The 56,779-nt window shown below is 71.9% G+C and carries 53 protein-coding genes, 2 pseudogenes and 1 riboswitch; of the genes and pseudogenes, 9 read left to right on the top strand and 46 right to left on the bottom strand.

Annotated features, from left to right (window positions below):
- Positions 1–45 precede the first annotated feature (45 nt).
- The 17 genes from AB0C16_RS22515 to mraZ all read right to left on the bottom strand — a co-directional run bounded on the left by AB0C16_RS22515 (position 46) and on the right by mraZ (position 19,333).
- Positions 46–912 carry a DivIVA domain-containing protein gene (locus AB0C16_RS22515; RefSeq protein ID WP_357685847.1) on the bottom strand — a complete coding sequence of 289 codons (867 nt, stop codon included), beginning with the start codon at positions 910–912 and terminating at the stop codon, positions 46–48.
- Positions 913–1,018: 106 nt separating this feature from the next.
- Positions 1,019–1,309 (bottom strand): YggT family protein, encoded by a 291-nt coding sequence (locus AB0C16_RS22510; RefSeq protein ID WP_357685846.1) that lies wholly within the window; start codon positions 1,307–1,309, stop codon positions 1,019–1,021.
- Between the two features lie 80 nt (positions 1,310–1,389).
- Positions 1,390–1,890, bottom strand: a complete 501-nt coding sequence (gene sepF / locus AB0C16_RS22505; protein WP_357685845.1) for a cell division protein SepF — start codon at positions 1,888–1,890, stop codon at positions 1,390–1,392.
- Positions 1,891–2,029: 139 nt separating this feature from the next.
- Positions 2,030–2,722, bottom strand: a complete 693-nt coding sequence (locus AB0C16_RS22500; protein ID WP_357685844.1) for a YggS family pyridoxal phosphate-dependent enzyme — start codon at positions 2,720–2,722, stop codon at positions 2,030–2,032.
- Positions 2,723–2,901: 179 nt separating this feature from the next.
- On the bottom strand, positions 2,902–4,254 hold the full coding sequence (ftsZ, locus tag AB0C16_RS22495; RefSeq protein ID WP_357685843.1) for a cell division protein FtsZ: 1,353 nt from the start codon (positions 4,252–4,254) through the stop codon (positions 2,902–2,904).
- A 534-nt stretch (positions 4,255–4,788) separates the two neighbouring features.
- Entirely contained in the window at positions 4,789–5,451 is a 663-nt protein-coding gene (locus AB0C16_RS22490) for an FtsQ-type POTRA domain-containing protein (protein WP_357685842.1), read from the bottom strand.
- 103 nt (positions 5,452–5,554) lie between these two features.
- The gene (gene murC, locus AB0C16_RS22485; protein WP_357685841.1) at positions 5,555–6,955 is read right to left on the bottom strand and encodes a UDP-N-acetylmuramate--L-alanine ligase; all 1,401 of its coding nucleotides are present in this window, start codon (positions 6,953–6,955) and stop codon (positions 5,555–5,557) included.
- Positions 6,952–8,028, bottom strand: coding sequence for an undecaprenyldiphospho-muramoylpentapeptide beta-N-acetylglucosaminyltransferase (murG, locus tag AB0C16_RS22480; protein WP_357685840.1), 1,077 nt, complete (start codon positions 8,026–8,028; stop codon positions 6,952–6,954). The genes murC and murG overlap by 4 nt, the downstream gene beginning before the upstream one ends.
- 30 nt (positions 8,029–8,058) lie before the next feature.
- Complete coding sequence (ftsW, locus tag AB0C16_RS22475; RefSeq protein WP_357685839.1) at positions 8,059–9,342, bottom strand: putative lipid II flippase FtsW; 1,284 nt, start codon at positions 9,340–9,342, stop codon at positions 8,059–8,061.
- Complete coding sequence (murD, locus tag AB0C16_RS22470) at positions 9,339–10,703, bottom strand: UDP-N-acetylmuramoyl-L-alanine--D-glutamate ligase (protein ID WP_357685838.1); 1,365 nt, start codon at positions 10,701–10,703, stop codon at positions 9,339–9,341. The genes ftsW and murD overlap by 4 nt, the downstream gene beginning before the upstream one ends.
- Entirely contained in the window at positions 10,700–11,758 is a 1,059-nt protein-coding gene (mraY, locus tag AB0C16_RS22465) for a phospho-N-acetylmuramoyl-pentapeptide-transferase (RefSeq protein WP_357685837.1), read from the bottom strand. The genes murD and mraY overlap by 4 nt, the downstream gene beginning before the upstream one ends.
- The gene (gene murF, locus AB0C16_RS22460) at positions 11,755–13,179 is read right to left on the bottom strand and encodes a UDP-N-acetylmuramoyl-tripeptide--D-alanyl-D-alanine ligase (RefSeq protein WP_357685836.1); all 1,425 of its coding nucleotides are present in this window, start codon (positions 13,177–13,179) and stop codon (positions 11,755–11,757) included. The genes mraY and murF overlap by 4 nt, the downstream gene beginning before the upstream one ends.
- A complete protein-coding gene (locus tag AB0C16_RS22455) occupies positions 13,176–14,708 on the bottom strand; it encodes a UDP-N-acetylmuramoyl-L-alanyl-D-glutamate--2,6-diaminopimelate ligase (protein WP_357685835.1) in 1,533 nt (510 codons plus the stop codon). Before AB0C16_RS22455 ends, murF begins: the two co-directional genes overlap by 4 nt.
- A gap of 40 nt (positions 14,709–14,748) precedes the next feature.
- Positions 14,749–17,235 (bottom strand): penicillin-binding transpeptidase domain-containing protein, encoded by a 2,487-nt coding sequence (locus AB0C16_RS22450; RefSeq protein WP_357685834.1) that lies wholly within the window; start codon positions 17,233–17,235, stop codon positions 14,749–14,751.
- Positions 17,232–17,729: a hypothetical protein gene (locus AB0C16_RS22445; protein WP_357685833.1), complete on the bottom strand. Its 498-nt coding sequence runs from the start codon at positions 17,727–17,729 to the stop codon at positions 17,232–17,234. The genes AB0C16_RS22450 and AB0C16_RS22445 overlap by 4 nt, the downstream gene beginning before the upstream one ends.
- Positions 17,713–18,684 (bottom strand): 16S rRNA (cytosine(1402)-N(4))-methyltransferase RsmH, encoded by a 972-nt coding sequence (gene rsmH / locus AB0C16_RS22440; protein WP_357685832.1) that lies wholly within the window; start codon positions 18,682–18,684, stop codon positions 17,713–17,715. Before rsmH ends, AB0C16_RS22445 begins: the two co-directional genes overlap by 17 nt.
- A 217-nt stretch (positions 18,685–18,901) precedes the next feature.
- Positions 18,902–19,333 (bottom strand): division/cell wall cluster transcriptional repressor MraZ, encoded by a 432-nt coding sequence (gene mraZ, locus AB0C16_RS22435; protein ID WP_189126655.1) that lies wholly within the window; start codon positions 19,331–19,333, stop codon positions 18,902–18,904.
- Positions 19,334–19,807: 474 nt separating this feature from the next.
- On the opposite strand from mraZ, the gene AB0C16_RS22430 reads away from it, so the two are divergent.
- From AB0C16_RS22430 to AB0C16_RS22420, 3 genes are read left to right on the top strand one after another with little or no spacing between them, the layout of a single operon-like run.
- Positions 19,808–20,785, top strand: coding sequence for a MoxR family ATPase (locus AB0C16_RS22430; RefSeq protein WP_357685831.1), 978 nt, complete (start codon positions 19,808–19,810; stop codon positions 20,783–20,785).
- The gene (locus AB0C16_RS22425; RefSeq protein ID WP_357685830.1) at positions 20,782–22,044 is read left to right on the top strand and encodes a DUF58 domain-containing protein; all 1,263 of its coding nucleotides are present in this window, start codon (positions 20,782–20,784) and stop codon (positions 22,042–22,044) included. The genes AB0C16_RS22430 and AB0C16_RS22425 overlap by 4 nt, the downstream gene beginning before the upstream one ends.
- Positions 22,041–24,473, top strand: a complete 2,433-nt coding sequence (locus AB0C16_RS22420; RefSeq protein WP_357685829.1) for a transglutaminaseTgpA domain-containing protein — start codon at positions 22,041–22,043, stop codon at positions 24,471–24,473. Before AB0C16_RS22425 ends, AB0C16_RS22420 begins: the two co-directional genes overlap by 4 nt.
- 63 nt (positions 24,474–24,536) lie before the next feature.
- Here the strand turns inward: AB0C16_RS22420 and AB0C16_RS22415 are convergent, their stop codons facing one another.
- The 4 genes and pseudogenes from AB0C16_RS22415 to AB0C16_RS22400 all read right to left on the bottom strand — a co-directional run.
- Entirely contained in the window at positions 24,537–24,935 is a 399-nt protein-coding gene (locus AB0C16_RS22415; RefSeq protein ID WP_357685828.1) for a DUF3040 domain-containing protein, read from the bottom strand.
- A 232-nt stretch (positions 24,936–25,167) separates the two neighbouring features.
- Positions 25,168–26,409, bottom strand: a complete 1,242-nt coding sequence (gene dinB, locus AB0C16_RS22410; RefSeq protein ID WP_357685827.1) for a DNA polymerase IV — start codon at positions 26,407–26,409, stop codon at positions 25,168–25,170.
- Positions 26,410–26,484: 75 nt separating this feature from the next.
- Entirely contained in the window at positions 26,485–27,204 is a 720-nt protein-coding gene (locus AB0C16_RS22405; protein WP_357685826.1) for a methyltransferase domain-containing protein, read from the bottom strand.
- Positions 27,205–27,508: 304 nt separating this feature from the next.
- Positions 27,509–28,655 (bottom strand): annotated as a pseudogene (locus AB0C16_RS22400) (RNA-guided endonuclease TnpB family protein); the annotation flags it as partial.
- 116 nt (positions 28,656–28,771) lie between these two features.
- On the opposite strand from AB0C16_RS22400, the gene AB0C16_RS22395 reads away from it, so the two are divergent.
- Positions 28,772–29,629 (top strand): LLM class F420-dependent oxidoreductase, encoded by an 858-nt coding sequence (locus AB0C16_RS22395; protein ID WP_357685825.1) that lies wholly within the window; start codon positions 28,772–28,774, stop codon positions 29,627–29,629.
- Between the two features lie 10 nt (positions 29,630–29,639).
- On the opposite strand, the gene nusB is transcribed toward AB0C16_RS22395, so the two are convergent.
- From nusB to AB0C16_RS22365, 6 genes are all read right to left on the bottom strand, one after another.
- A complete protein-coding gene (nusB, locus tag AB0C16_RS22390) occupies positions 29,640–30,050 on the bottom strand; it encodes a transcription antitermination factor NusB (protein WP_357685823.1) in 411 nt (136 codons plus the stop codon).
- A gap of 1 nt (position 30,051) precedes the next feature.
- Complete coding sequence (efp, locus tag AB0C16_RS22385; protein WP_357685821.1) at positions 30,052–30,612, bottom strand: elongation factor P; 561 nt, start codon at positions 30,610–30,612, stop codon at positions 30,052–30,054.
- Positions 30,613–30,637: 25 nt separating this feature from the next.
- Positions 30,638–31,672, bottom strand: coding sequence for an aminopeptidase P family protein (locus AB0C16_RS22380; RefSeq protein ID WP_357685819.1), 1,035 nt, complete (start codon positions 31,670–31,672; stop codon positions 30,638–30,640).
- 89 nt (positions 31,673–31,761) lie between these two features.
- Positions 31,762–33,633: a protein kinase gene (locus AB0C16_RS22375; RefSeq protein WP_357685817.1), complete on the bottom strand. Its 1,872-nt coding sequence runs from the start codon at positions 33,631–33,633 to the stop codon at positions 31,762–31,764.
- 58 nt (positions 33,634–33,691) lie between these two features.
- On the bottom strand, positions 33,692–33,901 hold the full coding sequence (locus tag AB0C16_RS22370) for a hypothetical protein (protein ID WP_357685816.1): 210 nt from the start codon (positions 33,899–33,901) through the stop codon (positions 33,692–33,694).
- Between the two features lie 69 nt (positions 33,902–33,970).
- Positions 33,971–35,011 (bottom strand): LLM class F420-dependent oxidoreductase, encoded by a 1,041-nt coding sequence (locus tag AB0C16_RS22365; protein WP_357685814.1) that lies wholly within the window; start codon positions 35,009–35,011, stop codon positions 33,971–33,973.
- Between the two features lie 92 nt (positions 35,012–35,103).
- Between AB0C16_RS22365 and AB0C16_RS22360 the strand changes: the two genes are divergently transcribed.
- Positions 35,104–35,991, top strand: a complete 888-nt coding sequence (locus AB0C16_RS22360) for an endonuclease/exonuclease/phosphatase family protein (RefSeq protein WP_357685812.1) — start codon at positions 35,104–35,106, stop codon at positions 35,989–35,991.
- Here AB0C16_RS22360 and AB0C16_RS22355 read toward each other — a convergent pair.
- Genes AB0C16_RS22355 through AB0C16_RS22340 form a run of 4 tightly spaced genes read right to left on the bottom strand, consistent with a single transcriptional unit; the run spans position 35,977 to position 39,584 of the window.
- Positions 35,977–36,543, bottom strand: a complete 567-nt coding sequence (locus AB0C16_RS22355; RefSeq protein ID WP_357685810.1) for a nucleotidyltransferase family protein — start codon at positions 36,541–36,543, stop codon at positions 35,977–35,979. The two genes, AB0C16_RS22360 and AB0C16_RS22355, sit on opposite strands and share 15 nt — an antisense overlap.
- Positions 36,544–36,552: 9 nt before the next feature.
- Positions 36,553–37,641 carry an XdhC/CoxI family protein gene (locus tag AB0C16_RS22350; protein WP_357685808.1) on the bottom strand — a complete coding sequence of 363 codons (1,089 nt, stop codon included), beginning with the start codon at positions 37,639–37,641 and terminating at the stop codon, positions 36,553–36,555.
- Positions 37,634–38,701, bottom strand: coding sequence for a VWA domain-containing protein (locus AB0C16_RS22345; protein WP_357685806.1), 1,068 nt, complete (start codon positions 38,699–38,701; stop codon positions 37,634–37,636). The genes AB0C16_RS22350 and AB0C16_RS22345 overlap by 8 nt, the downstream gene beginning before the upstream one ends.
- On the bottom strand, positions 38,694–39,584 hold the full coding sequence (locus tag AB0C16_RS22340; RefSeq protein WP_357685804.1) for a MoxR family ATPase: 891 nt from the start codon (positions 39,582–39,584) through the stop codon (positions 38,694–38,696). The genes AB0C16_RS22345 and AB0C16_RS22340 overlap by 8 nt, the downstream gene beginning before the upstream one ends.
- Positions 39,585–39,592: 8 nt before the next feature.
- Here AB0C16_RS22340 and AB0C16_RS22335 point away from each other — a divergent pair, with 8 nt between their 5' ends.
- Positions 39,593–40,414: a hypothetical protein gene (locus AB0C16_RS22335; RefSeq protein WP_357685803.1), complete on the top strand. Its 822-nt coding sequence runs from the start codon at positions 39,593–39,595 to the stop codon at positions 40,412–40,414.
- Here AB0C16_RS22335 and AB0C16_RS22330 read toward each other — a convergent pair.
- The 7 genes from AB0C16_RS22330 to AB0C16_RS22300 form a co-directional block, all read right to left on the bottom strand.
- The gene (locus tag AB0C16_RS22330; RefSeq protein WP_357685801.1) at positions 40,411–40,863 is read right to left on the bottom strand and encodes a PH domain-containing protein; all 453 of its coding nucleotides are present in this window, start codon (positions 40,861–40,863) and stop codon (positions 40,411–40,413) included. The genes AB0C16_RS22335 and AB0C16_RS22330 overlap by 4 nt on opposite strands.
- A gap of 19 nt (positions 40,864–40,882) precedes the next feature.
- Positions 40,883–41,353 carry a 6,7-dimethyl-8-ribityllumazine synthase gene (ribH, locus tag AB0C16_RS22325; protein ID WP_357685799.1) on the bottom strand — a complete coding sequence of 157 codons (471 nt, stop codon included), beginning with the start codon at positions 41,351–41,353 and terminating at the stop codon, positions 40,883–40,885.
- On the bottom strand, positions 41,350–42,567 hold the full coding sequence (locus tag AB0C16_RS22320) for a bifunctional 3,4-dihydroxy-2-butanone-4-phosphate synthase/GTP cyclohydrolase II (protein WP_357685797.1): 1,218 nt from the start codon (positions 42,565–42,567) through the stop codon (positions 41,350–41,352). Before AB0C16_RS22320 ends, ribH begins: the two co-directional genes overlap by 4 nt.
- The gene (locus tag AB0C16_RS22315; RefSeq protein ID WP_357685796.1) at positions 42,564–43,232 is read right to left on the bottom strand and encodes a nicotinamide mononucleotide transporter family protein; all 669 of its coding nucleotides are present in this window, start codon (positions 43,230–43,232) and stop codon (positions 42,564–42,566) included. Before AB0C16_RS22315 ends, AB0C16_RS22320 begins: the two co-directional genes overlap by 4 nt.
- Entirely contained in the window at positions 43,229–43,819 is a 591-nt protein-coding gene (locus AB0C16_RS22310; protein WP_357685794.1) for a riboflavin synthase, read from the bottom strand. The genes AB0C16_RS22315 and AB0C16_RS22310 overlap by 4 nt, the downstream gene beginning before the upstream one ends.
- The gene (ribD, locus tag AB0C16_RS22305) at positions 43,819–44,913 is read right to left on the bottom strand and encodes a bifunctional diaminohydroxyphosphoribosylaminopyrimidine deaminase/5-amino-6-(5-phosphoribosylamino)uracil reductase RibD (protein WP_357685792.1); all 1,095 of its coding nucleotides are present in this window, start codon (positions 44,911–44,913) and stop codon (positions 43,819–43,821) included. The genes AB0C16_RS22310 and ribD overlap by 1 nt, the downstream gene beginning before the upstream one ends.
- Positions 44,914–45,015: 102 nt before the next feature.
- Positions 45,016–45,146, bottom strand: a riboswitch (FMN riboswitch).
- Between the two features lie 86 nt (positions 45,147–45,232).
- Entirely contained in the window at positions 45,233–46,042 is an 810-nt protein-coding gene (locus AB0C16_RS22300) for an oxygenase MpaB family protein (RefSeq protein WP_357685790.1), read from the bottom strand.
- Positions 46,043–46,436: 394 nt separating this feature from the next.
- On the opposite strand from AB0C16_RS22300, the pseudogene AB0C16_RS22295 reads away from it, so the two are divergent.
- From AB0C16_RS22295 to AB0C16_RS22285, 3 genes and pseudogenes are all read left to right on the top strand, one after another.
- Positions 46,437–46,535: pseudogene (locus tag AB0C16_RS22295) on the top strand (hypothetical protein); the annotation flags it as partial.
- A 103-nt stretch (positions 46,536–46,638) separates the two neighbouring features.
- Complete coding sequence (locus tag AB0C16_RS22290; protein ID WP_357685788.1) at positions 46,639–47,064, top strand: ABC transporter substrate-binding protein; 426 nt, start codon at positions 46,639–46,641, stop codon at positions 47,062–47,064.
- A gap of 9 nt (positions 47,065–47,073) precedes the next feature.
- Complete coding sequence (locus AB0C16_RS22285; protein WP_357685786.1) at positions 47,074–47,322, top strand: ATP-binding cassette domain-containing protein; 249 nt, start codon at positions 47,074–47,076, stop codon at positions 47,320–47,322.
- 25 nt (positions 47,323–47,347) lie between these two features.
- Here AB0C16_RS22285 and rpe read toward each other — a convergent pair whose 3' ends face one another.
- From rpe to AB0C16_RS22245, 8 genes are all read right to left on the bottom strand, one after another.
- The gene (gene rpe, locus AB0C16_RS22280) at positions 47,348–48,004 is read right to left on the bottom strand and encodes a ribulose-phosphate 3-epimerase (protein ID WP_357685784.1); all 657 of its coding nucleotides are present in this window, start codon (positions 48,002–48,004) and stop codon (positions 47,348–47,350) included.
- 87 nt (positions 48,005–48,091) lie between these two features.
- Positions 48,092–49,531 (bottom strand): transcription antitermination factor NusB, encoded by a 1,440-nt coding sequence (locus tag AB0C16_RS22275; protein WP_357685782.1) that lies wholly within the window; start codon positions 49,529–49,531, stop codon positions 48,092–48,094.
- Entirely contained in the window at positions 49,528–50,457 is a 930-nt protein-coding gene (gene fmt / locus AB0C16_RS22270) for a methionyl-tRNA formyltransferase (RefSeq protein WP_357685780.1), read from the bottom strand. Before fmt ends, AB0C16_RS22275 begins: the two co-directional genes overlap by 4 nt.
- A gap of 2 nt (positions 50,458–50,459) precedes the next feature.
- Positions 50,460–51,008, bottom strand: a complete 549-nt coding sequence (gene def, locus AB0C16_RS22265) for a peptide deformylase (protein WP_357685778.1) — start codon at positions 51,006–51,008, stop codon at positions 50,460–50,462.
- A 27-nt stretch (positions 51,009–51,035) separates the two neighbouring features.
- On the bottom strand, positions 51,036–52,370 hold the full coding sequence (locus tag AB0C16_RS22260; RefSeq protein ID WP_357685776.1) for a hypothetical protein: 1,335 nt from the start codon (positions 52,368–52,370) through the stop codon (positions 51,036–51,038).
- Positions 52,371–52,407: 37 nt separating this feature from the next.
- Positions 52,408–53,916, bottom strand: coding sequence for a hypothetical protein (locus AB0C16_RS22255; RefSeq protein WP_357685774.1), 1,509 nt, complete (start codon positions 53,914–53,916; stop codon positions 52,408–52,410).
- A gap of 49 nt (positions 53,917–53,965) precedes the next feature.
- Entirely contained in the window at positions 53,966–56,317 is a 2,352-nt protein-coding gene (locus AB0C16_RS22250; protein ID WP_357685904.1) for a primosomal protein N', read from the bottom strand.
- 319 nt (positions 56,318–56,636) lie between these two features.
- Positions 56,637–56,779 (bottom strand): methionine adenosyltransferase domain-containing protein (locus AB0C16_RS22245; protein WP_357681641.1); only part of this gene is annotated, 143 nt, incomplete at its 5' end.

The following is a 56,779-nucleotide window of genomic DNA, read 5'->3' as shown; positions in this document are numbered from 1 at the left end:
ATCACAGAGGGCTCTTTCGAGTGACGGGTCTACTGACCCGCTACTTTACCGGCGGTCGTTGTGCGGACCGTCGCCGCCGGGGAAAGCGCCCTGCGGAGCCTCGCCACCGAACGGGTTGGGACCACCGGGAAGAGGCGGCTGACCCCCCTGGGAGATCGCGTGTGACATGACCGGAGCCACACCCGCGGGCCCGCCCGGCATCACCGGGAAGCCGCCGCTGCCCTCGGCGGAGACGTTGAGCTCGGCGAGCTGGTTCTCCAGGTAGAGCTTGAGACGGCTGCGGTATTCGCGCTCGAAGCTGCGCAGCTCCTCGACCTTGCGCTCGAGCTCGTCACGCGTCTGGACGAGGGAGCCCATGGCCTGGCGGTGACGCTCCTGCGCGTCGCGCTCGAGCGTCTCGGCGCGGGCGCGGGCGTCGCCGATGACCTGCTCGGCCTGGCGGCGGGCCTTGGTGAGGATCTCGTCGGCCTCGCGGCGGGCACGGGTGACGGTCTCGTCGGCCTCACGACGGGCGTCGGAGATCGCCTGGTCGGCGGTCTGCTGGGCGAGTGCCAGCACGCGGGCCGCGGTGTCCATGTTGTCCTCGGCGGGAGGCATGCTCATGGCCACGGGCATCGGCTGCTGCTGCGGCTCGGGCACCTTCATGGGCTCCGGCTGCGGCGGCATCATCATCTCGGGCTTCGGCCCTTCCTGGACCGGCGCGGAGGCCATGGGCATGTTCATGCCACCCGGGACCTTCCCGCGCAGGCACTCGGCCAGTTTGGCGCGAAGCTCCTCGTTCTCTTGGATCAGGCGGTCAAGCTCAGCCTCGACTTCGTCGAGGAAGGCGTCGACCTCTTCCTCGTCGTAGCCCGGCCGTAGCCGGGTCGTACTGAATTGCTTGTTCCGCACATCAGCGGGCGTCAGCGGCATCTTTTGGTCTCCTTGGCGCGCTTGGAGTCTGTCCGGAGGGACGGTAGAACCCGAATCACTTCAGCGCGGACACGAGTTGGATCTTGACCGGTGCCCCAGGCCCCCGTCACCCGCCCAGCGATCCCGCGATTTGCAGCAAGATCAGGACGATGATGAAGAGCACTGTGAAGCTTAGGTCAAAGGCCACCGTACCCAACCGGAGCGGAGGAATGAAACGGCGGAGGAACTTAAGGGGTGGGTCTGTTGCGGTATATGTGGCTTCGGCAAGCACCAGCACGACCCCTGATGGCCGCCATTGGCGGGCGAACGCCTGGACCGTCTCAAAGATCATCCTGCCGATGAGCAGCACCAGGTAGAGCGCCAGGACGATGACCAAGATCTGACTTACGATCCCCACGGTCTGGCCGCGCCTCCACTTCTCATGTGCCCTCCAGGCCTCGGCGAGACCGGGTTGGGTGCGATAGACATACAGAGACTCTAACTCTGGTTGAAGAACCCGCGCTCCGCGATTCGGGCCTTGTCCTCGGCGGTCACCTCGACATTGGCTGGGGACAACAGGAATACCTTGTTGGTAACACGTTCGATGCTGCCGTGTAGGCCAAAGACGAGACCTGCCGCGAAATCGACGAGCCGCTTGGCGTCGCTGTCAACCATCTCGGTCAAGTTCATGATCACCGGCGTGCCGTCACGGAAGTGCTCGCCGATCGTCCTCGCCTCGTTGTACGTGCGGGGGTGCAGCGTGGTGATGCGGGCCAGATCGGTCGTCCGGCGCTCCAGGACGGTCGTGGTGGGCCTGGGCGCGGACGCTCCGGGATCGGTGTCGTCCTCGCGGTCCTGGACCGGCACGGGCCGGTCGTCGCCGGCGCGCGAGGGCTCGTCCTCGTAGGCGTACTCGTCGGGGTAGCTTTCGTACCTCTCGTAACGGTCGTCCTCCACGAGACCGAGGTAGACCGCCATCTTGCGCATCGCGCCGGCCATCGCTACGTCGTCCTCCTGTTCATGGTCGCACTCGCTCGGGCCAGTCGCCGGGCCCGAGGCGGTAGGCGTACCCCCTTGAAGCTCACCGCTGATCGACCTCTACTGGGTAGGCGGGCCTGAAGGCCCACTTGACGGGACATTACCTGACGAAGGACTTGCGACGGCCGAGCAACGCCGTACCGACCCGCACGTGTGTCGCGCCGTACGCGACCGCTTCGGCCAGGTCCTCGCTCATGCCCGCCGAAATCATCGTGGCACGCGGATGTCGCTCCTGTACGGCGAGGGCCACATCCTGCAGCCGGGCGAACGCCTTGGCCGGATCCTCGCCCAGCGGGGCCACCGCCATGACCCCGCCCAGCCAGATGTTGTCGTAGCCGGCGATCCGGTCGGCCAGCTCGAGCACGTCGCCCGGCAGGGCGCCGCCCCGGCCCGGGTCGTCGTCCAGTGACACCTGCACCAGGCAGCCGATCTCGCGCCCGCAACGACCGGCCTCCTTGCTGATGGCGGCGGCCAGCCTCAGCCGGTCGACGGAGTGGATCACGTCGGCGTAGCCGACCACCGAACGCACCTTGTTGCTCTGCAGCTGCCCGACGAAGTGCCAGGTCAGCGGAAGCCCGGCGAGTTCGCGCGCCTTGGGCGCGGCCTCCTGGTCGCGGTTCTCGCCGACGTCGCGCACGCCCAGCTCGCACAGGAGCCGCACGTCCTCGGCGGGGCGCGTCTTGGTGACCGCGATCAGCGTGACCTCACCGCGGTCGCGTCCCGCCGCCCGGCACGCCTCCCCGATCCGCTCTTCGACCTCGGCCAGCCCGGCCGCGATCTCATCCCGCCTCATCAGGCTTCTCCCTTTTGTCTGTGCTTACCCCATTGTTCGGCACGACGGCACCGCGCGCCCGCAGACCGCACATGATTGTTCTGTACGGACGGCCCCGCGGGGCGGAGCGGCCCCACACACGGCGACGCCGCTCCGCCGTACCTCTTGAAGGGGGGCGAAGCGGCGAGGAGCCACGTGGGTCACTTGAGGAAGTCGGGGACGTCCAATTCCTCCTCCTGCTCCTCGAAGACCACCGGACGACGTTTGCCGGGCTCCGACATGCGGGAGGTGATGGGGGTGGGCGGATTGGCGGGCTCGGGCGTGGGCCGCGGGATCGAGACGGGCGGCTCCTCGGCGACCGGCTCGGGCGCCGCGACGCGCTCGGGAACACTCTCCACCGGCCGCACGGGCTCGGCCCTGACCTCGGCCCGGGGCTCCGGGCGTGGGTCCGGCCTGACCTCCGGGCGGGGCTCCGGACGGAGATCGTGGCGCGGCGCGGGCTCGGCCTTCACGGTGGGCGTGGAGCGCGGCGGCGCCACGGGCGGGGCCGCCGACGGCGCCGCGGGACGGCTCTGCGGGCGCGGCAGCGGCTTCTCCACCGGCGGCGGCACGTCGTCGAAGCCCGCGGCGATGACGGTGACCCGCACCTCGTCGCCCAGGGCGTCGTCGATGACCGTGCCGAAGATGATGTTGGCGTCGGGCGCCGCGGCCATCGAGACGAGCTGGGCCGCCTCGTTGATCTCGAACAGGCCGAGGTCGGAGCCACCGGCGATCGAGAGCAGCACGCCGTGCGCGCCGTCGATGCTGGCCTCGAGCAGCGGGCTGGAGACGGCCATCTCCGCCGCCGCCACCGAGCGGTCGTCGCCGCGCGCGTGGCCGATGCCCATCAGCGCCGAGCCGGCACCGGACATGACCGACTTGACGTCGGCGAAGTCGAGGTTGATCAGGCCGGGCGTGGTGATCAGGTCGGTGATGCCCTGCACACCCGACAGCAGCACCTGGTCGGCCGCCTTGAACGCGTCGAGGACGCTGACCTGGCGGTCGGAGATGGACAGCAGCCGGTCGTTGGGGATCACGATGAGGGTGTCGACCTCGTCGCGCAGCGTCTCGATGCCCGCCTCGGCCTGCGAGGCCCTGCGGCGGCCCTCGAAGCTGAACGGCCTGGTGACGACTCCTATCGTCAGCGCGCCGAGCGACCGGGCGATGTTGGCGACGACGGGCGCGCCGCCGGTGCCGGTGCCACCGCCCTCGCCGGCCGTGACGAAGACCATGTCGGCCCCCTTGAGGACCTCCTCGATCTCCTCACGGTGATCTTCGGCCGCCTTGCGCCCCACATCGGGGTTGGCGCCAGCGCCCAGTCCGCGCGTGAGCTCGCGGCCCACGTCGAGTTTGACGTCGGCGTCACTCATCAGCAGCGCCTGGGCGTCGGTGTTTATCGCGATGAACTCGACGCCCTTGAGTCCCTCCTCGATCATCCGGTTGACGGCGTTGACTCCGCCGCCGCCGATGCCGACAACCTTGATGACCGCGAGGTAGTTCTGCGGTGCTGCCACGACGAGGGGCCTTTCCGCTCGTTGACTTGCCATTTCGGTGCGGATTGACTCCGCGTTCTCTCACTTCGTTAACTCTCAACCTCAAGTTGAGATTCAGATTTATGTCAACCTGAGGATTGATACGGACAGTAGGAGTTACGCTCTGGGCGGGTCAACTAACCGCGCCGCAAGCGCGTCCGGCGTGTCGCGGGCTGTCCGTTTCGCTCTGCCGTCGCGCCAGGTCCGGGCACTCCTGCGCTACAGGCTCTCACGCCGCGGCCCCGGCCCCGGACAGGCTCGGCCACGATCTCACACCGGATTTGCAGGGCTCCGGGGGCGGGCGTCGGCGAAATGTGTGCCATATCCCATAGACGCCCCATTGTTGGTCTCGGATCACCACCACGGCCTTCGTGGCCGCCGGGCAGGTCATCCCGTGTCTCCACCGGAGGCCGCGGAAGACCGGTCGCGCACCCGGGCGTGCGCGGGCGGTCGCCGGTGAAGCGGGAAGATCCCATCCGAGAAGGTGGCGCTCCCCGGATTCATCCGGGGAGTAAGTCAATTCAGGGTCACCACGTCTGGGGAGCTCACGTCGTAGACGTCGGCCTTGCGCCGCAGCAGAGTGGTCAGGATGCGCGCTTTGTCGTCGCTCCTGTCGGAGCCGCCCCAGATGACGGTGCGGCCGTCGGACAGCTCGAACGTCACGTCCTCCGCCGACGTGGCCCGCACCTGGCGCACCCTGCCCGCGAGGGAGGCGGGCAGGTCGCGGATGACCGTGAGCGCCGTCATGGCCGCCGGGTCGCCGGCGGCCGGGCGGTCCACCTTGAGCACGGGCAGCAGAGGCGGGGCCAGATCCTTGACGTCGATGACCACGCCGTGCTCGTCGATGACCGCGGCCTTGCCCCCGACGTAGAGGGCGGCGACCGGCTCCCGCTCGACCACCTCGATCTTCAGCGTGCCGGGCCAGACTCTGTCGACCTTCGCCGTGGCCAGTTGCCTGATCGCCAGCACCCGGCTCTCGACCTCGTCGAGGTCGACCGTGGCCAGCGGGTGCAGTTTGGCCACCCCCGCCTGCTGCTCGATGCGGTCGGTGGGCACTGTGAGATTTCCCACGATCTCGATCGAGCGGACGCCGAGCACGGGTGACCAGAACACCAGCCAGGCCGCGCTGCCCACCACACCCGCGGTGAGCAGCACCAGGAAAGCGGTCCGCGTCTTCATCTCTCCCCTGGATCCGTAGCCGTGGCCCCGAACCTACGCCGCGATCGCCCCGGACCTCCCGAGGCGCGCCCACGAACGCCGGACACGCGTCGAACCCGGCGGCTCAGCGGGCGGAGAGCTCGGCCAGGATCTGCGGGCCCAGCTCGGTCACGTCGCCCGCGCCCATCGTCAGCACGATGTCGCCGGCACGGGCGCGGGAGGCGGCCAGCGCGGGCACCGCGGCGCGGTCGGGCGCGTAGGCGACCCGCTCGGCGGGCAGAGGGACGCGGCCCGCGACCAGGGCGCCCGACACTCCCGGCTCCGGATCCTCGCGGGCGCCGTAGACGTCGAGCACGATGGCCACGTCGGCCAGCGCCAGCGCGGAGCCGAACTCGTCGGCGAAGAACCTGGTGCGTGAGTAGAGGTGCGGCTGGAAGATCGCGATGACCCGTCCGGTGCCCGAGTAGGAGGCCACCACGTCGCGCGCGGCCCGCAGGTCGGCGGCCAGCTCGGTCGGATGGTGGGCGTAGCTGTCGAACACGGCCACGCCGCCCGCCTCGCCCTTGGCCTCGAAGCGCCGCTTGGCCCCCGTGAAGGTCGCCAGCCCGTCTCTGATCTCCTCGAACGGCAGCCCCAGCTCCTCGGCCACGGCGATCACCGCGGTGGCGTTGAGCGCGTTGTGAGCCCCGGGCACGGGCAACCGGACGTCGCCCCGGCCCTCGATGGTGAACGTGATGCCGAACCCGTCGGGCCGCACGCCGCTCACCCGGACCTCGCCCGTCTCGCCGTAGGTGCGCACGCGTACGCCGCGGGCCCGCGCGTGCTCGGCGAGCTCCACCGCGCCCGGGTCGTCGGCGCAGACGATGAGCAGCGATCCGACCCGGTCGGCGAACCGCGCGAAACTGGCATGCACCGCCCGCGGGTCGCCATAGTTGTCGAGGTGGTCGGCCTCCACGTTGGTCACCACGGCGATGTCGGGCGCCAGCATGAGGAACGAGCCGTCGCTCTCGTCGGCCTCGGCGACGAACACCTGGCCGGACCCCTCGTCGGCGCCGAGGCCGGTGGTGACGAGCTGACCGCCGACGCAGTAGGACGGGTCGGCCCCGCACTTCTGCAGCGCCACGGTCAGCATCGAGGTGGTCGTGGTCTTGCCGTGGGTGCCCGCGATGGCGACGGCGGTGCGCCCGGCCATCACGGAGGCGAGCGCGGCGGCCCGCGGGATGACCCGCAGCCCCTGCTTGAGCGCCTCGCCCAGCTCGGGGTTGGAGTCGCGGATCGCGGTGGAGACCACCACGGTGTCGACGTCCTTGATGTGCGAGGCCGCGTGGCCGATGTGCACGGTCGCGCCCAGCTCGCGCAGCTCGACCACCTGCTCGGAGCTGCGGGCGTCGCTGCCGGACACCCGCACGCCGCGTTTGAGCAGGATGCGGGCGATGCCTGACATGCCGGCGCCGCCGATGCCGATGAAGTGCACATGACCGAGATCGCCCGCGGCGACGGGATCGACCAGCTTGACCAGGCTCATCGGACTATCTCCAACACTTTCCTCGCGAGCACGAAATCGGCGTCCTTCCGCCCGAGCGTGGAGGCGGCCTCCGACATGACGGCGACCCGCTCGGGGTCGCGCAGGATGGGCAGCACGTTCTGAATGATCCAATCGGGTGACAACTCGGAGTCGTCGACCAGGAGACCGCCGCCGCCCGCGGCGATGCGCTCGGCGTTGAGGCGCTGCTCGCCGTTGCCGTGCGGCAGCGGCACGTAGGCGGCGGGCAGCCCGACCGCGGTCAGCTCGGCGCAGGTGAGCGCGCCGCCGCGGCACAGTGCCAGGTCGGCGGCCGCGTAGGCGAGGTCCATCCGGTCGACGTAGGGCAGCAGGACGTACTGTGGGTCGCCGGGCGGCGGCTCCAGCTCGACGGTGTTCTTCGGGCCGATCACGTGGAGCACCTGCACGCCCGCCGCGCGCAGGGCGGGAGCGGCGGCGAGCGCCGCCTCGTTGATCGATCTGGCCCCCTGGGAGCCGCCGAAGACGAGCAGCGTCGGCCGGTCGTTCTCCAGCCCGAACCAGGAGCGGGCCTTGTCGCCCATGGACAGCCGGTCGAGCGTGACGATCTCGCGCCGCAGCGGGGTGCCGATGTAGACCGACCTGGCCAGTGCGGCATCGGGGAAGCCGGTGAAGACGTGCTCGGTGAGCCGCGCGCCCAGCCGGTTGGCCAGGCCCGGGCGCGGGTTGGCCTCGTGGACGACGATCGGCAGGCCGCGGCGCTTGGCCGCGAGATAGGCGGGGGTCGCCACGTAGCCGCCGAACCCGACGAGGATGTCTGCCGACACCCGGTCGAGGACCGCGGCCACCGCGTTGACCGCACCGGCCAGCCGCCCCGGCACGGTCAGCAACTGCGGGGTCAGCACCCTGGGCAGCGGCACCGCGGGCACCAGCTCCAGCTCGTAACCTCTGGCCGGCACGAGCCGCGTCTCGAGCCCGCGCTCGGTGCCGACGCAGGTGATGCCGATGCCCGGGTCGAGCCGGCGCAGCGCGTCAGCAAGGGCGAGTGCGGGCTCGATGTGCCCGGCTGTCCCGCCACCGGCGAGGACCACCCTCATGTGGACTCCCTCTAACGTCTCGCTCGGCCTCTAACGTCTCGCTCGGCCTTTGTTCATGCCCCCCAGGCCAAGCCAGCTTAGGGCCCGCGCGACCGGTCCGGGGCCACGCGCGGCCAGAGCTTCGCGCGCGCCGGGCTCGCGCTTGGCGAACGACAGCAGCATGCCGAGCGCGGCGAGCGTGGGCAGCAGCGCCGATCCGCCGTAGGACACCAGGGGCAGCGGGATGCCGGTGATGGGCAGGACACCGAGCACGGCTCCCATGTTGACGGTCCCTTGGCCGACGATCCACGCCACGATGGCGGCGGAGGCGAGCCGTACGAAGGGATCGTTGACCCGGGCGGCGACCCGCAGCCCCGCGTAGCCGAGCAGGCCGAACAGCGCGACGACGACCAGGGTGCCCATGAGGCCGAGCTCCTCGCCGAGAATGGCGAAGATGAAGTCGCTCTCGCCGTGGGGCAGCCAGCTCCACTTCTGCCTGCTGCTGCCCAGGCCGAGCCCGAACCAGCCGCCCGAGCCCATCGCGATCTGCCCCTGCACCGCCTGGTATCCGGCGCCCTGCGCGTCGGCCCACGGATCGAGGAACGCGCCGATGCGGGCCATCCGGTAGGGCTCGACCTTGATCATGATCATCGCGGCCAGCACGGCGAGCGACAGGATGCCGCCGAACAGCTTCACCGGGGCGCCCACCACCCACAGCAGCGACAGGAAGATCATGAACAGCACCAGGGTGGTGCCGAGGTCGCGGCCGAGCATGACCATGACGGCCAGGATCGCCGTGCCGGGCATGAGCGGGATCAGCAGCTGGCGCCACTCGATCCGGCCCTGCCGCGCCCTGCGGGCCAGCAGGTCGGCGCCCCAGAGCGCGAGACCGAGCTTGGCGGGCTCCGACGGCTGGATCGTGAACGGCCCAACGTAGATCCACCGCTGCGCGCCCAGCTCGGAGGAGCCGATGAACAGCACCATGACCAGCGCGATGATCGACAGCGCCATCAGCGGGTAGCCGGCCCAGCGGAAGAACCGGTGCGGCAACCGCGAGCACGCCCACATGACGGGCACGCCGATGGCCATCGACAGCGACTGCTTGATGAACCACGAGAACGGGCTGCCGGTCTTCTGCAACGCCTCGATGCTGGAGGCGGACAGCACCATCATCAGCCCGAGCGCGAGCAGCAGGGCGCTGCACCCGATGATGAGGTAGTAGGTGGTCAGCGGCTTGCCCAGCAGCTCCTTCAGCACGCCGAGCTGCTCTCGCAGCCATCCCGCCGGGCCCTCGACCGCGGTCCGCCGCGGCGTCTCCTCGGTCGTCGCGCTCACGTCGCCGCCTTCAGTTCGCGTACGGCTCGCGCGAAGGCCTCCCCCCGCGCCGGGTAGTTGGCGAACATGTCGAGCGACGCGCCCGCAGGGGAGAGCAGCACGGTGTCACCCGGCGAGGCCAGCCGGGCGGCTTCGGAGACGACGTGATCCATCACCCCAGTGTCTTGGCCCGAGATGTCCACGACGGGGATATTCGCGGCGTGTCGCGCGAGAGCTTCGGCGATCCGGCCCCGGTCGACGCCGAGCAGCACCGCGCCGCGCAGCCTGGGGGCGGCCCGGCGTACCAGGTCGTCGACGTCGGCGCCCTTGAGCTGGCCGCCCGCGATCCACACGATCGACGGGTAGGCCGACAGCGCCGCGGCGGCGGCGTGCGGGTTGGTGGCCTTGGAGTCGTCGACGTAGTCGACCTCGCCGACCCGGTCGACGAGGGACATGCGGTGCGGGTCGGGCACGAAGGCGCGCAGGCCCCGTCGCACGGCCTCGGCCGGCACGCCCACGGTGCGGGCCAGCGCGGCGGCGGCGAGCGCGTTGGCCACGTTGTGCGGCGCGAACGGGCGCACGTCGCCCAGCGTGGCGAGCTCCTCGGCCGCCTCGACGGGATCCTCGACGAACGCCCGGTCGACCAGCAGGTCCTCGACCACGCCGAGCTGGCCGGGCCGGGGCACGAGCAGCGTGAAGCCGACGGCTCCGGGATACGGCGCGGCCAGCCGGGCCGCCTCGGGATCGTCGGCGTTGTAGATCACGGTCGCGGCGCGCTCGAAGATCCGCGCCTTGGCGGCGGAGTAGGCCTCCAGCGAGCCATGCCAGTCGAGGTGGTCGGGCGCCACGTTCAGGATCGCCGCGGCGTGCGGAGCCAGGCTGCTCGACCAGTGCAGCTGGAAGCTCGACAGCTCCACCGCCAGCACGTCGTGCGGCTCGCCCACCGCCTCGACGACGGGCACGCCCACGTTGCCCACGGCGAGCGCCTCGCGGCCGGCGGCCAGCAGGATCGAGGTGAGCATGCGGACCACGGTCGTCTTGCCGTTGGTGCCGGTGAGCGCCAGCCAGGGGGCGGCGTCGGCGGGCCGCAGCCGCCAGCCCAGCTCGACCTCGCCCATCACCTCGACGCCCGACTCCAGGGCGGCGGCGATCAGCGGATGGTGCGGGGCCCAGCCGGTGGTGACCAGCCGGGTGACGCCCTCGGGCAGCTCCATCGGGCCGAAGCGGACCTCGACGCCGCGCCGGGCGAGCTCGGCCGCGACGACGCGCTTCCGCTCGTCCTCCTCGGCCTCCACCACCACGACCGGCTCGCCCCGCGCGGCCAGCACCCTGGCCACCGCGGTGCCGGAGACGCCGAGCCCCGCGACGCAGGTGAGGCTCATGGCTTCGGCATCCACTCGACGTAGAACAGGCCGAGGCCGAGGGCGGCGCACAGCATGGCGATCAGCCAGAAGCGGACCACGATCGTGGTCTCGGCCCAGCCCTTGAGCTCGAAGTGGTGCTGCAGCGGCGCCATCCGGAACACCCGTTTGCCGGTCATCTTGAAGAAGCCGACCTGGATGATCACCGACAGCGTGATGATCACGCAGAGCCCGGCCAGGATGATCAGCAGCAGCTGGGTGCGGGTGGCGATGGCCAGGCCCGCGAGGACGCCGCCGAGCGCCAGCGACCCGGTGTCACCCATGAAGATCTTGGCCGGAGGGGCGTTCCACCACAGGAACCCGATCAGCGCCCCGAGCACCGCGGCGGCCACCACGGCCAGGTCGAGCGGATCTCGCACCCAGTAGCAGTTGGGGCCGAGCTGGTCGATGCAGTTGTTGCGGAGCTGCCAGTTGCCGATCAGCACGTAGGCGGCGAGCACCACGCCGGTCGCGCCGCTGGCCAGGCCGTCGAGGCCGTCGGTGAGGTTGACCGCGTTGGAGAAGCCGACGATCATCACGAGCACCCAGATGGTGAAGCCCACGATGCCGATCGACGGCCCGAAGTCGCGCAGGAACGACAGCCGGGTCTCGGCCGGGGTGATGCCGTAGACGTTGGCCTGCCGGGTCACCAGCACCGCGAAGATCGCGCCGACGACGAGCTGGCCGAGCGCCTTGGCCCCGCTGCGCAGGCCGAGGCTGCGCTGCTTGTAGATCTTGATGAAGTCGTCGAGGAAGCCGACCGCGCCGAGCCCGGTCATCAGGAACAGCACCAGCAGCCCCGAGACGGTCGGCGGCGCCAGCGTGGCGAGGTGGGAGCCGCCGTAGGCGAGCAGCGAGGCCAGCACGATCACGGTGCCGCCCATGGTGGGGGTGCCCCGCTTGTCGTAGTGGCCCGAGGGGCCCTCCTCGCGGATCTCCTGGCCGTAACCGCGCCGGGAGAACAGCCGGATGGCCAGGGGTGTCCCGAGCATCGAGAGGATCAACCCCACCGCACCGGCGATGATGATGTTGGTCACTGGGTGGCACCCCCGAGCAGCAGCTCGGCCGTAACCTCCAGGCCCATCGCCCTGGGCCCCTTGATCAGCACCACGTCACCCGGGCGCAGCCTGCCCACCAGCTCGGCCGCCGCCGCCCGCGCGTCCTCGACGTGCGCGATCGGCATGCCGCCCTCGGCGACCGCCCCGCCGCCGGGCTGCCCGGCCGCCCGCGCGGCGCCGAACGCGCCCTCGAGCACCGGCGCGGCGTCGGGACCCGCGACGACCAGACCCGCCAGGCCGGCGCCGCCCGCCAGCCGGCCCAGCTCGGCGTTGAGCGCCGCGCCGTCCTCGCCCAGCTCGCGCAGGGCGGCGATGACGGCGAAGCGGCGGCGCCCCGCGCCCAGCACGCCCAGCGCCTTGAACGCGGCCCGCATCGAGTCGGGATTGGCGTTGTAGGCGTCGTTGATCACGGTGACACCGTCGGGCCGGTCGGTGACCTCCATCCGCCACCGGCTGCGCGGGGTGGCCTCCGACAGCTCCTCGGCGATGGTGGCGACGGGCAGGCCCAGCTCGTAGGCCGCCGCGGCGGCGGCCAGTGAGTTCTCCACGGCGTGCTCGCCGTACAGCTTGAGGTTGACGGGCGCGGCGCCCGACGGGGTGCGCAGCGTGAAGGAGGCGCGCCCGCGCTGGTCGACGGTGACGCCCTCGGCCCGGATGGCCGCCTCGGGGTCGCGCCCGAACAGCGTGACCCGCGCGAGGGTGCGCGAGGCCATCTCCCGCACCAGGGGGTCGTCGGCGTTGAGCACGGCGACGCCGGTCCGCGGCAGCGCCTCGACCAGCTCGCCCTTGGCCTTGGCGATGGCCTCCTTGCCGCCGAACACGCCGAGATGGGCGGTGCCGACGTTGAGCACGACGCCGATCCGGGGCGGCGCGATGCGGGTCAGGTCCTTGATGTGGCCGATGTTGCGGGCGCTCAGCTCCAGCACCATGAAGCGGGTGTCGACGTCGGCCTTGAGCACCGTCAGCGGGTGGCCGATCTCGTTGTTGTACGAGCCGACGGGCGCGATGGTCGGCCCCATCCGGGCGGTCAGCCTGGCCAGCAGGTCCTTGGTGGTGGTCTTGCCGGCGGAACCGGTCACGCCGATCACCGTCGCCTCGGGCAGCGCCGCGGCCTGCGCCGTGGCGAGGTCGGCGAGCGCGGCGGCGGGGTCGGCCACGATCACCGCGGGCGCCTCGACCGGCCGGCCGGCCAGCACCGCGACCGCGCCGGCCCGCACCGCCTGGGCGGCGTAGTCGTGGCCGTCGACCCGCGCGCCCTTGAAGGCGACGAACAGGGAGCCCGGCCGCACCTCACGCGAGTCGATCACGACGGGGCCGCGCACCACCGCGCGGGGATCGGCCATGCCCGACAGGGCGCCCGAGGTTATCTCGGCGATCCTGGCCAGAGGCAACGGGATCATGCGTGCTTCCTGCTTTCCTTGCGTGCGTCGATCGCTGCGGCGACCACTTCGCGATCGTCGAAGGGGATCACCTCGCCTGAAACGTACTGGCCCTGCTCGTGACCCTTGCCTGCCACGACGATCACGTCGCCGCGTCCGGCCCGGCCGATCGCCAGGCCGATCGCGTCCGCGCGGTCGGGCTCAATGATCACATGAGCGCGGTCGTGCCGGGGAACGCGGAGCGCTCCCTCCATCATCGCGGCCAGGATGTCCAGGGGATCCTCCGAGCGAGGGTTGTCGCTGGTGAAAATCGCCACATCCGCCAGCCGCGCGGCCGCCTCGCCCATGAGCGGCCGCTTGCCGGTGTCGCGATCGCCGCCGCAGCCGAGCACGACGGTGAGGGTGCCCGCGGTCACCTGGCGCAGCGAGCGCAGCACCGACTCGACCGCTCCCGGTTTGTGAGAGTAGTCGACAACGGCCTGGAACTCGTCTCCGGCGCCCGTGACCCGTTCCATGCGGCCGGGCACCCCGGTGAGGGTGCCGACGCCGTGGACCGCCGTCGGCAGCGGCACTCCCGCCTCGACCAGCGTGACGATCGCGCCCAGCGCGTTGGCGACGTTGAACGGGCCCGGCAGCGAGATCTGCGCGTCGGCCTCGACGCCACCGGGGCCGAGCACCCTGAACGTGCTGCCGTCGGCGCCCAGCCGGGTGTCGAGCGCCCGCCACGCGGCCGCCGGGTCGCCCAGGGCGGAGAAGGTGGTCATCGGCACCTTGGCCCGGCCCAGCAGCTCGCGACCGTACGGATCGTCGAGGTTGGTCACGCCGGTGCGGCTGAGCTCGGGCTGGAACAGCCGCACCTTGGTCGCGTAGTAGTCGTCGAGGTCCTTGTGGAAGTCGAGGTGGTCCTGCGACAGGTTGGTGAACAAAGCCACGTCGTAGAAGACGCCGTCGACCCGGCCGAGCGCGAGGGCGTGGCTGGAGACCTCCATGGCGGCCGCGGTGACGCCCTGCTCGCGCATCAGCGCGAACAGGCCGTGCAGATCGGACGCCTCGGGGGTGGTCAGCCGGGGCTCGAAGCGGATCTCGCCCGCGTGGATCTCGACGCCGCCGACCAGCCCCGTGACGTGGCCCGCGGCCCGCAGCCCGGCCTCGATCAGGAACGTGGTGGTGGACTTGCCGCTGGTGCCGGTCACGCCGAGCACCTGGATGTCGCGGGCCGGCCGGCCGTAGACCCAGGAGGCGACCTGGCCGAGCAGGGAGCGCGGGTCGGGCACGACGAGCACGGGCAGCCCGGTCGCGACGGCCTCGGCCCGGCCCTCCGGATCGGTCAGGATGGCCACCGCGCCGGCGGCCATGGCCTGCGCGGAGAAGTGGGCGCCGTGGGCCTGGCCGCCGCGCAGCGCGACGTAGAGGTCGCCGCGCCTGACCTGGCGGGAGTCGATGGTGACCCCGGTCAGCGCGGCATGAGGCGATCTCGACGAGCCGGAATCGGCGTCGAGCATGGTCGCCAGCCCGGTCAGCGGGCGGGGCGGACTGGTCGTTGGACGCATAGACGACGGGGGACGCACGGCGGCAGCGTACCTTTCCTGGTCACTGTCCCGCGCGCGTCCGCACCGGAGACGCGGCGGAGCCCGTCGGAGGAATCTTCTTGCTCTTGATGGCGAACGTCATCACATCCTTGAACACGGGGGCCGCCAGTTGCCCGCCGAAGTGACCGTTCTTCGGGTTCTGCAGCACCGAGAGCACCACCAGCCGGGGCGCGTCGGCGGGGCTGAAGCCCACGAAGGAGGCCGTGTAGCCGTCGTAGCGGCCGAGTTGCTGATCGTAGCGGTCCGCGGTGCCGGTCTTGCCCGCCACCCGGTAGCCGGGGATGGCGGCCAGCTCACCGGTGCCCTCGGCGCTCACCGCGAGCTCGAGCATCTCCGTGATCTCCTTGGCGGTCTTCTCGCTCACCACCCTGGTCTGCTTCCCGGGCGGTGAGGCGACGAACCTGCCCGAGTCGTCGGTGCGGCCCGCGACGATCTGGGGCTCGATCTTGACGCCGCCGTTGGCGATGGTCTGGTAGACGCTGGCCATCTGCAGCGCGGTCACCGACACACCCTGGCCGTAGGCGACCGTGCAGCTCTGGCTGCCCGACCACTTGCGGTAGTCGGGCAGCAGCCCCGCCTCCTCGCCCGGCACGCCGCCGCCCGGTTTCGCGCCGAAGCCGAAGGCCCTGAGCATCCGGTAGAGGCGCTCGCTGCCGACGTCGCGGGCCGCCATGATCGTGGCGACGTTGCTCGACTTGGCCATGGCCTCGCGGAAGGTCATCTTCTCCGGCGGGTGCGGGTGTGCGTCGTGCAGCACCCGGTCGGCGCACTTGATGTTGTCCTTGACCTGGAAGACGGTGTCGGGGGCGACCGTCCCGGCCTCCAGGGCGGCCGCCGCGGTGATCACCTTGTTGGTGCTTCCGGGCTCGAACACGTCGGCGGCGGCCTTGTTGACGTAGCGGCTCGAGGGGCTCTTGCGCCAGTTGTTCAGGTCGAGCTCGGGTGAGTTGGCCATGGCGATGACCTGCGCCGTGCGAACGTCCATGACGATGACGGCGCCGCTGCTCGCGCCCGACGCCTCGGTCTGCTCGGCGATGGCCTGCTGGGCCGCCCACTGGATGTCGCGGTCGATGGTCAGCCGCAGGTCTCGCCCGTCGACGGGGGCGGTGCGCTGGCTACTGGTCATCGGGATGCGCTGGAGGTCGCGGCCCGTCTCGACGCGCTGCTTGCCGTCGCGTCCGGCCAGCAGGGAGTCGGCAGTGCCCTCGATGCCGGCCAGGCCCTTCTCCTCGTCGCCGACGAAGCCGATGAGGCTGCCCGCCAGGTCGCCCGCCGGATAGACGCGGCGGTAGGTCTTCTTCGTGGTCAGCGCGGGCACGCGCGCCTTGAGCAGAGCGGTCGCGGTGACCGGGTCGACGTCGCGGGCCAGCAGTTGGTATTGGGTGTCGGTGCGGGCCAGCTTGGCGGCCATCTCCTGCTGGGGCTTGCCGAGCTGCGTGGCGAGGATCGCGGCGACGTTGGCCCTGGCGGCGGCCGGCACCTTGGTGGGGTCGATGGCGACCTCGCGCGCCTCCAGGGTGACGGCCAGGGCGTGACCGTTGACGTCGGTGATCGTGCCGCGCTTGGCCGGGATGTCCTCGGTGTGCAGGCGCTGGCGGACCGCGGCGGCCTCGTAGACCTTGGAGTCGAGGCCCTGCATCTGGATCAGCCGCCCGGCGAAGATCGACAGGATGAACGTCATGCCGATCAGGCCGATGTTGATCCTCCGGCGCGGGCTGCCCAGGCGCAGGATGAGCGGCGGCCTGGGGGGCCGTGGCGGTGCGGGTGGCCGGCGTGGCGGCCGCGGGGGGCCGCCACCGCGCCACGGCGGGCGCCGGTCGCCCCCGGGCGCGCCCTGGGCCCGCCCGCGCGGACCGCCGGAGCCTTCCTGAGCGGAACGGCTCCGCGCGCTCTCGGTGTCGTGCCGGGCGCGCGACCGCTCCGGCCCGTCCTGCCGGGTCCGTCCGCGCGAGGCGTCGTCGTCAGGGCGGGGACGGCCGCGCGAGCCGGGAGCGTCATCCGAGCGGGAACCACCGCGCGGACCGGCGGCGTCATCCGAGCGGGACCGGCCGCGGGAGCCCGCCGCGGCGTCCGGGCGGCCACGACCGTCCCGGGTGCGGTTCGGGGGGGCGTCGTCCTGGCGGGCCTGCGGGCGGTCGTCGCGTCCCTGGGCGGCGCGATCCCTGGCGCGGTCGGACCCGTCGCGGGCCCCTCTTCGGGAGTCGTCGGGACGGGGGCGCCGGCCGTCGGAGGGATCCTGGGGTGGCCGGTTGCGGTCGGCCGGGCCCGTGCCGAAGGGCAGGTCGAAGGGGTCGGGCCGTTTCCTGGGATCACGCGGGGTGTCGGACGGCGGCCGGCCCGCCCCCTCCGAGCGAGCCGACCCGCCGCCCTGGCGGCCGGTCCGTCCGGGGCCTCCCGGCGTACGGCGAGCGGCGCCGGGCCCTCCCTGAGAGCCAGCGCCGCCGGCGCCGCGGCCGGGACCCTGACCCCTGCCGCCTGTCTCCCTCACCTCTCCTGGCCCACCCGGTCAGCGTCGTCGGCGGCGCCGCGCAAGGGGTTGACGTCCTTCCAGTCGCGGCCGAGACCCTGCCGCTCGGCCCCCTCGGAGAGGGCGCCGGGCTGCGTCAGCTTCTGGATCTCCTGCGCGACCTGCTCGTTCTGCAGGCGCGCGGTGGCGATCTCCTCGCGCAGCGTGGTCGCGGTGATCGAGTCTTGGGCGAGCACGGTGTTGAGCAGCAGCAGGCTCACCAGGCCGCCGCAGAGCAACGCGAGAACCAGCAGCACGAACGGAGCGTGCTGACGCCGCCGCGAGGGCTGCCGGTTGACCGCGGGCCGGGCCGGACGCGCCTCGGGCATGGGCGCGTCGGCGGCCGGGCGCGGCCGCGGGATGGGCTTGGACTGCTGCGGCACACCGGGCCTGCGCCGGGTCTTGGGCCCAGTCGTGGGCATGGCGCCGCGGACGGGCGCGCCCCGCCTGGTCTCCTGCTCAGTCCTGGTCGTCAACACGGATCCTCTCTGCCGCCCTTAGCCGGGCCGAGGCCGCCCGCGGGTTGCGGGCCACCTCCTCTTCACTCGGGAGCTCGGCTCCCCTCGTCACCAGGCGGAACCGCGGCTGGTGGGCCGGCAGCGGGACGGGCAGCCCGGGCGGGCTGGTGTCCTTGGTTCGCGCCGTGAGGACCTGCTTGGTCAGCCGGTCCTCAAGGGAGTGGTAGGAGAGCACGACGACTCGCCCACCGAGCGCGAGCGCGTCGAGGGCCGCGGGAAGTGCCGCCTCCAGGGCGGCGAGCTCCGCGTTCACCTCGATGCGCAGCGCCTGGAAAGTCCTCTTGGCGGGGTTGCCCCCAGTGCGCCGGGTAGCGGCGGGAATCGCCTGACGAACGATCTCCGCGAGCCGCTTAGTCGACGTTATGGCCTCCTTGGCCCTTTCCTTGATGATTAGGCCAGCGACACGCGGTGCGAACCGTTCCTCTCCGTAATCGCGGAGGATGCGCGTTAGCTCCGCAGCGGAGTAGGTATTGACCACCTTCTCTGCCGTGAGCTCCTGCTCGGTGTCCATCCGCATGTCGAGTGGAGCGTCATAGGAATAGGCGAAACCCCGCTCGGCCTCGTCCAGCTGCGGCGAGGAGACGCCCAGGTCGAACAGCACGCCGTCGACCGTGGCGTGGCCCTCGCGGGCGAGCAGGCTCGCCAGCTGGTCGGAGGAGGCGTGGAGCAGGGTGGTGCGGCTCGCGTAGGGAGCGAGCCTGCGCGTGGCGAAGTCGACCGCGAAAGGGTCGCGGTCGATGCCGATCACGTGAAGTGACGGGTAGCGGGCGAGCAGGGCCTCCGAGTGGCCACCGAGGCCGAGGTTGGCGTCGACGACGACAGGCCGCGCGCCGGTGAGCGCCGGGGCCATCAGCTCCAATACGCGGTCGAGCATGACCGGAACGTGACCGCCCGTGCCTGCGTTTTCGTACATCTCCAACCCCCCTCTCGCGTCCTGCTCGCGGATGACGCGGCCGGTGATCGATCGGCTCTTCCTGGGTCCCCACCCGGCGCCGTCCGGCCAGGTCCCCATCCGCACCCTCTTCGTGGATGCCCGCCATCTGACACCGGGGAAGGTGCATCAGCTGGCCGGCAGTGGTTGCGGGTGGAGACCTCGCCGAACGACATCACCGACGGATCGACCGTGGCTACTACAAGATCCCTGGCAGCACCTCCTCCGACAGATCGGCGAACGCCTGCTCCTGGGCGTTGAGATAGGTGTCCCAGGCTTGGGAGTCCCAGATCTCCAACCGGGTGTTGGCCCCGATCACCACGCAATCGCGCTGCAGGCCGGCGTACTGGCGCAGGCTCTGCGGGATCGTGATGCGCCCCTGCTTGTCAGGAGTCTCGTCGGACGCGCTGGCGAAGAAGACGCGGCTGTAGTCGCGCACCGCCTTGGCGGTGACCGGGGCGGTGCTGAGAGCCTCGGTAATGCGCTGGAACTCCTCCACGGGAAAGACGTAGAGGCATCGCTCCTGGCCTTTGGTGATCACAAGACCCTCCGCCAGCTCCTCACGGTACTTAGCCGGCAGGAACAGCCGTCCCTTGTCGTCGAGACGCGGCTGATGGGTGCCGAGGAACATCGGCCCCACCTCCCGTGCCTCAGTGAATTGCTCAGCGCTGGCGCACCAGGCCCTCCACTGCGCACCACCATACTCCACTTCTCCCCACCGTCAACTGATTCTAGCTCCCCGGATAGCCTCTTCGCGTCACGTTTCTCCAGGTCAGCGCGATGGAGCCGAGTGGAGGGCGGCCGAGGGCACCGCAACCCTCATGGGCGTGTCGAGGGTTGACAAGGCGGTGGAATTGGGCCCCGTGGGGCGGGCGGGAGCTCCCGCGTGGTGGAAAGTGGGGCGATCGACGGACCTGGTTGTCACCAGATTCGCCTCACTATCAGGACAAGAACGCGACATCCGTGGAGTTCGCTGAAAATCCACAAATGTCGCTCCTGAACCCACAGCGTCGTAGGGTCGTACAGACAATGGAAAAGAAAGGCATGGCTCCCGCAACGGCACACCCTCGCGCGGGGCAGCCGTCGCATGTCTCATGGAGGCCCGGTGGCAGTTACCCATGACGTCCCTCATCAACTCGACGAGTTGGTCTCCACCGCCCACCGGATCCGGCAGGCGATCGAGTCCGTGGTCGAGGGCAAGAGCGACGCCGTTCGCCTCACCCTGACGGTCCTGCTCGCCGAAGGGCACCTGCTGATCGAGGACGTGCCCGGAGTCGGCAAGACCATGCTGGCCAAGGCGCTGGCACGGTCCATCGACTGCCCGGTGCGACGCGTGCAGTTCACCCCCGACCTGCTGCCCAGTGACATCACCGGGGTCAGCGCCTACAACCAGCAGACCCGCGAGTTCGAGTTCAAGCCCGGCCCGGTGTTCGCGAACATCGTGGTGGGCGACGAGATCAACCGCGCCTCCCCCAAGACGCAGTCGGCGCTGCTGGAGTGCATGGAGGAGCACCAGGTCACGGTCGACGGCGTGACCTACCGCCTGGACGCGCCGTTCATGGTGATCGCCACCCAGAACCCCATCGAGATGGAGGGGACCTATCCCCTGCCGGAGGCGCAGCGCGACCGCTTCACCGCCAGGGTCGCGATGGGCTACCCCGAGCCGTCGGCGGAGCTGGAGATGCTCGACGTGCACGGGGGCACCTCGCCGCTCGACAAGCTCGAGCCGGTGGCCACGACGGCCGAGGTGCGCGCCCTGATCGAGGCCGTGCGCGGCATCTACGTCTCGCAGGCCGTCAAGAAGTACGCCATCGACCTGGTCGTCGCCACCCGTCACTCCCCCGACCTGCGGCTGGGCGCCTCGCCCCGGTCGACGCTGCAGCTCGTCCGGGCGGCCAGGGCGCACGCCGCGCTGACCGGCCGCGACTACGTCATCCCGGACGACCTGCAGGATCTGGCCGTGCCCGTGCTCGCGCACCGGCTGCTGCCGAGCGTCGAGGCCCAGGGCCAGCGCCGCCTGCCGGAACAGGTGGTGACCGACCTCGTCAGGCGCGTGCCCGTACCGGAGACGCGAGCGTCGTGAGAGCCGGACTTCGGGCGCTCACCTCCCGGGGCAGGTCGTTCCTGGCCTCCGGCATCGCGGCGGCGGTGATGGCGGTCCTGCTCGGCGAGAGCGACCTGCTCAGGATCGGTGTGCTGGTGATGGCGCTGCCTTTACTGGCCGCGATGGTCGTGGCGCGCACCCGATACCGGCTGAGCTGCGCCAGGCGCCTGGACCCGGCCAGGGCCGAGGTGGGCGGCGAGGCCACGGTGACCCTGCGCCTGGAGAACGTCACCCGGCTGCCGACCGGGCTGTTGCTGATCGACGACACCGTCCCCTACGCGCTGGGAGCGCGGCCCCGGTTCGTGCTGGACCGGGTGGAGCCGCGGGGCATCCGCGAGATCGACTACCGGGTCCGCTCCGATCTGCGCGGCCGCTACACGATCGGGCCGCTGTCGATCCGCATCGCCGATCCGTTCGGCCTGGTGGAGCTGACCCGTTCGTTCACGATCAGCGACACGCTGGTGGTGACGCCGCAGGTGGTGGCGCTGCCGCACGTACGGCTGTCGGGCGAGTGGACCGGAGGCGGCGACAGCCGCACCCGGAGCGTGGCCGCGGCGGGCGACGACGACGTGGCGCCGCGCGAGTACCGGCAGGGCGACGACCTGCGCCGGGTGCACTGGCGCTCCACCGCCCGCCACGGCGAGCTGATGGTGCGCCGGGAGGAGCAGCAGTGGCAGAGCCGCGGCGCGCTCCTGCTCGACACGCGCAGGCACGCCCACCGCGGCGAGGGCCCGCGCTCCTCCTTCGAGGTGGCGGTCTCGGCCGCGGCCTCGATCGGCGTGCACCTCGCCCATGAGGGCCTGGGCCTGCGGCTGGTGACCGACCAGGGCGCCGAGCACCTGACGGACACGGGGCTGAGCCGGTCGCTGCTCGACACCCTTGCCGTGGTGCGGCACAGCCCCGCCCGCTCGCTGGAGACCGCGCTGACGGCGCTGCGCCAGGGCGGCGGCGACGGTCTGGTCGTAGCCGTGCTCGGCTCGCTCGAACCGGAGGAGGCCAGGGAGCTGGCGAGGATCCGGCACAGCGGCATGACCGGGGTGGCGGTGCTGCTCGACGTGCACACCTGGGACGGCACCGAGCCGGGCTCCTCCGAGGAATACCAGGCGGTGCAGGGTGTGCTGGCCGGATACGGCTGGCGGATCGTGCGGCTGCCGGCGGGCACCTCGATCGCCTCGGTCTGGCAGGACGCCGCCAATCGCGGCAGATACGCGCTCAGCTCACCGGGAGGTGCGGTATGAGGTTGTCGACCGCCGCCGCAGTGGCCACGTTCTCCTCGGCGATCCTGCTCTACCCGCTCTTCGAGGGCGGCGCGTGGTTCTGGGGTTCGCTGGGCGCGGTGCTCGCGGTGCTGGTCGCCAGCCTGCTGAGCGGGCGCCTGTCGCTGCCCGTGTGGGCGGCGCCGGCGGTCAGCCTGATCGCGCTGTGGATCTACCTGACCGCCTCGTTCGCCTCCGAGGAGGCGTGGGCCCTGCTCGTGCCGACCAAGGAGTCGGTGCTGGAGCTGGCGCGGCTGCTGGCCACCGGCTGGGCGGACGTCCAGCGCTTCGCCGCGCCGGTGCCGGCCAACGAGGGCATCTCGCTGCTCACCACCGGCGGCGTGGGCCTCATCGCGATCATCGTCGACCTGTTCACCGCGCGGATGCGGCGGGCGGCGCTGGCCGGGCTGCCGATGCTGACCCTGGCCATGGTGCCGGCCACGATCCTGACCGAGCCGATCAGCTGGCCCGCGTTCATCGTCGCCGCGCTCGGCTTCACCAGCCTGCTGATCGCCGACGGCCGTGAGCGGGTGGGCCACTGGGGCCGGGCGGTGCTGGTGCGGCGCCCCCGCTCGGTCGTCCCGGACAAGGGGCGGGGCACGGCCGGGCAGGCCGCGGCCGACACGCGGCAACTGCGGCTGTCCGGAAAGCGGATCGGGTTCGCCGCGATCGCGCTGGCCGTGCTCATTCCCGCCGCGCTGCCCGTGATGGAGCCGGTGTCGTTCTTCACCTTCGGCGTGGGCGGCTCGGGGTCGGGCAGCGGCAACTCGATCAGCATCCCCAACCCGATCGCGAACCTGAAGGGCCAGCTGGAGCTGCCCGAGCGGCGGATCGTCCTGTCCTACACCAACAACGACGACACGCCCCGCTACCTCAGGATCTACTCGCTCGACACGTTCGACGGCGATCAGTTCGGCATGACGGAGCCGAAGGGCGCGCCGGACAACCGGACGGAGAACGGCCCGCTGCCGCCTCCGCCCGGCCTCGGCGGGAGCGTCAAGCTCAGCAACGTGGTGACCGACATCCAGATCAGCGACGAGATCGCCAAGCTGTCGTTCCTGCCGCTGCCCTACCCGCCGAGGCAGATCCGGATCGACGGCGACTGGCGCGCGGACGTCAGCACGCTCATGGTCTTCTCCACCCGCGACGAGGCCGCCGGGCTGGAGTACCAGGTGGCCACGAGCGAGCCCGTGCCGACCAGTGAGCTGCTGCGGGCGCTGCCGCAGGCGAGGTCCACGACCGATGCGCGCTACCTGAGGGTGCCGGACGACCTGTCGCCGGACATCAGGGACCTGGCGCAGCGGGTCACCGCGGATGCCGAGACCAGCTACGAGGCCGCGGTGAAGCTGCAGGAGTTCTTCACCAAGACCGGCGACTTCACCTACAGCCTGAAGACGCAGGGGCACGGCAACTCGGCGCTCCGCGACTTCCTGCTGCGCCACCGGGCGGGCTACTGCGAGCAGTTCGCGGCGTCGATGGCGCTGCTGGCCCGGCTCGTCGGCATCCCGTCCCGCGTGGCGATCGGCTACACCGGCGGCACGAAGGTCGGCGACCGGTGGATGGTCGGGACGAACGACTCGCACTCCTGGCCGGAGCTCTACTTCGAGGGCGTGGGCTGGCTGCCGTTCGAGCCCACGCCGACCGGCTCGCTGGGCCAGGGCAGCGCCCGGGTCCCCGACTACACCCAGCCGCCGCCCACCCCCGCCGGCGAGAGCACCGCTCCGACGCCCGGCGCGACCAGCTCCGGTGCGGAGGAGCCGCTCGACCCGCAGAACAGGCAGAACCTCCGCGAGCTCGACCGTGAGGCCGCCCTGGCGACCGGCGGGCTGCCACCGGACGACTCGACGCCGCTGGCCGGCAAGCTCGGCATCGGGGCGGGTGTGCTGCTGATCCTCCTGCTGATCCCGGCCGGCGTCAGGCTGATCACCAGGAGCAGGCGGATCCGGACGCTCGGCTGGAAGGTGTCCGAGCCCTCCGACGAGGTGACCGCCCGGGTGATGGCGGGCCGCCATCCGTCCGTCGCGGCCGCCTGGGCGGAGCTGGACGACGTGCTGTACGACTACGGGATGGCCCGCCAGACCAGCGAGACCCCGCGCGCGCTCGCTCGGCGGCTGACCGAGCAGTACGAGTTCGACTCGGCGTCGGCGGCGTCCGTCGCGGCGATCGCCTCGGCGGTGGAGCGGGCGTTGTACGCGCGGGACGCGGGCGCGGCCGGGCCCCTGAGGCAGGACCTGCGCAACGTACGGCAGGCACTGGCGGCGACGGTGTCACGCGGGAGGCGGGTGCGGGCGGTGCTGCTGCCCCCGTCGACGCTGCGGAGGCTGAGGCTGCTGGGCGAGGGCCTGCTGGACGGGTTCGACCGGCTGGAGAACATCCGGCTGCGCCGGACGGCATCGCAGAGGGGCTCTTGACGGCCTGATCGTTCGTGCGGTCGTTCCTCAGGGAACGACCGCATGAATGACCGGCCCAGGGGGTCAGTGCTCGTCGTGCCGGCGGCGCCAGCGCTCTTCCATGCGCTCCATGAAACTGCCGCGGTTGGCCCGGCGGGCCGGCTTGCCCGGAACGGGTGCGCCGCCGGAGGCCGCGGCGGTGTCACCGAACCCGTTCATGCGTTTCCAACTGGACAGGCCCCACAGACACGCGGCGAGCATGACCACGAAACCGCCGACGCCGAGCGGGATCAAGTTGATCACCACGCCGACCATCAGCAGGACGACACCGAGAGCAAAGCCGATGGAGGCCCTGATCAGGCGACGCTTGTAATGGCTGCGCGGATCACTGATCCTTACGGTGTTGGCCCACTTCGGGTCCTCGGCGTAGAGGGCCTGCTCGATCTGGTCGAGCAAGCGCTGCTCGTGCTCAGAGAGCGGCACGGCGCCTCCCAAGGACGGCCCCAGGACGGGGAAGACGGCAACGGACGACACGGGGTGTCCGAACCTCGCGGTCGGTTATCCCCAGAATACGAGGCTGTAGACGTAGGCGAAAGCAAACGTCCAACGCAGACCAAACCGGAGGTGACGTCATAGCTCCATTGTGGGTCATCTGGGTCACCGGCGCACCACTCCCCCCAAGCCTCCCCACATGTCTCCCCCCACGACATCGGCGTCATGTCTCCATTTCATCAAGTCTCCCGCGGACAAGCGATGCCGGGAGCACCGCATCGGGCCCGAATCTGCGGATCGCCCGGTCCATGGCGCGCTCCGCCTCCCGCCATCCCGTCTCACGCTCACCGAGAGTGAGCTGCCGTGACGCGGAGTCGGCCGGGCGCAGGTTTTCCATCCGGACCCCGACGAGACGCAGGCGCACCCGCTCGAGCCCGGCCGCCTCGAAGAGCTCGCAGGCGGTCGTGTAGATCTCCTGGGCGACGTCGGTCGGCTCCCTGAGAGTGCGGGACCGGTTGATCGTGGAGAAGTCGGCTCGGCGCAGCTTCACACTCACCGTCCTGCCCACGTGACCACTCTTACGCATTCTGGCGGCCACGCGTTCGGACAGGCGCAGCAACTCCCGCTTGATCACTTCGGGGTCGTCGACGTCGGCCGCGAACGTCTCCTCGTTGCCGATGCTCTTGTCGGGCACGTGGGCGGTGACGGGCCGCTCGTCGCGCCCCCAGGCCAGCGCCGCCAGATGGCCGCCCGCGGCCGGCCCCAGCTCGCGCCGCAGGGTGGCCGTCGGCACCCTGGCCAGATCGCCGACGGTGCGGATGCCGAGGCGCACGAGCGCCTGCTCGGTGCGCTCGCCGACGCCCCACAGCGCCGACACGGGCAGCGGATGCAGGAACGCCACCACCTCGCCGGGCGGCACCACAAGCAGGCCGTCGGGTTTGCACTGTTTGGAGGCGAGCTTCGCCACGAACTTACTGCCCGCCACCCCCACCGAGCAGGTGATGCCGTAGCGCTCCAGCACCTGAGCCCTGATCATCGCGGCGATCTCGGCCGGCGAGCCCAGCCTGCGCCGCGCGCCGCCCACGTCGAGGAACGCCTCGTCGGAGGCGATCGGCTCGACCAGCGGGGTGATCGCGTGGAAGATCTCCATGACCCCCCTGGAGACCTCGGAGTATTTGCCGTGGCTGGGCGGGATGATCGTCGCCCGCGGGCACATCCTGCGGGCCCTGCTCATCGGCATCGCGGAGTGCACGCCGTGGGCCCTGGCCTCGTAGGTGGCGCTGAGCACCACGCCGCGCCCGGCGGGCGAGCCCACGATGACCGGGCTCCCCCGCAGCTCCGGCCGGTCGAGCAGCTCGACGCTGGCGAAGAAGGCGTCCATGTCGACGTGCAGGATCGGGCAGCCGCTGTCGTCGGTCCCGGTCTGCGGAGCGGGACCGATGCCTGTGATCTGCTTACGGGACACGCCTTCGAGTCTATCCGAACAGACGTTCTATGACTCTGGGGGAGCGGGCCGGCATGAACTCTCCCTCCGCGCCGCTCAGCTCCGGTGCCCGAGGGCGTGGAGCTGGGTGGCCAGGTCGCGGAGCACGGGGTGGGTGGAAGCGGCCTGTTCGAGGGCCACGAGCGCGTCGGCCGCACCCGGCTCGCCGTCGACCAGGCGGCTGGGCACCAGGTCGGCGAAGATCCGCACGCCGTGGATCTCGCCCACCGCGAACCCGGTCGCGGCCAGCAGCTCGGCCAGGGTCCGCGCGGTGTAGCGGCGCGGTGTGGGATCGCGGTCGCCCCAGCTGCCGCGCGGGTCGGCCAGCACGGCCCTGGCCTCGTCGAAGTGGCCGGCCAGGGCGCGATGGATGGCGCTCGCCACCGGGTTGGCGGCCAGCACGCTCACCGTGCCGCCCCTGCGCAGCAGGCCCGCCACGGCGGTCAGCGCGCTGATCGGGTCTTCGACGTATTCCAGCACGCTGTGGCAGAGCACCAGGTCGGCGCTGTCGCGGTCGAGCAGGTCGCCCAGATCGGCCGCGTCGCCCTGCAGCGCGCGCACGCCCACGCCCTTCTCCTTGGCCCGGCGCTCCAGCGCGGCCAGCGAGTCGGGGCTCGGATCGACCACGGTGACGGTGTGGCCCAGCTCGGCCAGCGGCACGGCGAACCCTCCGGTGCCACCGCCCGCGTCGACGATGTCGAGCCGGTCACGCCCAGCGGCCCTCGTCAGAGCGGCCAGCTCGGCCCGCAGCGCGTCCCAGACGACGGCGGTCCGCACCGCCGGGGTCCTCGTGACGCCTTCAGCACGCAACGTGGGCTCGCCTCCCTCATCGTCCTCGAACCCGACCCAGCCTACGCTCTGCGCGGGCTCCACATGCCTGCCGGGGCGAAGCCGTCGCCGGACGGCCCGGGTATGGGAGCGATGTTGCCGAGGCCAAGGTTGTCGCGAGGACCGTGACTGCGCCCTCCGGCGGGGAACACCACTCGTCCATCATGTCGTCGAACCCGAAACGAGCCGGAGGTCTCCTCATTGCCCTCCTCCCCCTCGTAACGAGGGGGGTTCCCACCCTCACGGGTGAGATTTCCTGCTTCACCGCCGGCCGCCCGCCAGGAAGGAAACTTCCCTTGAGGTCTTACACCAGCTCCACAGGCGTTTCAGCTCTCCGCCAGCCCGGCGGCGAGGATGTTCTTGGCCGCGTTCACGTCCCGGTCATGGGTCGCGCCGCAGGCGCAGGCCCAGGTTCGGACGTTCAGCGGCGTGGAGGGCTGGAGTGTCCCGCAGGCCGAGCACAGCTTGGAGGAGGGAAGCCAGCGGTCCACCACCACAAGCCGCCGCCCGTACCACTGGCTCTTGTACTCGAGCATGCCGCGCAACTCCCGCCAGGAGGCGTCGGAGATGGCGCGGGCCAGGCTGTGGTTCTTGACCAGGTTGTGGACGGTCAGGTCTTCCACGGCGATCGTTTGGTTCTCGCGAACAAGCCGTGTGGTGACCTTGTGCAAGTGGTCGCGTCTGCGGCCGGCGATCCGCGCGTGCACGCGGGCCACCCTCAGCCGGGCCTTGGCCCGATTGTTCGAGCCCTTCTCCTTGCGAGCCAGCGCCCGCTCATGGCGCGGGTTGACGATCTTCTCCCCGGTCGACAACGTGACCAGAGCGGTGATGCCCGCATCCACCCCCACCACCTCTTCTGCCGGGGGCAGCGGGGAGATCTTCTCCTCGACCAGCAGGGACACGAACCAGCGTCCGGCCGCGTCCTTGCTCACGGTCACCGTGGACGGCCGCGCGCCTTCGGGAAGGGGCCGCGACCACACGATGTCCAGCGGCTCGGACATCTTGGCCAGGGTGAGCCTGCCGTCGTGCCAGCGGAAGGCCGAACGGGGGTATTCCGCGCTCAGGCGGGACTTCTTGCGGGACTTGAACACCGGGTATCTGGCCCGCTTGGCGAAGAAGCTCGCGTACGCGGCCTGGAGGTGGCGCAACGCCTGCTGCAGCGGGACGCAGGACACCTCGCCCAGAAAGCTCAGCTCCTCGGTGCGCTTCCAGGCCGTCAGCAGCGCCGAGGATTCCTCGTAGGAGACGCCGCGGCCGTCCAGCCGGTAGGCGCGGGTGCGTTCCTCCAGCGCCTTGTTGTAGACCAGGCGGACGCAGCCGAACGTCCGGGCAAGCTCGAAAGCCTGCTCAGGAGTCGGGTAGAAGCGGTACTTGTAGGCCCGCTTCACGATCTGCGCCACGCCGCACACCGTACTGCAAGATCAGCCTAATATCGAATGGGTGTTCGATTTTGCCGGATTGTTCCGGCTTTCCTCCCCGCCCTGAAGGACGGGGGCTCTAGCCTCAAGGAGATGCAATGAACGGCAGCACGACCCCGAAGATCGGAAGGTACGGCGTCTTCGCCCCGTTGTCCCGCCAGGAGCCGGACGTGCGGGCCGAGGCCGCCTCGGAGCTGGAGGAGCTCGGGTTCGGCGCGATCTGGGCGGGCAACAGCACCATCGAGGACGCGGCCCCCCTGGTGGCCGCCACCTCCAGGATCGTCGTGGTCACCGGCATCCAGGGCATCTGGCACTACGACGCCCCCCACACCGCCGAGCGCTGCGCCGAGCTGGAGACCACCCATCCCGGGCGCTTCCTGCTGGGCCTGGGCGTCAGCCATCCAGAGTTCATCGAGGGCTACCAGCGCCCGTACACCGCCATGAACGACTATCTCGACGCGCTGGACGCCGCGCCGGTCCCGGTGCCGCGCGAGCGCCGGGTGCTGGCCGCGCTGGGCCCGAGGATGCTGAGGCTGTCGCGTGACCGGGCGGCCGGCGCCTTCCCCTACCTCGTCACCGTCGAGCAGGTGGCGGCGGCCAGGCAGATCCTCGGTGACGGGCCGCTGCTCACTCCCGAGCTGGGCATCGTGCTGAAGACCGACCCCGACCGGGCCCGCACGCTGGCCCGGGGGGCCCTGCAGCCGTATCTGCAGCTGACCAACTACGCCGACAACTGGCTGCGCGGCGGATTCGCCGAGGACGACCTGGCCGACGGCGGCAGCGACCGCCTGGTCGACGCGCTCTTCGCCTGGGGCGACGACGAGCGGATCCGGGCCCGCATCGAGGCCTTCCAGGCGGCCGGCGCCGACCATGTGGTGCTGCAGAGCATCAGCCGGCACGGCCCGGCCCGGCCACCGCGCGAGGACTGGCGGCGGCTCGCCCGGCTCCTCCGCTGAGAGAGCGTGGCTAGAGCGTGAGACTGGGCTTGAGCTGCTTGAAGCGGGCCAGCAGCCCGTTGACGAACTGGGGCGACTCGTCGGTCGACAGCTCTGAGGCCAGGTGCACCCACTCGCTGATGACCACGCCCTCGGGCACGTCGGGCATCCACAGCAGCTCGTAGGTGCCGCCGCGCAGCAGGTTGCGGTCGACGGCGGGCATGCGGTCGAGGGTCCAGCTCTCGGAATAGGTGGTGATCAGCTCGTCGATGCGGGCGCGGTGCCGGACGACGCCCTCGACGAGGGCCGAGGTGTATTCGTTGACCGGGGGGTCCTGCCGTTCGACGCGCTCGGCGAGGATGTTCAGGGGATTTTCGCTGCGGAGCTCGGATTCGAAGAGGATGTCGAGCGCCCGCCTGCGTGCTTTGCCGCGTGCCGACACCTCAGGCCCGGCCGAGATATTCGCCGCTGCGGGTGTCGACCTTGACCTTCTCGCCGGTGGTGATGAAGAGCGGCACCTTGATCTCGGCGCCGGTCTCGAGCGTGGCGGGCTTGGTGCCGCCGGTGGAGCGGTCGCCCTGCAGGCCGGGCTCGGTGTTGGAGATGGTCAGCTCGACCGCGGCGGGCAGGTCGACGTAGAGGGCGGAGCCCTCGTTGAACGCGACCGTGGCCAAGGTGTTCTCCAGCATGTAGTTGGCCGCGTCGCCGACGGTGACCGCGGGCACGTTGACCATGTCGTAGGTCTCGGTGTCCATGAAGACGAAGTCGTCGCCGTCCTTGTAGGAATACTGCATCTCGCGCTTGTCGACGTTGGCCACGTCGACCTTCACCCCGGCGTTGAACGTCTTGTCGACGACCTTGCCGGAGAGGACGTTCTTGAGCTTGGTGCGGACGAACGCGCCGCCCTTGCCCGGCTTGACGTGCTGGAACTCCACAACGGCCCAGAGCTCCCCGCCGTCGAGCTTCAGCACCATGCCGTTCTTGAGGTCGTTGGTCGTCGCCACTCGTTTTCTCCCGCGTGTGGCCGCTCTAAAGGGCGAGCAGCTCCTTGGACGTCTTCGTGAGGAGTTCCGGCCCGCCCTCACGTGTCACGAGGGTGTCCTCGATGCGAACGCCGCCCCGCCCGGGGAGGTAGATCCCCGGCTCGACGGTGATCGGAACTCGGTCTTCAAGTCTACCGGTCCGTGAAGGGCCCAGGAACGGCTCCTCGTGGATCGCCAGCCCGACGCCGTGCCCGAGGCCGTGCCTGAAGTGGTCTCCGTGGCCCGCCGCCTGGATCACGGACCGGGCGGCCGCGTCCACCTGGCCGGCCTCCGCCCCTGGTGCGAGCGCCTCGCGGCCGCACCGCTGGGCCTCGGCGACGAGGTCGTAGACCTCGCGCTGCCAGGCCGCGGGCTCGCCGATGGAGACGGTACGGGTCATGTCGGCGTGGTAGCCGTGATAGTTGGCGCCGAAGTCGACGGTGACCAGGTCACCCGCGCGCAGCTGCCTGCCGGTGGGGGCGTGGTGCGGGATGGCGCCGTTCTCGCCGGCCGCGACGATGGTGTCGAAGGCGGGCCGGTCGGCGCCGAGCTCGATCATGCGGGCTTCGAGGAGCCGCGCGACGTCGCGTTCGGTCGCGCCCGGCCTGATGGCCCCGCAGACGTCGGCGAACGCCTGGTCGCTGATCGCGCAGGCGGTGCGGAGCAGCTCCAGCTCGTCCTCGTCCTTGACCGCCCGCAGCCGTTCGACGAGGGGTTCGAGCGGCACCAGCCCCTCGCCCAGGCGGTTGAACGTCGCCACGCTCATGCTCGCGGCCTCGATGCCGACGCCGGGCGCGGCCAGCCTGCCCGCCACGTCGGACGCCTCGACGGCGGGCACGTCCAGCGCGCCCGTCTTGTCGATGTAGCGGTTGTCGGTCGCGAGCAGCGCCGACCCGTCCACCCTGACCAGGACGGCCGCGTTGGAGCTCGACAGGCCTGTGAGGTAGCGCACGTTGACGGCCGACGTGACGAGGAGGGCCTCGACGTCGTGAGCGGGCAGCAGCGCGGCCAGCCGGGCCCGGCGCCCGGAATAGTTGGTCATGGCGTCAATCTACGGGGCGATCCCCGGTGTCCGCCTCCGGGGATCTGACCGGAACCTGACCGGAACCTGACCGAGATCTGACCGGGGATCTACAGGCGCCAGTCCGACAGGAAGTCGGCCAGCGGGCCCGAGGTGGCGACGTCGCCCTTGTCCTGGGCCTTGGCCAGGTCGCGCATGACGTCCCGGAGCTGGTCGCGTCCGGAGTCCTCGCGGCCGTCGGCGAACCTCCTGGCGGCCTTCCTGATCTTGTCGTGGGCCTTGCGCGCGGTTCGCGGCTCGATGCTGCCCATGGCCTCCTGAGCCGTCACGGCCTTGTCGAACTCGCTCAGCCACTTCAGCCAGCCGCCCGGGGGCACGGTGTCGCGGAGGGTGGCCTTGGGATTGGGGGCGCCCGTCTCGCGCAGCGTCGTCACCTCGCTGGGCCCGGTGGTCGGGGTCGGCCTCTCGGCCGGGGCGCTGGAGGCCGGGACGGTCGGGGGCGCGGTGGCGGCCGGCGCGCTGGAGGCGGGCGCGGCCACCGGGGAGCCGCCGGACCCGCCCCACGCCATCATGCCCACGGTGACGGTCACGATGACCGCGACGGCCACGCCGAGCTGGACGAACAGCTTCTTGTTGGACGCGGGCGGCTCACCGGGGAACGCCTCGTAGATGGCGGTGTCGCCGCCGCGCGGGGCCGGGCCCTGATAGGCGGCGGCCATGCCCAGCGGGCTCACGGAGCCTGGCACGGGGCCCGGCATGGAACCGGGCATGGAGCCCGGCATGGGGCCCGGCATGGAACCAGGCATAGAGCCCGACATGCGGCCAGGCATGGAGCCAGGCATGGAGCCAGGCATGGAACCCGACGTGGGGCCAGGCATGGAACCCGACATGGGACCCGACATGGGACCCGACATGGAACCGGGCATGGAACCCGACATGGGACCCGACATGGAACCGGGCATGGAACCCGACATGGGACCCGACATGGAGCCTGTGGGGCCCGTGGGGCCAGGCATGGGACCCGACATGGGCGGGGCTTGGGGCCGGGGCCTGGCGATGGCGGCCAGCGCCCGGCGCACGGCCTCTCCACCCGCGGGGCGCCCGGCGGGGTCACCGGACAGCAGGGCGAGCACCAGCCTGTCCAGCTCGGCGGGCACCTCGGGCCGGTGCCGGCTGGGCGGAACGGGCCCACCGGCCGCCCGAGCCATGCCGGGCCCAGCGGGCCCACCGGACGTACCAGGCCCATCGTGCACGGACGTACCGGACGCGGACGTACCAGGCGCGGACGCACCGGACGCGGACGCACCGGACGCGGACGTACCGGACGCGGACGTACCAGGCGCGTCCGGCGGGGTGGACTCGGGGGGCGCGCCGTCGAACGGCGGGCGTCCGCACAGTAGCTCGTAGCAGACGCAGCCGAGCGCATACAGGTCGGCGGACGCGTCCGCGGCGCGCCCGTCCGCCAGTTCGGGGGCGCGATACCGTACGGCGTCCGCGGCGGGCGGCTGGTCGGCCAGCCCGAACCCCACGACCTTGAGCACCCCGCTGCCGGCCCGCCGGAAGCTGCCGGGGCTCACCTGCCCGTGCACCACCCCGGCCCGGTGCGCGGCGTCGAGCCCGGCCGCGGCCTGCCCGACGAGGTCGCAAACGTCCACGATCTTCAGCGGGCCCCGCGCGGCCAGCTCCTCCCCCAGGCTCTCGCCGGTGAGGAACTCCAGCACGAGGAAGGGCGCCCCGTCACGGTCTCCGACGTCGAGCACCATGGCCACGTTGGGATGGATGACCTTGGCCACGGCCTGGGCGTGGCGCTTGAGCACCTCGCGCGTGGCCGCTCCCGCGGCCTGGGCGCCCAGCAGCTTGACGGCCACGGTCCAGTCGGCGCGCGTGTCGTAGGCGCGCCACACCTCCCCCATCGGCCCGCTGCCGATGAGCTCATCCAGCCGGTACCGGCCGGCGACCAAGGACGGCGCCTCGTCGGACATATCCCCGCCAATAACTTGAGTAACGGCATTTCCGACCCACCATAGGCCCCCCGGCCGGTCAGCCGGGGCCGAGATGGCGGGCGACGGCGGCCGGCATGCGCTCCAGCTCGTCGCGGCCGGGCCTGGGATAGGCCTCGCCGGCCACGACGAGGTTGTGGACCGCGCCGGTGATGAGGAAGCCGTAGGCCCGGGCGTCGACCTCGGCGGAGACGCGGCCGAGCCGCTGCTGCGCGAGCTCCTCGCGGTTGGCGAAGATCTTGTAGGGCAAGGCCCACCGCGCACCCCGCCTCGGCGGCCAGGGAAGGGGCCCCGGAGGGCCCCTGCGGCAGGCGGAACGTCAGGAGGCGAGATCCTTGATCGTCTCGATCAGCTTCACCCGCTCCTCGTGCGTCTTGCCGAACGGCGCGACGTTCAGGGTCGTCACCCCCGACTCCTTCATCGCCTGCACCCGGTCGCGGACGAAGCCCTCGCTGCCGATCAGCGACATCTTCTCCAGCATCTCGCCCGGCACCAGCGCCGCAGCCTCCTGCTTCTTGCCGTCGAGGTAGAGCTCCTGGATCTGCTCCGCCTCCTTCTCGTAGCCGTAGCGCCGGGCGAGGTCGTTGTAGAAGTTGCGGCCCTTGGCGCCCATGCCGCCGATGTACAGGGCCGCCATCGGCCGCCCGAACTCCAGCAGCCCCGACACGTCGTCGCCGATGGCCAGGGACGCCTGGGCGATCACGTCGAGCTCGCCCAGCTCGGGCGCCCGCTTCGCCTTGCCGGCGGCCAGCGACGAGCCCCACACCTCGGCCGCCTTCTCCGGCATGTAGAAGATCGGCTCCCAGCCCTCGGCCAGCTCGGCGGTCAGCTCGACGTTCTTCGGGCCGATGGCCGCGACGACGATCGGGATGCGGGGGCGTACCGGGTGGTTGATGATCTTCAGCGGCTTGCCCAGGCCGGTGCCCTGGCCGGGCGGCAGCGGCAGCGTGTAGTGCTTGCCGGCGTGCTCCACCCGCTCGCGCCGCCACACCTTGCGGCAGATCTCGATGACCTCACGGGTGCGGCCCAGCGGGGCGTTGTACGGCACGCCGTGGAAGCCCTCGATCACCTGCGGCCCCGACGCGCCGATGCCCAGCGTGAAGCGCCCGTCGGAGACGTAGTCGAGGCCCGCCGCGGTCATCGCGAGCAGCGTCGGCGTGCGGGAGTAGATCGGCAGGATGCCGGAGGCGATCTCCAGCCGCTCGGTCTTGGCCGCGATGTAGCCCATCTGGCTGACGGCGTCGAAGCTGTAGGCTTCGGCCACGAAGACGATGTCGAGTCCGGCCTTCTCATAGTCGGCCAGCTCGGCGACCGACTCCTTGAAGCCGCCCGAGTAGTTGAGTGCCATACCGATGCGCATGCCGGGCTCCCGTGAACCGAATGATGTTCCGTTGCGTCGGCAACAGGTTAGCGCGTCGGCGTGTCGGGCAGCGAGCCGCTAGCGTGGATCAAATGCTGAAGCGGGTCGTCATCGTCGTGTCCGCCGTAGTGGCCGTGGCCATGGCGGGGCACCGGCTGATCCCGGTGCTGGGCGGGTTCACTCCGGTGATGGAGAGCCTGCTGCCTTGGCTGGGCGTCGCCGTGCCGCTCCTGGTCGTGGCGGCGCTCGCGGCGCGGTCCAAGGCCGCCACTGTGGCCGCGCTGGTGCCGGGGCTGGTGTGGGCGGCCATGTTCGGCTCGACGCTGCTGCGCACCCCGCCCGGCGGGCGCAGCGACCTGGCGGTCGGCACCGTGAACGTGGGAGTGACCAACAGCGCCTCGGGCGAGGCGGTGCGGTCCATCGCCAAGGATCTCGACCTGCTGGCGGCGCAGGAGCTCACCGTGGGCGGCCCGGCGGCCAAACAGCTCAACAAGATGTTCCGGCATCGCTACACGGTCAGCACGGTCGGCCTGTGGAGCCGCTACCCGATCAGCGACTCGTGGCCGGTCGACGTCGGCCTCGGCTGGCCGCGCGCGCTGCGGGCCGTGGTGACCACCCCGAAGGGCAAGGTCACCGTCTACGTGATGCACCTGGCCTCGGCCCGCCCCGGCCACACCACCTCGCGCGACGCCTCGCTGGCCGCCGCCCGCGAGCTCGTCGACGGCGACTCCAGCAAGCGGATCCTGCTGCTCGGCGACCTCAACACCGCCACCACCGACCGGGGGATGCGGGGGCTGACTCCCCCGTTGTCCGACGCCCAGCAGGAGGCCGGCGACGGTTTCGGCTTCACCTGGCCGTCGTCGTTCCCGATCACCCGGCCCGACCACGTCCTCTACAAGGGGATGACGGCCACCACGGCGGGCGTGGCGCCGGCGACGGGCAGCGACCACCGGGCGGCGGTCGCCTCATTCCGCTTCTAGCAGGTCCAGGTCCTCGGGGGTGTCGATGTCGGCCGGGTCGCCGAGGCCGTCGCACGGCACCTCGGTGACCAGCCCGGGGTGCGCCTTCAGGAAGGGCCGCGCGCCCACGTCGCCCACCGCCAGCTCGGCGACCTCCGCGAAGTGACGGCGCGCGATCAGCACGGGGTTGCGCCGCCGCCCGCCGTAGGTGGCCACGGCCACCTCGGCGCCCGCGGCGACCAGCCGCCGCACCGCCTCCGGGCGGATGAACGGCTGGTCGACCAGCGCGATCACCACCGCCTCCGCCGCCTCGGGCAGCGCGGCCAGGCCGGTGCGCAGCGAGGAGCCCATGCCGGAGGCCCAGTCGGGGTTGCGCACGGTCACGGCGCCGCGCACCTGCACGGTGGCCGCGCCCAGCACGACCACCACCGGGTGGCAGCCGCCCTCCTCGAGCAGCCGCACACCGCGGTCGACCAGCCGCTCTCCCCCGTACGTCACCAGCGCCTTGGGCATGCCGAGCCGGGAACCCTGCCCGGCCGCGAGCAGCAGCCCCGCCACGTGAGGTGTGTTCATGGCCGGCTCCTACCCGTCGTGGTGGATGCGGCCCCGGGTCTCGGTCAGCGGCTTGCCCGAGCCGCCCCACCTCAGCTGGATCAGCTCGGCGGCGATCGAGACCGCGGTCTCCTCGGGGGTCCGGGCGCCGAGGTCGAGGCCGATGGGCGAGCGCAACCGGGCCAGCTCGGCCTCGGTCATGCCCGCCTCGCGCAGCCGTGCCAGCCGGTCGTCGTGGGTGCGGCGGGAGCCCATCGCGCCCACGTAGCCCGCCTCGGTGCGCAGCGCCACCTCCAGCAGCGGCACGTCGAACTTGGGATCGTGGGTGAGGACGCAGATCACCGTGCGCTCGTCCACCCGCACGGAGGCCAGGTAGTCGTGCGGCCACTTCACCACGACCTCGTCCGCCTCCGGGAAGCGCCTGGCCGTGGCGAAGATCGGCCGGGCGTCGCAGACGGTCACCCGGTAGCCCAGGAACTTGCCGATCCGCGCCATGGCCGCGGCGAAGTCGATCGCCCCGAACACCAGCATCCGCGGCGGCGGCGCGAAGGAGTGCACGAACACGGACAGGTCGTCCAGCCGCCGCTCGCCCTGCCCGCCGTAGTGCCGGATCCCGGTCAGCCCCTGGGCCAGCATGCCGCGGGCGTCGTCGTCCACGGCCTCGTCCAGCCGCTCCAGGCCGAGCGTCCCGGAGGAGCGGTCGGGCCAGATGACGCGGCGGGCGCCGACCTGGCCGGGCCCGGAGACGACGGTCGCGATGGCGACGGGCTCGTGCGCGGCCAGCGACTCGGAGATCTCGCCGAGCTCGGGGAAGGTCTCCCTGGAGATGGGCTCGACCAGGATGTCGATGATGCCGCCGCAGGTCAGGCCGACGGAGAACGCGTCGTCGTCCGTCACGCCGTACCTCTGCAGGACGGGGACGTCGGTCTCGGAGGCCAGCTCGAACACCGCGCCCTCGACGCACCCTCCGGACACGCTGCCGACGACCTCGTCGCCGCGCACCGCCATCGCCGCGCCCGGTGGCCGGGGCGCGCTGCTGAACGTGCTCACCACCGTGGCGAGCCCGAACCTGTGCCCCGAGTTCCACCAGTGCATGATCTCCGGCAGCACGTCACGCATGGGCGAGCCTTTCGCTGAGTTCCGCGTAGGCGGCCAGGCTGTGCCCGGCAACCAGGTCGTCGAGGTAGGGGAGGGCGGCCCGCATGCCCCCGGTCAGCGGCTGGTAGTCCTCGTACCCCTTGTGTGGGTTAACCCATATCACCCGGTATGCCTGCCGGGACAGCCTGGCGAGCTGTGTCCCGAGCAACTCGGGATCACCGCGCTCCCAGCCGTCCGAGGCGACCACCACGATCGCCCCTCTCGCGCTGTAGCGGGTGAGATACTCCCTGAGCTCCTCGCCCAGCCTGGTCCCCCCGCTCCAGTCGGGGATGGTCCTGGACACCTCGTTCAGCGCCGTGCCCGGGTCGCGGTGACGCAGCTCGGCGGTGATCGAGGTGAGCCGGGTGCCGACCGAGTAGACCCTGGTGGCACGCGGCTCGCTCCTGACCAGGGCGTGCGCGTAGCGCAGCAGCGTCTCGGAGTAGGGCGCCATCGAGCCGCTGACGTCGACGAACAGCACGACCCTGCGCGGCCGGGTGGTGTGCGCCCGGCGCAGCAGCCGGGCCACCTCGCCCTTCCGCAGCGCCTCGCGGATGGTGCGGCGCTGGTCCATCTCGCCCCGGTGCGACGCCTCGAAGCGCCGGGAGCGGCGACGGGCGCGCCCGCTCTTCAGCATCGACAGCATCCGGTGCACCTCGGCCCGCTCGCTGTCGGTCAGCCTGGCCACGTCGCGGTGCCTGAGGAGCTCGGTCCGGCTGGCCGTGGCCGGGGCGGCGGTGCCCTCGTCGTCCCGCTCGCCGTCGCCGGCCGCGGTGTGCCGGGTGACCGTCGTGGTGCTCACCCGGGTGGCCGTCGCCTTCCGGCCGCCGAAGTAGGCCTCGAAGCACCGGTCGTACCTGGGCAGGTCGTCGGGCGTGGCGCAGAGGGTGAGCCGGCCGGCCCAGTAGAAGTCGCGCGGGCTGGTCACGTCGAGGTGGTCGAGGGCCTTCAGCAGGTTCCGGGCGCGTTCGTGGTCGGCGCCGACGCCGGCGGCGCGTAGTGTGGTCGCGAACCCGGTGACGGTGGCCGCCAGCTCATCCATGACCCGTCCGTTGCCCGTTGCCGCCGCCGAGCAGCCCGTTGCCGAGGACGCTCTCGACGTCCTCGCGGTACTTGAGCGCGGCCCCCAGGGTGGCGGCCGCCCGGCCGGGGTCGAGCTCCCTCGCGCCGAGCGTGAGCAGCGCCTCGGTCCAGTCGAGCGTCTCCGCCACTCCGGGCGGCTTGATCAGGTCGGCCTGCCGCAGCCGCTCGGCCGCCCGCGCCACCTGGACGGCCAGCGTCTCGGTGCACTCGGGCAGGCGGCGCAGCAGGATCGCCACCTCCCGGTCGAAGCTCGGATGCTCCAGCCAGTGGTAGAGACAGCGGCGCTTGAGCGCGTCGTGCACCTCGCGTGTCCGGTTGGAGGTCACCACGACCACCGGCGGCGTCACGGCCGTGATGGTGCCGAGCTCCGGGATGGAGATGGTGAAGTCGGACAGCACCTCCAGCAGGAACGCCTCGAACTCGTCGTCGGCCCGGTCGACCTCGTCCACGAGCAGCACGCTGGGCTGCGTCTCGATGGCCTTCAGCAGCGGCCGGGCGATCAGGAACCGCCGGTCGTAGATCTCGCCTTCGAGCCTGCCGACGTCGGTGATCCCGGCGGCCTCGGCCGCCTTCAGGTGGAGCAGCTGCCGCGCGAAGTCCCAGTCGTAGAGCGCCTGGGCGGCGTCGAGGCCCTCGTAGCACTGCAGCCGGATCAGGGGCGCCTCCAGCAGCTCCGCCAGCGTCTTGGCCAGCTCGGTCTTGCCGACTCCCGCCTCCCCTTCGAGAAAGAGCGGCCTGCCCATCCTGAGCGCGAGGAACGCGGCCGTGGCCAGTCCCTCGTCCGCCAGGTAGGCGTGCCGGTCGAGCAACTCGATGAGCTTTTCTGGCGATTCGATGTCCATCGCCGTGATTGTCCGCCGCAGCACCCCTCCAGGCTACGCGCCGGCACGGCCACGTCGACGACTACGACGCCTGTCTGGAGTCGGTCGAGCTGAACGAACGCCTTCCCATGGAGTACGCCGCCGACTCGGTCATCTCCGTCAAGGGACCCGACGGCCGCAAGCGCTTCGTGATCGTGGAGGTGCAGCGACGCTTCAGCAAACGCAAGATCTGGTCCTGGGCCGCCTACGTGGGCGGCCTCATGGGCCGGCACGAGTGCGGGGTCATGCTGGTCGTGGCCTGCGCCGGCAGGGCGGCGGCCGATCGCTACAGGGAGCCGATCAGCCCCAAGGAGAGCCGCCTGATCCTCTGCCCCGTGGTGGTCGGCCCGGACGAGCTGCCCGTCCTGCGCGAACGGGAGGACGTGCCGGCCTCCCCCGAGATCGCGACGCTCAGCGCCATCGCACACCAGGACGACTTCAAAACGGTCGTGGCAGTGGCGACGACCCTGGCCACTTTCGATGACGACCGGAGCCTCGTTTACTACGATCACCTGCGCGGACAGCTCTCGGAGGAGCTCCGTGCCGATCTGGAGGAGATCATGGTCCAAACCAAGCCCCGCCTCCGGTTCACCCGCCCCATCGAGCTCGAAGCCGAGGCGCGGGGCGAGGCACGAGGTGAGGCACGCGGTGAGGCCAAGTTGCTGCTCACCGTCCTCGAAGCGCGCGGACTGAAGATCGCGTACGCGCGCCGCGAGGCCATCGAGACCTGCACCGACACCGGCCTGCTGCTCCGGTGGGGCACCCGCGCCGCCACCGCGTCAAGCCTCGACGAGGTCTTCGGCGACGACTAGTCCTCCCTCGCCTCGCCCCGCTCGCGGATCAGGGCCGCGAGCTCGGCCGTGGACCGGCGGGCGCGGGCCTTCTCGGAGCCCTGGATGCCCATGGCCCCGATCGTGCGGCCGTCGGAGAAGTCGATCCGGGGCCAGGGGTCGCCGACGAGCAGCGTGACGTCGATGACCTCAGGCCAGGTGTAGCGATGGGTGCGCAGGGCGTTGACGAGGGTCACGCCCTCGTCGTCGGCCTCGACCCGCACCCGGCCGAGCAGGTGCAGGACGAAGGCCACCGCGCAGCCGAACATCACCAGCGCGATCCGGTCGATCAGCGTGAACGGCTCGGAGATGAAGACCGCCATCACCACGGCGCCCAGCACGATCAGCACGGCGAAGCCGTACGCGACGACTCTGGTGCGGTGCGGGCGCCAGGTGACGGGCAGGGGCGGAGGAGTCACGGGCACGGCCACGAGGGAAACCTACCGCAGGTCAGCGTAGGTCCCTCAGGAGGAGGGCGGTCTCGAGCGCCGCGACCGCCGACTCGTAGCCCTTGTCCTCCTTGCTGCCGGGCAGGCCGGAGCGGTCCAGTGCCTGATCGAGGGTCTCGCAGGTCAGCACGCCGTTGCCGACGGGGGTCTCCTCGTCGAGCGAGATCCTGGTCAGCCCGGCCGTCACCGAGTCGCAGACGTAGTCGAAGTGCGCCGTCTCGCCACGGATGACGGCCCCCAGCGCCACCACCGCGTCGCAGCGGCGGGCCAGTGCCTGGGCGACCACCGGGATCTCCAGCGACCCCGGCACCCGCACCACGGTGACCGTGGCCCCGCTGTCGTCGCACGCCTGCACGGCGCGGGCCACCAGCTGGTCAGTGATCTTGGCGTGCCAGCCCGCGGCCACCACGCCGACCACCAGCCCGCCGGCGTCCGGCACCGGGCGTGCCTGCGGACGTCCCTCGCCGCTCATGAGGCCTCCGAGATGTCGTGGCCGAGGCGGTCGCGCTTGGCCTTCAGGTAACGCTCGTTGTGCGGGTTCGTCGCGACCGGCATGGGCTCACGGCCGAGCACCTTGATGCCGTAGCCGTCCATGCCCTTGAGCTTGGCCGGGTTGTTGGTGAGCAGCCGCACCGACTTGACGCCGAGGTCGGCCAGGATCTGACCGGCGTTGGAGAACTCCCGCGCGTCGATGGGCAGGCCCAGCTCGATGTTGGCGTCGACGGTGTCGCTGCCGTTGTCCTGCAGGCTGTAAGCCCTGAGCTTGGCCAGCAGGCCGATGCCCCTGCCCTCGTGGCCGCGCAGGTAGACGACCACGCCGCGGCCCTCCGCGGCGATCGCCGACATCGCGTGGCCGAGCTGCACGCCGCAGTCGCAGCGCAGCGAGCCGAACACGTCGCCGGTCAGGCACTCGGAGTGGGCGCGGACGAGGATGTTCTCGCCGTCGCCGAGGTCGCCGAAGACGAGCGCCACGTGCTCGCCGCCGTCGAGCGCGCTGGCGTAGCCGTAGGTCTTCCACATCCCGTACGCGTTGGGCAGGCTGGTCTCGGCGACCCGGGTGACCATGCTCTCGGTCCGGCGCCGGTAGTCGACGAGTTGCTCGATGGAGATGAGCGCCAGGCCGTGCTCGTCGGCGAAGGCCCGCAGCTCGGGCAGCCGGGCCATGGTGCCGTCGTCGTTGACGACCTCGGCCAGCACGCCCGCGGGCGACAGCCCGGCCAGCCTGGCCAGGTCGACGGCCGCCTCGGTGTGGCCGCGCCTGGCCAGCACGCCGCCCTCGTGGTAGCGCAGCGGGAAGATGTGGCCGGGTCGCACCAGCTCGTAGGGCTCGGTGGCGGAGTCGGCGAGCGCCCGGATCGTCTTGGCGCGGTCGGCCGCGGAGATGCCGGTGGTCACGCCGTCGCGCGCGTCCACGCTGATCGTGTAGGCGGTCCGCATGCGCTCCCTGTTCTGGAAGACCATGAGGGGCAGGCCCAGCCGGTCGAGCTCCTTGCCCTCCATGGGCACGCAGATGACGCCGCTGGTGTGCCTGATCGTGAACGTCAGCAGCTCCGGCGTGGCCTTGCCTGCGGCGAAGATGATGTCGCCCTCGTTCTCCCGGTTCTCGTCGTCGACCACCACGACGGGCCTGCCCTCGCGGATGTCGTCGACGGCCCGCTCGACGGGGTCGAAGGTGATGTCCGTCACGACGCCACCGCCAGTTGCCCCGGAGCGTTCCGCACGGACCGGTATTCCCTCAGCCATTTCACGAACCCCACGATCACGAGAACGAAGAACACGCCGTAGACGGTGCCCGAGACGACCAGTCCCGAGCTGAACGCCAGCGGCACCCCGACCAGGTCGACGGCGACCCAGACGATCCAGAAGTCGACCAGCGCCCTGCCCTGCGCCCAGGTGGCGACGGCGCTGCCGACGAAGATGTAGGCGTCGGCGGCCACCAGGAACGCGCCTTCCGGCAGCGGCACGCGCGCGCCCCACGACAGGCCGGTGACGAAGAACAGCACGCCGACGACGGCCGTGCCGGCCAGCATGACGGCGATCAGCCCGGCGCGTTCCCGCGGCGAGGCGGGCCGCACGGCCAGCCCGCCGCCGTTCTGCGTGCCGCGCCGCCAGGCCCACCAGCCGTAGATCGCCAGCGCCCCGAACAACGCCTGTTTAAGCGCGTTGCCGGTGATATGCGCGTTGATCGACGCGACGAACAGCAGCACCGCGCCGGTGAACTGCACCGGCCAGGTCCAGATGGACTTGCGCATGGCGAACAGGACGGTGGCCAGGGCGGCTGCGTTGCCGACCAGGTCCGTCCAGAGCACGCGTGTGCCGAAGATCTCGAATCCGGCGTCGGCCCAGTTCACTGCCTGACCACCAGCCTCTCCACGTACTTCGCGATCACGTCGACCTCGATGTTGACCAGGTCGCCCACCTGGCGCTCGCCCATGGTGGTCAGCTTCAGCGTGGTCGGGATGAGGCTCACGCCGAAGCTCTCGTCGTCAACGGTCGTGACCGTCAGGCTGATTCCGTCGATGGCGATCGAGCCCTTCTCCGCCACGTACCTGCTGAGCTCGGCGGGCAGCGAGAACCTCAGGTTGTCCCAGTTGTCGCCCGGCTCGCGGGACAGCAGCACGGCGGTGCCGTCGACGTGGCCCTGCACGATGTGGCCGCCGAGGCGCTGGTCGGCTCGCACGGCCCGCTCCAGGTTGACGGCCGAGCCCTCCCGCAGGCGGCCGAGGGAGCTGCGGTCGAGCGACTCCTTGATCACGTCCACCGTGAACACGCCTCCGCCGGCGGCCACGACGGTGAGGCAGACGCCGTTGACCGCGATCGAGTCGCCGTGGGCGGCGTCGGAGGTGACGATCGGGCCGCGGACGGACAGCCGGGCCGAGTCTCCGGCCGGTTCGACGGCCACGACCTCGCCCTTTTCTTCGATGATTCCGGTGAACATCACTTCTCCCTGCGGGGTGCTGGTGCGGGCCGGGCGATCAGCCGGAGGTCCGGCCCGATGACGGAGATGTCGTCGAAGGTGAACCGGTGGGCGCCGGCGATGGTGCGCACTCCGGCGTCGCCGAGGGCGGCGGCGCCGGCTCCGAGGAGCGCGGGTGCGACGTAGGCGACGACCCGGTCGACCAGGCCGTGCCGGAGGAAGGAGCCGGCCAGGGCCGGGCCGCCTTCGAGGAACACGCTGACGACGTCGCGCGTGGCCAGCTCGTCCAGGAGCTTGCGCAGGTCCAGGCCGTCGTCGTGACGTGGCAGGCGCAGCAGGTCGGCCTTGAGGTCGGTGCGGGTGTCGTCGGCGATCGCGACCAGCGTGGGCGCCTGGCCGTCGAGCACCCGGGCGGTGGGCGGGGTTCGCGCGGCCGAGTCGACCACGACACGCAGGATGGGCCGCGCGGAAGGGCGGGGGGTGCGGGCGGTGAGGAGTGGGTCGTCGGCGAGCACGGTGCCGATGCCGGCGACGATGGCGTCGCAGCGGGCGCGCAGCCGGTGGACGTCGGCGCGGGCCTCGGGCGAGGTGATCCACTGGCTGGTGCCGTCGGCGGCGGCCGACCTGCCGTCGAGGGTGGCGGCGTACTTCCACGTCACGTGAGGGCGGCCGAGCCGGGCGAAGGTCAGCCACTCGGCGTTGACCCGCTCGGCCTCCTCGGCGAGCACCCCCGTCTCCACGGTGACGCCATGCGCGCGGAGGCGGGCGGCGCCTCCGGCGGCGGCGGGGGTGGGATCGGCGACGGCGACGACCACGCGGGCGACACCGGCGTCGAGCAGCGCCTGGCTGCACGGGCCGGTCCGGCCGGTGTGGTCGCAGGGTTCGAGCGTCACGTAGGCGGTGCCGCCCCGCGCCCGCTCTCCCGCCTGCCGCAGCGCGACGACCTCGGCGTGCGGGCCACCGGCTCGGGCGTGGAAGCCCTCGCCGGCGACGTCGTGGCCGGCGTCGAGGATGACGCAGCCGACGACGGGGTTGGGGCTGGTGTCGCCGCGCCCGCGCGCGGCCAGTTCGACGGCTCGCGCCATGTGCGCGGCGTCCTGGGCGGGTGTCTCCACCCCGGGCCTCCTACTCGCCAGTAGCTCCTAGCTACGGCGGGCCCCGGGGGATATGACGATGCGTGTACGCACCAGTGAGGCGCCCGGCCTGACACCGGACACCCGCGTGCTTCCTCCCATCCGGACTTTGACCGTCGGTCCTGGAGTTTCACCAGGTCAACCGGCTGATGGCATCAGCCGGGTCGCGGACTATCACCGCCGGTTCGGAATTTCACCGACCCCGGAGCACGCTAGCTCTCCCATCAGTCTGCCATGCCGGAAAAGGGCGCGCGCGACCACCCCCGCCACGGCAAGCAAGCGAACGCTAGGTCAACGGGTGCTAGGCGGCCGTCATGCGACGGGCCCGGCGGGCCACCGGAGAGTAGCGGACCTGGGCGGGCACGAGGCCGAGACCCGCGTGCAGGGTGCGCAGCGTGGCCGTCGCCCACAGGTCGCCGACGGGGGTGGCCGGCAGGCCGTACAGCCTCCTGGCCCAGCGGGGCAGCGTGGCGAAGGCGAGGAGCGTGAGGGCGGGCACCGCGGGCCTGAGCGGGGTGAGGATCAGCGGGAGCGGGGCGTTCAGTGACAGTCGCAGCGGATGGGCCGCCTCGGGGACGAAGCGCAGGCCGGGACGTTCGGCCTGGATGTAGTCGCGCATCTCCGCCACCGTGCCGGGGACGTCGCCGGGCGCCAGGCCGACGACCTCGGCGGCCCGCCGCCACTCCGCGACGAACCGGTCCGCCTCGTCGTCCGTCAGCCGAACTCCCGCCCTGCGGGCCACCGACAGGTAGGAGTCGACCTCGCCCACGTGGACCCAGCGCAGCGCCTCGGGGTCGTCGAGGTGGTAGTCCTGGCCGGTGTCGGGATCGTGCGCGGTCAGCGTGGCGTGGATCTTGCGGACGCGCCTGCCCGCCCGCTCCACCTCGGCGCGCGTGCCGTAGGTCCTGACCCGGACGAACTCGGTGGTCCGCGTGAAACGCGACCAGGATTCGGCCGGGTCCATCAGCGCGGAGTTCTGCAGCACGCCGCGCATCGCGCGCGGGTGCAGCCCCTGCATCAGCAGCGCGCGGAAGCCGCCGACCAGCAGGATCGGCTCCCCCATGACCCGCCACGTCACCGATCCGGGTCCGAACAGCCCATGGTCCGTCATAAGTAAATAGTTACCCATTCGTCGGCTGGTTCATGTCACAGCCATGTCTTGGTTATGACCCATTTTCATGATTTCGGACGCTGTAGCGGACTACATCTTGACATTTCGCGGTGGAGCAGGTCAACACACAAAGAGAATCAAGTCAATCGATATTGGACAACAAATCACAGAGACCTAAACAAATCATTCCCGCAGGTGGCATGCCTCTGCAAACGTACGAGCAGGCTGGCAAGTTTCCGTTGTGGCGCCATTGCCAGGGAGCCCCGTCCGATGACGACACCGATGTCCACAGCGCCATTGACCGACGTGACGTCCCTGACCGAAACCCCCGAATCGGTAGGGCGTTCGCCGGGCCAGTTGATGTGGCTGCGCTTCCGAAGAGGACCGCACCGGGGTGGCGTCCGCGGTGATCGTGATCTTCTTCTTCCTCGTCGCGCTCCTCGCGCCCGTCATCTCCTCGCTATACGGAAAGGACCCGTACACGCTGTACGGCCAGGACCTCCCCGGCCTGCTCAACGAGTACGGCTACCCGCTCCTGCCGAACGGCGGCATCAGCTCGGAATTCTGGTTCGGCATCGAGCCCGTCGATCGAGCGGATGTTCGCCCCCTTCATCACCTTCGGCCCCAGCTACATCCAGCAGTGGCTGACCCAGGAGGACTACAACAAGGCCTACTCCGGCCCGTACGACGGCAAGCGACTCGACGGCATCGAGACGCCCGACGACAAGACGATCGTCTTCACCGTCACGACGCCGCACGCCGACGCCAACTACGCCTTCGCCATGGGCGGCTACGCCATCGTGCCCAAGGTCAGGGACATCAAGGAGGAGTACGACAAGGAGCCCACCTCCTCCGGGCCGTACATGCCGCCCGGCCCGCTGCGACTACACGGGACTGCTGGGACGCGGGGTGTGCGCGGGCGACCGGCCCGAGCTGTCACCGCACCACGGCCACGGCGACGCCTGCTACCTGCCACCCGGCCAGAAGGCCGAACACCGCCCGCGACCCGGCCGCCCGGATGAGGAGAACACGTGACGGAGAAGCTGCTGGAGCTGTCCGGCGTGGTGAAGCACTTCCCCGTCAGGGGCGGCTTCCTGGTCAAGCACCAGATCGGCGCGGTGCACGCGGTGGACGGCGTCGACCTGACCGTGCACGCGGGCGAGACGCTCGGCCTGGTCGGCGAGTCCGGCTGCGGAAAGTCGACCACCGGGCGGCCGGCGGCCCGGCTCCTGGAGCCGACCGGCGGCACGATCCGCCTCGACCCGGCGCTCCAGGCCTGATCGATATTCCGGCCGAGACCGGTCCTTACGCCGTGGCGGCCTTGACGCGCAGCTCCTCGACGGCGGCGGCCCGGTCGGCGCTGCCGTAGACGGCGCTGCCGGCCACGAAGACGTCGGCGCCCGCCTCGGCGCAGCGGGCGATGGTGTCGGTGGTGACACCGCCGTCCACCTGGATCCAGATCTCGCCGCCGTACCGCTCGACGAGCGCGCGGGCGATGCGGATCTTGGGCAGCACCATGTCGAGGAACTCCTGCCCACCGAAGCCGGGCTCCACCGTCATGAGCAGGAGCATGTCGATCTCGCCCAGCAGGCCCTCGTACGGCTCGACGGCGGTGCCCGGGTTGAGGGCGAGCGCCGCCCGGGCGCCGAACGAGCGGATCTGGCGCAGGGTGCGCACCGGAGCCCTGGACGCCTCGGCGTGAATGGTCACGCTGCCCGCCCCCAACTCGGCGTAGAGCGGCGCCCACCGGTCGGGGTCCTCGATCATCAGGTGGCAGTCGAGCGGTAGCGACGTGGCCTTGAGCAGCGCCTCGACGACGGGGAGCCCGAGCGTGAGGTTGGGCACGAAGTGGTTGTCCATGACGTCGACGTGCAGCCAGTCGGCGTTGGGGACCGCGGCGGCTTCGTCGGCGAGCCGGGCGAAGTCGGCGGACAGGATGCTGGGTGAGATCTGTACGGCCATGATGTAGGGAGTCTATTGAACGACTCCCCACCCCCTCGGACCGGATCCGGTGCCGGCACGCCATGCCGCGCCCCGGCCCGGACCCGATCAGGCGGGCAGCCTGCGGAGCAGGGCGAGGAACATCGCGTCGGTGCCGTGCCGGTGCGGCCAGAACTGCGCGTGCGGCCCGTCGCCCAGGCCCTCGATCCCGGGCAGGTAGTCGCGCGCGTCGAGCTGACGCACGTCGTCTCTGCGTCCGATCACGTCTCCCACCACGACCCTGGTCTCGGCCAGGTGCGGCGAGCACGTGACGTAGGCGACCACCCCGCCCGGGCGCGTGGCCTCGATCGCGGAGTCGAGCAGGCGCCGCTGCAGCCTGCCGAGCTCGGCGACGCCCGAGGGATCACGCCGCCAGCGCGCCTCGGGCCGCCGGCGCAGCGCGCCGAGACCGGTGCAGGGGGCGTCGAGCATGACCCGGTCGAAGGAGGCGGGCCGCCACGCGGGCTCGGTGGCGTCGGCGGTGATCACGGCCGCGTCCCTGGTGGTCTGCCAGACCAGGCGGGACCGGTGGTGCTGCGCGTCGGAGGCGAGCAGCCGCGCCCCGCCCGGAAACGCCTCGCCGGCGCCCGGCACGCCGTCGTCGAGCCCGGCGAGGTCGCCGTGGGTGGCGATGGCGTCGAGCAGCCCGGCCTTGCCGCCGGGGCCGGCGCACATGTCGAGCCACAGCTCGTCGCGGCGATCGAGCGGCACCCGGGTCAGCGCGAGGGCCACCAGCTGGCTGGCTTCGTCCTGCACGGCGGCCCGGGTCTCGGCGACGGCGGTGATCCTGCCGGGGTCGCCCTCGGGCAGATAGGCGGCGTACGGCGACAGACGGCCCGGCTCGGCGGCCCCGAGCTCCGCCACCGAGCTGCGGCCCGGCCGGGCCACCAGCGTCACCAGGGGACGCGTGTTGTCGGCCTCGAGGAGCGCGGCGGTCTCGTCGGCGGCGGCGCCCAGAGCGTCGCGGAAGGCGCTGACGATCCACCGGGGATGGCTGTGGACGATCGCGAGGTGGCCCGACGGGTCGTCGGCCGGGTCGGGGGCGACGATCGCCATCCACTCGTCGAGCGACCTGGACGCGATCTTGCGGAGCACCGCGTTGACGAACTTGGCGGCGCCCGCGCCGATGCGCAGGCGGACGAGGTCGACGGTGGTGCCGACGGCGGCGTGCGGCGGGACGCGCATCTTGAGCAGCTGGTGGGCGCCGAGCCGCAGGGCGTCGCGCACGCCGGGATCGGGCTCCCGGTCGCCGCACACCTTGATGATCGCGTCGTAGCCGCCCAGCCCGCGCAGGGTGCCGTAGGCCAGCTCGGTCGCCAGCGCCGCGTCGCGCCCCTTCAGCCCGCGCTCCCGCAGGAGGCGGGGCATCAGCAGGTTGGCGTAGGCGTCTCGCTCGTCGACCGCCCGCAGGACGTCGAACGCCGCGTTGCGCGCCTGGTCACGAGCCGGCCTGCGTGGACTCCGGCCGCCCCGGCCACCGGCCGGCTTTCGGTCCGTGCGGTGCGTCATGCGAACCTTTCGCCACTGTCGACCCGCGTTCCGCGAGCCCATTCGCCCGCGCTCATCCGCCGCTTGCCCTCGGGCTGGACCTCGCCCAGCTCGACGGGGTGGGTGGCGGTGCCGACCAGAACGGTGTTCTTGGCGGCGGCAACCACGCCCGGATCGAGCTGCTCGGCGCCGGGCGCGAGCCGGACGGGACCGAGCTTCACCCGATGCCCGCGGAACGTGCTCCAGGCTCCGGGACCGGGCGTGCAGGCCCGGATGAGACGGTCGACGCGCATGGCCGGCCCGGCCCAGTCGACCTGGGCGTCGACCACGTTGATCTTGGGTGCGAGGCTGACCCCGTCGAGGGGCTGCGGGCGCGCCTCCAGCTTGCCGTCCTCGACCCCGTCGAGTGTGGCGGCGAGCAGCTCGGCGCCGGAGACGGACAGCCGGTCGAGCAGCTCGCCGCTGGTGTCGCCGGGCCTGATCGCCTCGGTGACCACGCCGTAGACGGGCCCGGCGTCGAGCTCCTTGACGATCTGGAACGTCGAGGCGCCGGTGATCTCGTCGCCGTGCAGGATCGCGTGCTGGACGGGGGCGGCGCCCCGCCAGGCGGGCAGGATCGAGAAGTGCAGGTTGATCCAGCCGAAGCGGGGCACGTCGAGCGCCCGCTGCGGCAGCAGCGCGCCGTAGGCGACCACGGGACAGCAGTCGGGCCGCAGGGCCGCCAGCCGCTCCAGGAACAGGGGGTCGCCGGCCTTCGCGGGGCGCAGCACCTCGATGCCCGCCTCCTCGGCCAGCTCGGCGACGGGTGACGGGTGGACCCTGCGGCCCCTGCCGGACTGGGCGTCGGGCCGGGTGACCACCGCGACCACCTCGTGGCGCGGCGAGTCGATCAGGACGCGCAGCGACGGCAGGGCCGTCTCGGGTGTGCCCGCGAAGACGAGACGCATGGTCAGAGCGCCCTTCCGCCGGTGGCGTGCGGGGAGAACCTGACCACGGGGGCGGTCAGGCCGCTCCACTCGGCCTCGCGGACGGCCTTCATCGCGAGCTTGCGCTGCTTGGGGTCCATCCGGTCGATGAACAGGATGCCGTCGAGGTGGTCGGTCTCGTGCTGGAGGCAGCGCGCCATCAGATCGCTGCCCTCGATCGTGACGGGCTCGCCGTGCATGTCGAAGCCCTTGGCCACCGCCCGGACGGCACGCGGCGTCGGGAACGACAGGCCCGGAAAGGACAGGCAGCCCTCCTCGCCCTCCTCGTCGAGGTCGGCGGACAGGTCGAGGTCGGGGTTGATCAGGTGACCGAGCCGCTCGTCGATGTAGTAGGTGAACACCCGCAGGCCGACGCCGATCTGCGGGGCGGCGAGACCGGCGCCCGGAGCGTCCATCATCGTGTCGGTCAGGTCTTTGACCAGCTTCCGGAGCTCCTTGTCGAAGTCGACGACCGGGGCCGCCGGGGTGCGCAGCACCGGGTCTCCGAACAGCCGGATCGACTGGATCGCCAAAGGGGTTACTCCGTTTCGTCGGCAGGATCAGCCCAGTTTAGTGTGCGCCAGGGATCGGGCTTTCATCGCCGCTTTCCGGGCGGCCTTGACCACGGCCGGGTCGTCGTGGGCCGTGGCGAGCATGTCGAGCACGGCGAGCGTGTCCGGGTGGCCCACGGCGGGCATCTCCCCGACGAGCCGGATCAGGTCTTCGCGGGGCTCGGGCGTGTCCAGCCTGCCCGCGGCGTGGCCCGACAGGTGCATGAGGGCGGCCAGCGAGTCGACGCCGATCCAGGTGTGGTCGCCGGGGCTGAGCGCCGGGGCGTCGAGGTCGCGGATGTGCAGCCAGGAGGCGGCGTAGCGGCGCATCATCGGCAGCTCCAGCGCCTGGCGGACGGGCCCCTCGGCCTCGGGCCCGAGTTCCTCCAGGATGGCGCCGACCGCGCCGCGCCGCCCGGCGGTGCCGGTGGCCGCGATCTCGATCAGCTCGCGGGCGGCCTCCTCGGGCGCGCGGCGCTCCAGCCACCCCGCGACGGCGCTCTGCGTGGCGGCGCCCTTCACCAGGGATTCGACCAGCTCGGCGGCGGACAGGTCGGCGAACACCTCGACCTCGGCGGCGGTGGGCGCGTCGTGCCCCTCGCGCAGCAGGTCGCGGCGGATGGCCCAGACGCCGAGCGGGGTGAGCGCGGTGCGGCCGGCCGCGGTCTGCTCGACCAGCCCGCAGTAGGCCAGCAGGGACAGCGCCTCCAGCAGCTCGGCCGGCAGCGAGGCGGCCAGCCTGCGCATCGGGACCGCCCCGGGCTCGCAGGCCACCTCGTGCGACTGCAGGATACCCCTGGCCAGGTTGGCGACCGCGACGCCGGAGCGCACGGAGTAGATGGTGGCCAGCATCTCGGCGAGGTGGTCGTCGACCACGGCCGAGCCGGTCAGCCCCTCGTCGGCGCGGTCGAGCACGTCCATGACGACGCCGTCCCAGAACTCCAGGGTGGCCTCGGCCGTCAGCCGCGTCGGCTGCGGGCCGCGCATGGCCTGGCCGCGGACGATCCGCAGCAGGCCGGTGTTGACGGCGACGATCCAGACGAGCCGGACGCGGCCGGCCGGCACGCCGAGCTCCTCGGCGGCGGCCGCGGCGTCGGGCTCGGTCAGCAGCCCATCGGGGGTCACCGGGCGGCTACCGGTCCAGGTGGCCAGCCGGATGGCGTCGGCGACCAGCGGAACCCCGGGGACCAGCAGGGCCAGCTCCTCGTCGGGAGCGAGCATGACCGGCGGGAAGGTGAGCGCCTCGCGCTCCACGGCTGTCTCCTGCGGCGGCCGTGGCGGCACGGCGGCCTGCTCATCGATCAGCTTGCGCAGCTCGGCGAGGTTGAAGACGTTGTTTGCCACCCACGAAACTTACTGCACAGGAGTCACAGGGGTGTACTCATCGGATGCCCCGCGAGCGGGCTTTGAAGGCGGCCTTGCGGGCGGCCTTGGCCACCGTGCCGTCGGGCAGCGAGCGCCCCAGGAGCTCCAGGACGTCGACGACGTCGGGGTGGTCGACGCGCCACATCTCCTCGATCAGGTGGGCGGGCGGGCCGGAGGCGGCCATGTTCTCGCCGAACACGTCGGGCTCCTCCTCGGCGGCGGGCATCGCCAGCGCGAGCATGTCGATGCTGACCCAGAGCAGCTCCTCCTGGGTGAGCACGGGAGCGGGCAGCCCGCGGCTGGCGAGCCAGTGGATGGCGTGCGGGCGCAGCTCGTGGTCGTCGAGACAGGCGCGCACCTCGTCCTCGGCCTCCACGCCCAGCCGGTCGACGATGGTGACCGCGATGCCGCGGGCCACGGCGGGCGCTCCGACGGCCGCGGCGAGCAGCTCGGCCGCCGCCGCGCCGGGGCTTCTGCGGTCGAGCCAGCGGGTGATGTCGCCCTCGGCCAGGTCGGTCTGCACCCCTTCGAGCAGCCCTTCGATGAGGCCGGTCGCGTCGGCCTCGGCCAGGTCGGCGGCCTGCGGCGCGTCGAGGCCGAGGGTGAGGTAGTGCTCGCGCAGCGCCCAGACGGCGAGCGGGGTCAGCCCCGCCGTGCCGCCCTCCTCCTCGACCAGGCCGCACCAGGCCAGCCGGCCGAGCGTGCCCGCCACGTCGACCTCGCCCTCCTCGGCGAGCTCTTCGAGGTATTCGCCGATCACGGTGACCGGCACCCGCGCCTGCAGCCGGTAGAGCATGTCGAACAGGTCGTAGAGCTCGTCGTCCAGCTCGGCGCTGCCGGTGACGGCGCCCCCGGTGTCCTGCTCGACGAGATGGGCGACGATCTCCGCCCACCTCTGCAGCGGCTCGCCGCCGGTGCTCCGGCGCAGGTCTCCGGCCAGCCCCCGGTGCGGCCCCGGCCCAGTGAGCTCCGCCCAGAGCGGAACACCGGCCAGGCCGGCCAGCAGGTCGCCGGGCGGCGCGAGCCGTACGGCGGGCAGCGGGGAGCAGCCCGGGCAGTCGCACGGCGCCTCCCCGAGATCGGGCGGCTCACTGGAGGGGACGGCGATCGACTGCTCGAGCGACTCGGGGCCGATCGCGCTGAACAGGCTCTTGGCCATGCCGAAGTTGGCCGGGTCGGCGAGCGCCTCGGGCATCCTGGGCGCGATGTCGGCGATCCGCTCGCGCATCGCGGCCGCGGTCTCCTCGCTCACCTCACCGGCGTCGCGCAGGTAGTCGACCAGCGTGCGGGCGGCGGCCACGGTCTCGGGGGCGCTCTCGGGCGGCGCGATGACCTTGCGGGGATAGATGGACAGCAGCAGCTCGTCGAAGGTGTCGGGGGTGAAGTCGCCGAGCTCGTGGACGTCGAGGTAGTCGCTGGCGTAGTCGCAGAGCAGGCGGACCTCGTCCGCGTCCACCTCGACGCCCCGCGTGCGGCCCCAGGCGCGCAGGTGGTCGATGGCTCGGTTCACCCATTCGATCGACACACAGGCACGCTAACGGCTGACTTACAGATGAGCGAATCGGGGATATGACCTAAATCAGGTCGAGTGGGTCGACACTCACCCTCACGACATCCGGCGCCTTACGCGCCGCACGCACTCCGCTGGCCCCCTTCAGCGCGGTGGCCAGACCGGCCCCTCCGCCGCGGGGAACACGGATCATGGCACGTTCCCTGCCGGCCTCGTCGATCGGAACCGGGCCGAGCACCTGCGCCTCGGCGGGCAGGCGTACCTCGTCGAGCATCTGCCTGACCGCCGCGGCGGCGCCGGTGAGCGTCGCCATCCGCACCGCGGGCGGGAAGCCCAGCTCGGCGCGGTCCGCCAGCTCGCGCTCGGCGTGGGTGATCGGATCCCACCGCAGCAGAGCCTGTACGGCGGGCAGCGCGGCGTCGCCGAGCACCACCAGCTCGGCCCCGGGCCGGAGCAGCGCGGCGGCGTTCATCCAGCGGCGCAGCGCCTCCTCCCCCGCCCGCAGGTCGGCCCGGCCGAGCAGTGCCCACGCGTCGAGCAGCACGGCCGCCGCGTAGCCTCCCTCGGCCACCGGCTCGGCGCCGGGGGTGGCGACCACCAGCGCGCGGGCGGCGGGGACGGTCGCCAGGACGCCGTCGCGGCCCGACGTCCGCACCGGCACCGAGGGGAAGGCACGGCCCAGCTCCTCGGCGGTGCGCCGGGCGCCGACGACCATGGCCCGCAGCCTCGGGCCCCCGCAGCTCGAACAGCGCCAGCCGGGATCCACCCGTCCGCACCAGCGGCAGTAGGGGGCCGCGTGACCGCTCCTGAGGGCGAGCGGGCCGTGGCAGCGCGGCTCGCTCTCCCCTGCTTCGAGAGTCCCGGCCTCCTCCGGCCGGCCGCCGGACCGGGTGGGCGGCAGCGCGCAGCGGGCGGGAGCGCGGCAGCGCTGGCAGGCCACGGCGGGCAGGTAGCCGCGCCGGGGCACGTGCACCAGCACGGGCCCGCTCTCCAGCCCCTGGCGCAGCGCCCGCCAGGCCAGGCTGGGCAGCCGCGCCGCCCTGGCCGCCTGGTCCTTGGCCAGCTCGGCGTCCTCCCCCGCGGGCTTCACCCGGGGGGCGAGGCTCCTGATCGTCTGCCGGGCGGCGACGATCGGCCTGGCCCATCCGGTGGCGACGAGCTGGGTGGCCTCCGCGGTGCGGGAGTAGCCGCCGATCAGCATGGCCGCGCCGGTGCGGTGGGCCCGGAGCGCGAGCACCTCACGGGCGTGCGGGTAGGGCGCCAGCCGCTCGGCGTGCAGGTCGTCGCCGTCGTCCCAGATGGCCACCAGCCCGAGGCCGGGCACCGGGGCGAACATCGCGGCCCGCGTGCCCACGACCGCCCGCGCCTGCCCCCTGAGCACCCGCAGCCACCGGCGGTAGCGCTCGGCGGGCCCGAGGTCCGCGGTGAGCGCCACATACGCCTCCGGCCCCAGCACCCCGCCGAACGCCGCCTCGGCCAGCGCCACGTCCTTGCCGTCGGGGACGACGACCAGCGCCCCCCGGCCGCCGTCGAGCGTGGCCCGCACCGCCTCGGCCACCGGCTCGGCCCATCCCCTGGCGCCGGGCAGCGCCTGCCACACCGCCCGCGGGGCCCTCCCCTCGCGGAGCGCGTCGAGGAACGAGCCCCCCATCGAGTACGCCTCCCACGCCCCGGCGCCAAGCCTTTCACCCGCCTCCGGCTGAGGATCCCGCGGCCGGCGAAGGCCCCCGTCCGTCCGGACACCGGATACGGGCCCGGACACCTGCGAGCCAGCCCCGGACGACCGGACATCGGATACGGGCCCGGACACCTGCGAGCCAGCCCCGGACGACCGGACATCGGATACGGGCCCGGACACCTGTGGCTCAGCGCCGGACGGCAGAACACCGGATACGAGCCCGGACACCTGCGAGCCAGCCCCGGACGACGGGACATCGGATACGAGCCCGGACACCTGTGGCTCGGCCCCGGATGGCCGGGCGCCCGCCGGCGGCGTGTCTTCGGGTGGGTGGGTGGTGGGCGGGGTCTCGGCCTCGGCCCTGGCGTGGCGGGGCGGCACGGCGAGGCGCAGCACGTCGGCCAGTGTCCCCGCGTACCGGTCGGCGACCGCCCGGGCGAGCCCCGTGATCTCCGGCGTCAGCACCCGTTCCGGAGAGACCACCCGCTCCAGGGGCGCCAGCTTGCCGGTGTGCTCGCTCTGCTCGGCCCGCTCCAGCAGGAACCCGTCGACCAGCTTCCCGGCGAACCGCACCCGCACCCGCACCCCGGCCCGGGCCGTCTCGTGCATCGAGGCGGGCACCAGGTAGTCGAAAGGCCGGTCGAGGTGGGACAGCGGATTGTCCACGGCCACCTTGGCCACCGGCAGCGAGGGCGCAGGGACCGGGGCTCCCTTCGACGGCGCCGCCGCGGGCCGCACGGCGTCGAGCGGCAGGAGGGCGTCGTCGGAGTCGGTCACGCCCTACGTCTACCAGACCCCGAGACCCCGAACGCCCGTCACGGGAACCCCGGGCGCCTCCACCAGCCGCGGGCGACAGCCCATGCCGGATCACCGCCGTCTCCCGGGGGGATGGCCCGCGAACACGGCGACTGCCGCAGCCCCGGCGGGTGGGGTGCGGCAGTCGGCGGGTGACGCGTGACGGTCGGAGACCGCGGCGGGTGAGGAGTAGGACACCTCGGAGGGTGACGGTCGGAGACCGCGGCGGGTGAGGAGCAGGCGACCGCCGCGGTCTGACGGGTCAGAGACCGGCGGCGGTCCTGAGTGCCTCGGCGCGGTCGGTGGACTCCCAGGAGAAGCCCTCGCGGCCGAAGTGGCCGTAGGCGGCGGTCTCGGAGTAGATCGGGCGCAGCAGGTCGAGGTCGCGGATGATGGCGGCCGGGC

Source organism: Nonomuraea sp. NPDC048916 (assembly GCF_040649575.1).
Taxonomy (GTDB): domain Bacteria; phylum Actinomycetota; class Actinomycetes; order Streptosporangiales; family Streptosporangiaceae; genus Nonomuraea.
This window is presented reverse-complemented; position numbering and strand designations above follow the sequence as displayed.

Coding starts and splice junctions, on each gene's coding strand:
- AB0C16_RS22515 (WP_357685847.1), bottom strand. CDS start 912: ATGCCGCTGACGCCCGCTGATGTGCGGAACAAGCAATTCAGTACGACC.
- sepF (WP_357685845.1), bottom strand. CDS start 1,890: ATGGCCGGCGCGATGCGCAAGATGGCGGTCTACCTCGGTCTCGTGGAG.
- AB0C16_RS22500 (WP_357685844.1), bottom strand. CDS start 2,722: ATGAGGCGGGATGAGATCGCGGCCGGGCTGGCCGAGGTCGAAGAGCGG.
- AB0C16_RS22490 (WP_357685842.1), bottom strand. CDS start 5,451: ATGAAGACGCGGACCGCTTTCCTGGTGCTGCTCACCGCGGGTGTGGTG.
- murC (WP_357685841.1), bottom strand. CDS start 6,955: ATGAGCCTGGTCAAGCTGGTCGATCCCGTCGCCGCGGGCGATCTCGGT.
- murG (WP_357685840.1), bottom strand. CDS start 8,028: ATGAGGGTGGTCCTCGCCGGTGGCGGGACAGCCGGGCACATCGAGCCC.
- murD (WP_357685838.1), bottom strand. CDS start 10,703: ATGAGCCTCACCTGCGTCGCGGGGCTCGGCGTCTCCGGCACCGCGGTG.
- murF (WP_357685836.1), bottom strand. CDS start 13,179: ATGATCCCGTTGCCTCTGGCCAGGATCGCCGAGATAACCTCGGGCGCC.
- AB0C16_RS22455 (WP_357685835.1), bottom strand. CDS start 14,708: ATGCGTCCAACGACCAGTCCGCCCCGCCCGCTGACCGGGCTGGCGACC.
- rsmH (WP_357685832.1), bottom strand. CDS start 18,684: ATGTACGAAAACGCAGGCACGGGCGGTCACGTTCCGGTCATGCTCGAC.
- mraZ (WP_189126655.1), bottom strand. CDS start 19,333: ATGTTCCTCGGCACCCATCAGCCGCGTCTCGACGACAAGGGACGGCTG.
- AB0C16_RS22420 (WP_357685829.1), top strand. CDS start 22,041: ATGAGGTTGTCGACCGCCGCCGCAGTGGCCACGTTCTCCTCGGCGATC.
- AB0C16_RS22395 (WP_357685825.1), top strand. CDS start 28,772: ATGAACGGCAGCACGACCCCGAAGATCGGAAGGTACGGCGTCTTCGCC.
- AB0C16_RS22380 (WP_357685819.1), bottom strand. CDS start 31,672: ATGACCAACTATTCCGGGCGCCGGGCCCGGCTGGCCGCGCTGCTGCCC.
- AB0C16_RS22375 (WP_357685817.1), bottom strand. CDS start 33,633: ATGTCCGACGAGGCGCCGTCCTTGGTCGCCGGCCGGTACCGGCTGGAT.
- AB0C16_RS22365 (WP_357685814.1), bottom strand. CDS start 35,011: ATGCGCATCGGTATGGCACTCAACTACTCGGGCGGCTTCAAGGAGTCG.
- AB0C16_RS22360 (WP_357685812.1), top strand. CDS start 35,104: ATGCTGAAGCGGGTCGTCATCGTCGTGTCCGCCGTAGTGGCCGTGGCC.
- AB0C16_RS22355 (WP_357685810.1), bottom strand. CDS start 36,543: ATGAACACACCTCACGTGGCGGGGCTGCTGCTCGCGGCCGGGCAGGGT.
- AB0C16_RS22350 (WP_357685808.1), bottom strand. CDS start 37,641: ATGCGTGACGTGCTGCCGGAGATCATGCACTGGTGGAACTCGGGGCAC.
- AB0C16_RS22345 (WP_357685806.1), bottom strand. CDS start 38,701: ATGGATGAGCTGGCGGCCACCGTCACCGGGTTCGCGACCACACTACGC.
- AB0C16_RS22340 (WP_357685804.1), bottom strand. CDS start 39,584: ATGGACATCGAATCGCCAGAAAAGCTCATCGAGTTGCTCGACCGGCAC.
- ribH (WP_357685799.1), bottom strand. CDS start 41,353: ATGAGCGGCGAGGGACGTCCGCAGGCACGCCCGGTGCCGGACGCCGGC.
- AB0C16_RS22310 (WP_357685794.1), bottom strand. CDS start 43,819: ATGTTCACCGGAATCATCGAAGAAAAGGGCGAGGTCGTGGCCGTCGAA.
- AB0C16_RS22300 (WP_357685790.1), bottom strand. CDS start 46,042: ATGACGGACCATGGGCTGTTCGGACCCGGATCGGTGACGTGGCGGGTC.
- AB0C16_RS22290 (WP_357685788.1), top strand. CDS start 46,639: ATGTTCGCCCCCTTCATCACCTTCGGCCCCAGCTACATCCAGCAGTGG.
- rpe (WP_357685784.1), bottom strand. CDS start 48,004: ATGGCCGTACAGATCTCACCCAGCATCCTGTCCGCCGACTTCGCCCGG.
- AB0C16_RS22275 (WP_357685782.1), bottom strand. CDS start 49,531: ATGACGCACCGCACGGACCGAAAGCCGGCCGGTGGCCGGGGCGGCCGG.
- fmt (WP_357685780.1), bottom strand. CDS start 50,457: ATGCGTCTCGTCTTCGCGGGCACACCCGAGACGGCCCTGCCGTCGCTG.